A 54,454-nucleotide genomic window follows, 5' to 3' on the forward strand; every position below is an offset into this window, starting at 1 on the left:
ATCTGCGCCGTGGCCGCCGACCGGTGCGACCTCGACCACCGCGAACCGTTCCACCCCGACGGCACCGGCGGAGCCACGTCCGCCGCCAACCTCGGCCCCCTATGCAGGCGCGACCACCTGATCAAGACCCACGCCCGATGGCACCTATCCACCGACCCCCAGACGCCGGGTTCCTACACGTGGACCACCCCCACCGGGCACATCTACCCCTACCGACCCGACCCACCACCCGGACACGAACCCCCACTGACCCGCGACTTCGACTGGGACACCCCACCCCCGTTCTGACGCCACGCCGCCCCTGCCCGGCGCCGCGACCGATCTGACGTGAGGCCATCACCACCCGACGCGACGCCACCTCGTCCTGACGTCCTGACACGACGACGCCACCTCGTCCTGACGTCCTGACACGACACCGTGGGGACGCGCTCGTCGCCACCCCCACCCCATGCGAACCCCAGGACCCGGTCGTGCCGACTCATCGGGCTAGAGCGCGACGAGGGGCCCGGATCCTGGTGGATCCGGGCCCCTCGTCATGCGGTTCGAACTGGGTCAGCGTTGGCCGACTAGTCCGAGATGGGCATCGTCTGCGTGTCGCCCGACGTGGACGACGGCGGCGCCGGCGGCAGGTCGGTGCCGGACACGGTCGCCGCGACGGTGACCGGCTCCGGGATGGATTCGCCCTTGGGAACCCCGCGGAACGTGAACTCCCCCAGCAGACCCTCACCGACGGCGTCCACGAGGATCAGCTGACCCGCGCGGATCTCACCGAAGAGGATCTTCTCGGAGAGCGAGTCCTCGATCTCACGCTGGATCGCGCGCCGCAGCGGGCGGGCACCGAGGACCGGGTCGTAGCCCTTCTCGGCAAGCAGCGCCTTGGCTGCGGGCGTGATCTCGATCGCCATGTCCTTGTCGGCCAGGCGCAGGGCGAGCTTGGCGATCATCAGGTCGACGATCGCGAAGATCTCGGGCTGCGAGAGCTGCGGGAACACCACGACGTCGTCCACGCGGTTGAGGAACTCCGGGCGGAAGTGCTGCTTGAGCTCGTCGAGCACCTTGGACTTCATGCGCTCGTACGACGTCGACAGGTCGCCGCCGGCCTGGAATCCGGTCTGCAGGCCCTTGGCGATGTCCCGCGTGCCGAGGTTCGTGGTCATGATGATCACGGTGTTCTTGAAGTCGACGACCCGACCCTGCGAGTCGGTCAGGTGACCGTCCTCGAGGATCTGCAGCAGCGAGTTGAAGATGTCCGCGTGCGCCTTCTCGACCTCGTCGAACAGGACGACCGAGAACGGCTTGCGGCGCACCTTCTCGGTGAGCTGACCGCCCTCGTCGTACCCGACGTAGCCGGGAGGCGAGCCGAACAGCCGCGAGACGGTGTGCTTCTCGGAGAACTCGCTCATGTCGAGCTGGATGAGCGCGTTCTCGTCGTCGAACAGGAACTCCGCGAGCGCCTTGGCGAGCTCGGTCTTCCCGACGCCGGTCGGCCCGGCGAAGATGAACGAGCCACCCGGACGCTTCGGGTCCTTGAGGCCGGCCCGGGTGCGACGGATCGCCTGGGAGAGCGACTTGATGGCCGCCTCCTGGCCGACGACGCGCTTGTGCAGGGCGTCCTCCATGTGGAGCAGCCGCGAGCTCTCCTCCTCGGTGAGCTTGAACACCGGGATGCCGGTGGCGAGCGCGAGCACCTCGGCGATCAGGTCCTCGTCCACCTCCGCGACCGAGTCCATGTCGCCCGACTTCCAGGACTTCTCCTTCTCGACCCGGCGCAGCCCGAGCTGCTTCTCCTTGTCGCGCAGGCGAGCGGCCTTCTCGAAGTCCTGCTCGTCGATCGCGGACTCCTTGTCGCGACGCGCCTCGGCGATCTGCTCGTCGAGCTCGCGCAGCTCCGGCGGAGCCGTCATGCGGCGGATGCGCAGGCGCGCGCCCGCCTCGTCGACGAGGTCGATCGCCTTGTCCGGCAGGAACCGGTCGTTGACGTACCGGTCGGCGAGCGTCGCGGCGGCCACGAGGGCGCCGTCCGTGATCGACACGCGGTGGTGCGCCTCGTAGCGGTCGCGCAGCCCCTTGAGGATCTCGATCGCGTGCTTGAGCGTGGGCTCGGCGACCTGGATCGGCTGGAAGCGGCGCTCGAGCGCGGCGTCCTTCTCGACGTACTTGCGGTACTCCTCGAGCGTGGTGGCCCCGATGGTCTGGAGCTCGCCGCGCGCGAGCATCGGCTTGAGGATGCTGGCGGCGTCGATCGCGCCCTCAGCGGCACCGGCCCCGACGAGCGTGTGGATCTCGTCGATGAACAAGATGATGTCGCCGCGGGTACGGATCTCCTTGAGCACCTTCTTCAGGCGCTCCTCGAAGTCACCGCGGTACCGGCTGCCGGCCACGAGCGCGCCCAGGTCGAGCGTGTAGAGCTGCTTGTCCTTGAGGGTCTCGGGCACGTCGCCGCGCACGATGTCCTGGGCCAGGCCCTCGACGATGGCGGTCTTGCCGACGCCTGGCTCTCCGATGAGGACCGGGTTGTTCTTGGTGCGTCTGGACAGCACCTGCATGACCCGCTCGATCTCTTTCTCACGTCCGATGACGGGGTCGAGCTTGCCGTCACGGGCAGCCTGGGTCAGGTTCCGGCCGAACTGGTCGAGCACGGCGGAGCCGGAGGGCTGGCCCTCGGCGGGGCCGCCGGAGGCGACCGGCTCCTTGCCCTGGTACCCGCTGAGCAGCTGGATGACCTGCTGGCGCACGCGGTTGAGGTCGGCGCCGAGCTTGTTCAGCACCTGGGCGGCGACGCCCTCGCCCTCGCGGATGAGGCCGAGCAGGATGTGCTCGGTACCGATGTAGTTGTGGCCGAGCTGCAGCGCCTCGCGCAGGGACAGCTCGAGCACCTTCTTGGCGCGCGGCGTGAAGGGGATGTGGCCCGACGGGGCCTGCTGGCCCTCGCCGATGATCTCCTGGACCTGGGAGCGCACGCCGTCGAGGGAGATCCCCAAGGACTCGAGCGCCTTCGCGGCAACCCCCTCGCCCTCGTGGATGAGGCCGAGCAGGATGTGCTCCGTGCCGATGTAGTTGTGGTTGAGCATCCGCGCTTCTTCTTGCGCGAGGACGACTACCCGGCGGGCTCGGTCCGTAAATCTTTCGAACATGTGCACTCCTCACGAGGCGACGTACAGCCAGGGCTGGGATCCGGGCGGGAACGGCGTGATTTCCAGGCTAACCGGGCCGGGTGCCAGGAACAGCCCGTGTTCGCCGCAGGCGTGACGTTGTGCGTCACGCCTGCGGCGAACACGCCGCCGTGAACGCGGCCAACGCGTCGTCGGAGAACAGGACGAATCGCACCAGGTCAGGGCCGGTAGCCGGCTCGACACCTGCACGGGTGACCCGGCCCGACGACGCGCCGTCGGCCCAGGTGCGCACCGCCTGCACCGCGATCGCGGCAACATCGCGGACGTCCCAGCCGTAGACGCCGGCGCTCACCGCGGGGAACGCGACCGAGCGGGCTCCGAGCTCGGCCGCGACGTCGAGCGACCGGGTGAAGCAGGAGGCGAGCAGCGCTGGATCCGTCTCGCCGCGGTGCGCGTTCGGTCCGACGGTGTGGATCACCCAGCGGGCGGGGAGCCGGCCCGCGCCCGTCGCCACGGCCTGCCCGACGGCGAGCCCCGCCGGCAGGGTGGTCCGCCGCAGCTCGCGGCACTCGGCGAGCAGGGCCGGACCGGCGGCGGCATGGATCGCGCCGTCGACGCCGCCGCCGCCGAGCAGCGACGAGTTCGCGGCGTTGACGATGGCGTCGGTCCGTTCGAGCGTGAGGTCCCCGCGCACGACCTCGATCCGGACCGCTCCCATGCTCATGCCTCCAGCAGGATCGTCACGGGCCCGTCGTTCACGAGCTCGACCGCCATGTCGGCGCCGAACGCCCCGGTGGTCACGTCGAGCCCTCGGATGCGCAGTGCGGCCACCAGGCTCTCCACGATCGGTTCGGCGACCGGCCCGGGCGCGGCCTTGTTCCAGGTCGGGCGGCGACCCTTGCCGGTGTCGGCATACAGGGTGAACTGGCTGACCACGAGGACGGGCGCCCCCGCGTCGAGCGCGGACCGTTCGTCACGCAGGATCCGCAGGTCGGCGATCTTGCGCGCGACGAGCTCGACCTGAGGCGCGCCGTCGTCGTGCGTGACCCCGACCAGCACGAGCAGCCCCGGACGGTCGATCGCACCCACGACGACGCCGCCCACGGTCACCGACGCCCGCGTCACGCGCTGCACGACAGCCCTCACGCCGCACCGACCACGCGGGGGCTCGTCATGCGGGGGTGGGGCCGAACGTGGCGGTGATCGCGCCGACCGGGCGACCGTGACCGAGGACAGGCGTGCGGCCGAGCTCGCGGATCGCCTCCGAGTCGAGGCCCGCGATCGCCAGCGCTGCGGCGAGGACGGCCGGTCGCGGCCGGTCGGCGCCGTCGAGCACCTTGAAGGCGAGGGAACCGCCGTCGGCCAGCCCGGCCGCGTAGACGCCGTCGGCCCCGTCCTTGGCGACCAGGCCGGGCGCCGCCGCCATCGCGAGGGTCGCGTCGCGGCCGGTTCCGCCGACGAGCTCCGGGTGCGCGTTCATCGCGATGGCCACCCGGGCGTGCGGGCTGCCGGGCTCGCGGCGCGGCGCCGCGGCGATCCGGCCGAAGGCGCGGGCGAGCCCGAGCACGGTGGTGGAGAACAGGGGTGCCCCGCAGCCGTCGAGGGTCACGTGGGAGACCGGCACACCGGTGAGCAGCTCGATCTCGTCCCGGACCGCCAGCTGCAGCGGGTGCCCGACGGCGAGGTAGTCGGCCAGGCCCCAGCCCGCCGCCACGCAGGTGGCGAGCATGGCCGCATGCTTGCCCGAGCAGTTCTGGGTGAGCGGGCACGCATGGCCCCCGGCGAGCTGCCACGCGAGCGCCGCGGCCGGGCCGAGGGGCAGGTCCGGGGTGTTCTGCAGGTCCGCCTCGGTCCGGCCGGCGCCCGCGAGGATCGCGCGCACACCGGCGAGGTGCACGGGCTCGCCCGAATGGCTCGCGCAGGCCAGGGCCAGGGGCGCCCCCTCGAGCTCGAGGCCCGCGCGCACCATCGCGGCCCCCTGCAACGGTTTCAGCGAGGACCGGGCCCAGATCACCGTGTCCGGGTCACCGAGCGCGAACCGCACCGACCCGTCGGGGGCGAGCACCACGAGGTGACCGGAGTGCACCGACTCGAGCAGGTCGCCGCGCACGACGTGCGCGAGCGGCGCGGCCGTCTGCGTCGAGGATTGGCTCACCAGCCGCCGCGCGGCGACTTGCCGCCGCCGCCCTGTCCACGCCCGCGTCGACCCGAGTACGGGCGCACCGCCGGACGCACGTCGACGAGGTAGACGATCCCGCCGACTGCGGCCGCGAGGGCCAGGAACGAGAACGCGCCCAGCCCGATCGGGGCGGGGATGGCGACGAACGCGACCGCGGTCGCCGCACCCGTGACGGCGAGCCAGAAGTTCTTGGTCCGCTTGCCGGCGCTGACGAACGCACCCGCGGGGCGGGTCAGTGCGTCCACCAGCGCCCACGCCGCGAAGACGAAGACGGTGAAGTAGAGCGCGAAGTAGACGAGGATCTGCAGGGATCGGATCACCCTGGAGAGCCTACGAGATGCGTGGCCGAACCGTCACGGCACGACGAGAAGCCCCTCGGCACGGGCGGCCTCGGTGAACGGCGCGTCCCAGCTGAGCACCGCGAGGTCGGGGCTGCGCAGCGCGAGGGCGCTGGCGAGGTGCACGGTGTCGGTGGCCCGCAGCGGGTGCGACTCCGACAGCTCGGCGGCGCGCTCCATCAGGTCGTCGCCCAGCTCGACCGTCCACAGCCCGCGCCACAGCCGGGCCCAGCGCCGGTGCGCGCGCTGGAAGGCGGCGTCGTCGATCTTGCCGATCCGCAGCCCGCCCGCGAGGACCGTGCGGACCTCGACGTCGGCCAGCCGCGAGGTGATCACCGTGTCCGCGCCGTCCCACAGTGCGGCGGCCACGTCGGAGCCGGCCGCGGGCATGCACAGCCGGACGAGCGCACCCGGGTGGAAGTAGACGAGAGCCATGTCGCGGGCGCTGCTCAGCGGCGCAGGCGGCGGGCGAGCCCCGACAGGGCCTGCGCGGGACGGTTGCGGTCATGCGCCTCCGCGGCCGGGCGCACGGCAGCCGGGGGCCCGATCACACCCTCGCGCTGGAGCCGCGTGAGCAGATCCGTCGAGGCGATCGGGGACAGACGGGCCACCGGAACCCCACGATCGGTGATCACGACGTCCTGCCCCGAACGGGCGGCGTCGATCCATTGCTTCAGCTCGGCGCGCAGGGCGCTCACGGAGACCTCCATGACAGAGCAACGTACAGGAGCGCGAAAACGCGCTGTACGCCTGCCGCGGGGACGTCAGAACTCGGGCAGGTTCTCCCGGGCGGCCTCGGGGGCGACGCCGGCGACCTCCAGCAGGTCGACCACGAGCGAGCGCAGAAGGAGGACCAGGCTCTGCGCCTGCCAGTCCTCGGGGGCCAGTGCGAACGGGTCGGTCCGCGCCGCGATCGTGAGCAGGTCCGCGCGGGCGCGGTCGAGGGACCGGTCGGTGCCGAACGACACCGCGATCTCCACCGACGCGTCCGCCAGATCGTCGACCAGGTCGGCCAGCGGCCCGAGCTCGCGCCCGGTCCCGAGCACGGCGATCGCGCGCCGGGCGAGGACGCGGGCGTTGCGCATCGCGTGGTCGGCCTTGGCGCCGGCCTCCTGCAGGGCGGTCAGCTCGGCGCGGTACCGGACCCACCCGGGCGAGACCCGCGCGATGTCGCGAGCGCTGGCCGCGTTCGTCCGCCAGTCGGCGAACGCCGGTTCGGCCGCCCGACCCCGCACGAGGGAGTCCTCGGCCCCGCCCGGGTCGTCGGACCGCAGCCCGCCGGCCAGGCTGCGCAGCATCGCGGCCATCTCGTGCATCGCGGAGCGCGCTGCCTCCCGCGGTCGGCGGCGTGGGTCGGTCGAGCCGAGGGTGGCGACGAGCAGTGCGACCCCGCCCCCCACGAGCGCGTCGGTCCACCGGCCGACCGGTCCGTCGGTCAGCACGGCGGCGGGCAGGCCGACGATGACGATCGCCTGCACCCCGGCCTGGGTGGTCAGCAGAGCACCGCGGTCGATGAACCGCCCGACCAGCCCGGCCACGGCGAGCACGACGGCGATCTGCCACCAGCCGGAGCCCATCAGGTGCACGAACAGGTCTCCGGCGGCGACCCCGAGCGCGACCCCGATCGCGAGCTCGGCGACCCGACGCACCTGCCGGTCGGCACTGAACCCGAGCGCGACCCAGGCCGAGACGGGCGCGAAGAAGGGGTAGTCGTGACCGAGGGCGTAGCGGGCGATCCCGAACGAGACGCCGGCCGCGACACTCGCCTGGAGCACCGGCACGAACGAGGTGCGCACCCGCGCCCAGCCCTGCCGGGCGCGGGCGGCGACGACGACGCGAGCCCGGTCCGACGCCGTCCGTGCGGTCGAGGTCACAGGCTCGGGTGGTGACCCAGCCCGCGCGCGACCGGCCCGCGCGGCGTGGGTCGGTCCACCGAGACCCCTTCGCCCGCCACGATCACTTCCTGCCCGGCCGCGACCGCGCCACCCTCGCAGGCGACCTGGAGATCGAGATCCTCCGGCACGCTGCGCTTGATCACGGCGAGCGCGATCGGTCCCATCTCATGATGGCGGGCCACCGAGGTCACGGCACCGACCACGCGTTCCCCGGCACTGACCTCGGCGCCGGGAAGCGGCAGCAGATGCCCCGACCCGTCGAGGTGCAGCATGACCAGCCGCCGCGGCGGTCGACCCATGTTGTGCACGCGGGCCACGGACTCCTGGCCGCGGTAGCACCCCTTGTGCATGTGCACCGCGGTGCGCAGCCAGTCCAGCTCGTGCGGGATCGACCGGTGATCGACGTCGAACCCGAGCCGCGGGCGCCAGGCCTCGACCCGGGCCGCCTCGCTCGCCCAGGTCCCGGCCAGCCGCCAGCCGGCCGCCTCCCGCTCGACGACCGCGGCCTCGAGCCCCGATCGGGGGACGAGGACCAGTCGCCACGGCCGATCGGCGCCGGGGTGCTCGGCGTCGTCGGGCCCGTAGCGGGTCCCGCCCGGCAGGGTGCGCGGCCACGGGTCGCGCCAGGTGACGGGCTCACCGGGCCCACCCTCGGCGTCGACCGGCTCGCCGAGCACGGCCCAGTCGGCGGTCGCATCCGTGATCTCGACCCGGAGCGAGAACTTCATCTTGTCCAGCCACGCCGTCAGCGTCGGCGCGTGGTCACCCTCGGTGATCAGCCAGGTGGCCGCGCCGTCGTCGACGACCCCGGCTGCGTGCTCGATGTGGCCCTGCGGGCTGAGCACGAGCAGCTCGGTGGAGGTGGCGGGCGCGAGCGTCGTCAGGTCCTGGGACGTGATCGAGTTCAGCCACGTGAGGCGGTCGGGGCCGGCGACGCGCACGACGCCGTAGTGGGACAGGTCGACGACGGCGCCCCCCGCGCGCAGCGCGCGCTGCTCGGCCGTCGGGTCGCCGTAGTGCCAGGCGACGCCGGCGTCGGGCCCGGAACCGCGGACCGCACCGTGACGGGAGAGCAACGGGCTCGGCGCGACGGGCGGGGGCGTCGGGTCGGGCGCGTCCGTCATCTGCGCGTCCGTCATCTGTCGGCCTCCACGCGGGCGAGCCGCGCGGACGCGTAGGTCTGCAGGGGCTGGCCGAACGCGGCCAGGTCCCAGGCCCACATGAGATCCCCCTGCACGAGGCCGTACAGGCGCGTCCCGGCGGCGACCTCGACCGCGGTGGACGTGCTCGCGACCAGGTCGCTCGCCAGCTCGATCCGGCCGCTGCCGACGACGCCGAGGTACAGCGCGAGGTGTCCGGCGGGGTCGCTGAGCAGCAGCTCGACCGGGAACTGGTCCTCGGGGAGCTCGACGGGCCGTTCGGGCGCGATGCGCCAGTACCCCGACTCGGTCGACCAGACCGGCCCCGCCTCCACCTCGAGGTGGTCGCTGCCGGAGCCGTCGATGGCCACGCGAGCGGCGTCGTCGAGGAGCGCCGCGTCGATGAGCTCGGCGGGATTGTCGGGGACGACGACGAGCCGCATCGTCGAGGTGTACCGCAGGTACGGGCCCCCGTCGTGGTCGATGTGGACGTCCTGGACGAACGCCGCCTCCTCGATCCCGGGGTAGCCGACGACTCCCTCGCCGCGCCAGTGGCCTACCAGCCACGCGAGCGGGTACACCTCGGGGGCGAGACCGTCGGGAAGGTCGAACGGCATGGCGGAACCTCTATCTGTCCGAGCATTTCGCGCAGATCGCACGTCGGACGGTCAGGCGGCGGAGGTCAGCGCTGACCCTTGTAGAGCCGGAGAACGACCAGACCGGCGATCCCGCCGATCGCGAGCGTCGCCAGCACGAGTAGTCCGATGAAGAAGAACTCGAGGAAATCCATGGACGTGATCCTATCGAGAGGCGGACTCTACGCTGACGCGATGACCACTTCCTCACGATCTCTTGTCATCAAGACGACCGCCGGCGCCGATCGCCTCGAAGCATGCAACCAGGCGTTCACCGTCGCGGCGACCGCCGTCGCGGCCGGAGCCGACGTGAGCCTGTGGCTCACCGGCGAGGCGTCCTGGCTCGCGCTCCCGGGCCGGGCCGGCGCCCTCGAGCTCGCCCATGCCGCTCCCCTGGACGAGCTGCTCGCAGCCGTGCTGGCGGCGGGGACCGTCACCGTCTGCACGCAGTGCGCGGTCCGACGGGACATCACGGCCGACGACGTCGTGCCGGGGGTGCGCATCGCGGGTGCGGCCACTTTCGTCGAGGAGATCCTGGCCCCCGGCGCGCAGGCCCTCGTCTACTGAGCCGACGGGTCTGCGACGCCGACGGGTCTGGCGACCGATCAGCCGACCAGGACCCGGCCCACGACGTAGACCAGGATGCCTGTCACCGTGACCGGCAGCACTATCGCGGCGATGGACGCCCAGCGCCCGCGCAGCGACTCCAGCCCGTCGAAGAGCTCGAGCAGGGCCGCGAGCAGGATGCCCACCGCGAGCCCGATCAGGGCTCCGACCTGGGGTTCGATCCCCGGCACGAGCAGACCTGCACCAGCGCCAGCGCCCGCCGCGGCCGCCAGGGTGGCGAACGCACCCGCCCACCCGGCGACCGGGAGCGCCGAGACGGCGGACCCGACCGCGAGCGCGACGGCGCCGGTCACGACCAGGTCGACGCCGCCGGTGGTCCGGCCCGCCGCGATCCAGCCGGCGGCCGAGGCCGCGATGATCACGCCCGCCACGACACCGGAGACCGACTCCACGAGCCGCTCCCGACCGTCGCGCCGGGTCAGCTCGTGGACGAACGACAGCACGATCGCCAGCGCGAACACGAGCGGCAGCTCGCGCAGGAACGGTTCACCCTCGGTGACCGCGATGGCCGCCACCGCGCCGATCCCGCCGAGGCCGATGACGAGGGACGGGCCGAGCCGCACGGGCAGGGAGACCAGGGACGGCCACCCGACGGCGACCGCGACGACGAGCACCCCCGCGAACAGGATCAGCGGCAGCTCGCCGACGAAGGCGGTGGCAGCGACGACGGCAGCGACGGCGGCCGTCGCCACAGCGCGGGACGAGACGTCCATCAGTGCCCCACCGCCGCGTCCGGGGCACAGTCCACCGAGGTCGGGAGGTGGGGTTGGGGGCAAAGCACGGGCATGAGTCTCTCAGATCAGCCCGTCCGGCCGTGCCGGGCCTGCCCGGGCGGTAAACTCGCAACCTTATTGACCCCGAGGGGGACCCCTGGTGGCAGATCTTCTGCTTCTCACGGCCACGGCGGGCGGCTCGGCTCAGGTCCTTCCCGCACTGGGTCTGCTGTCGCACCGCATCCGCGTGCTGCCCATCGAGCCGTCTGCACTCGTCGACGCGCCCGACTCCGACATCGTGCTGCTCGACGCGCGCCGCGACCTCGTCGCGGCCCGCACCACCTGCCGGTTGCTCCGGGCGACCGGGCTCGACGTCCCCCTGGTGCTCGTGCTGACCGAGGGCGGGCTCACCGTGGTGAAGGCGGACTGGGGCGTGGACGACCTCCTGCTCGAGACCGCCTCACCGGCCGAGGTCGAGGCGCGGTTCCGGCTCGCGATGGAGCGTTCCGCGTCGGCCGGCTTCGAGAGCGGCCCGCAAGAGATCTCCGCAGGCGAGCTCACCATCGACGCGGGCGGCTACAGCGCTCGCGTGCGCGGCCGGCCCCTGGACCTCACGTACAAGGAGTTCGAGCTCATCAAGTACCTCGTGCAGCACCCGGGGCGCGTGTTCACGCGCGCCCAGCTGCTGCAGGAGGTCTGGGGGTACGACTACTACGGGGGCACGCGCACCGTCGACGTGCACGTCCGGCGGCTGCGCGCGAAGCTCGGTTCCGAGCACGAGCAGCTGATCGGCACGGTGCGCAACGTGGGTTACCGGTTCGACCCGCCGAAGGAGCGCCGCGAGGCAGCGCTGGAGTCGGTCGCGGGCGGGCCCGGTCTGGGTGCGGTCTCCTGAGGTCACACCTCGCTGCGCCCGACCCGGTAGGTTCGCCCCAATGAACGTCGACTCGAGCACCGTCCTGATGGCTGGGCCTTGGCGACACCAGTTCGTCCCGGCCAACGCCGCGCGGTTCCATGTCGCGATCGCGGGTCCGGACGACCGCGACGCTCCCCTGGTCGTGCTGCTGCACGGGTTCCCCCAGTTCTGGTGGGCCTGGCGCCACCAGATCGAGGCGCTGGCCGACGCCGGCTACCGCGTCGCGGCGATGGACCTGCGCGGCACCGGCGCGTCCGACAAGCCCCCGCAGGGCTACGACGTGCCGACGCTGTCCCGGGACGTCGCCGGCCTGATCCGCTCCCTCGGGGCCGACCGTGCCGTCGTCGTCGGGCAGGGGCTCGGCGGCGCCGTCGCGTGGTCGATGCCCGTGCTCCAGCCGGGGGTCACCCAGGCGATCGCCGCCGTGTCCGCCCCGCACCCGCTGCAGATGCACACCGGCCTGGGCGGCTGCATGCGCCCGGCGGCCGCACGGCACCTCGCCTTCTTCCAGCTGCCGTACCTGCCCGAGCGTGCGCTGACCCGCTCCGACCTGGTCGCGCGGGTGCTGCGCGAGTGGGGCGCGCCGGGGTGGCTGGACCCCGAGACGCTCGGCACCTACCGCTCCGCGGCCCGGGTCCCGTTCGCAGCGCACAGCGCGATGGAGCAGATGCGTTGGCTCGTGCGCTCGACACCGCGCCCCGACGGTCGCCGGTACCTCGCGGCCATGCGGACGCCCGCCGAGATCCCGACCCTGCAGCTGCACGGCGAGGACGACCGCTGCCTGCCGGCCTCGCGCGCCGCGCTGCGGGGTTCCGACATCGAGCTCGCCGGGTCGCAGCATCGGTTCCAGCTCGTCCCCGGAGCGGGGCACTTCCTGCCCGAGGAAGCGCCGGTCCGGGTCACCGCGATCCTGCGCTCCTGGCTCGCGGAGGTCGCGCCGACCTGAGTCCGCGCCAGTAGGTCCGCGTCAGTAGGTGAAGGCCTCCAGACGTTCGCGCAGGTCGGCCGACAGCCGGGCGAGCTCGTTGACCGAGGCGCCCATCTGACCGAGGACCTCGCTGGAGCTGGCGGCACCGCTGGCCACGCCGGCGATGTTCTCCGCGATCTCCCCCGAACCCGTGGCGGCCTCGGTGACCGACCGGGACATCTCGTTGGTGGTGGCGGTCTGCTCCTCGACGGCGCTCGCGATGGTCAGCTGGTAGTCGTTGATCGAGGCGATGATCGCGCTGATCTCGCCGATGGCCACCACCGCGCCGGACGTGTCGACCTGGATCGCGTCGACCCGGCGGGTGATCTCCTCGGTGGCGCGGGCGGTCTCCCGGGCGAGCTCCTTGACCTCGCCGGCCACGACGGCGAACCCCTTGCCGGCCTCGCCGGCGCGGGCGGCCTCGATGGTGGCGTTCAGGGCCAGCAGGTTGGTCTGTTCGGCGATGGACGTGATCGCCTTGACGACGTTGCCGATCTCGCCCGAGGACACTCCCAGCCGGGTGATCAGGTCGGTGGTGGACGCTGCGACGCCCGTCGCGGTGCTGGCGACCTTGGCGGCCTCGTTGGCGTTCTGGGCGATCTCGCGGATCGAGGCGCCCATCTCCTCGGCGCCCGCCGCGACCGTCTGCACGTTCCGGCTGACCTGCTCGGAGGCCGCCGCGACGACTCCGGCCTGAGCGCTGGTCTCCTCCGACCCCGCCGAGACCTGGGTGTTCGCCGCCGACAGCTCCTCGGCCGCGGCCGCCACCGTGTGCGCGGTCTCGCCGATCTCGGTCAGCGTGCCGCACAGGGCGACCAGCGCGTGGTCCAGCCCAGCGGCCATGACGCCGATCTCATCCTTCGAGGCGAGCCCCGACCGGCGGGTGAGGTCACCCGTCGCCAGCGCCTCGACGACGACGCCGACGGCCTTCATCGGGCGGGTGATCATGCGGGTGACGGCGATGCCCAGCAGCAGGCCGAGCAGCGACCCCACGGCCACCGCGATGAGGGAGATGGTGCGGGTCGAGGCGACCAGGGCGTCGGCATCGGCGACGAGGTCGGCTGCACGGGATGCCTCCTCCTGGGTGACCTCGGCGAGGATCTCCGTCATCTCCGCGATGACCGGGGCGGCCTGGGTGTCCCGGAGGTTCTGGACCAGGGCGACGTCCCCGGCGAGGCTCGCGGGGATGTACGCGTCGTCGATGACGGACCGGTACTCGGCGAGGTGCGCCCGGAGCGACTCGACGACTTCCTCGCTGCCCGCCGGTGCGGCGGCCGCGTAGCCCTCGAGATCCGCGTCGGTGGTCACCCGCGCGGCCGTGATCGAGGCACCGTACTTGTCCTTGGTCGGGCGGTCGACGCTCCCCGCGTGGGCGAGCACGAGCACCCGCTCGGTGAGGAGGTCGCTCACGAGATGGTCCGCCAGCACGGTGGTCTCGAGCGCCTCGTCGTTGATGACGCGGATGTCGTCTTGCAGGAGTCCGAGCCGAACGACCGAGAGCACCGTCAGGCCGAGCGACAGCGACAACAACGCCGCCACCACGAAGCCGATCTTGAAGCCGACGGGACGGTCCCTGAGCGACATGCTGCGCATCTTCGTGTTCTCTCTGTGAGCCCCTGCGGATCTCGAATTGCTCAACAGATCGGCAACCAGAACACGAAGATGAGACCTTCGACACACCCGAAGGGCGATCGCCGTCGGGCAATCGTCGTCGGGCGATCAGTCCGGCTTGACCATCGCCGCGGCGCGCTCGGGGTTGCTCTCCCCGATGCCGAACGACGGGCACAGGTTCGCGATCGGGCACGCGCCGCACGCGGGGTTGCGCGAGAAGCAGATGCGCCGGCCGTGGAAGATCAGCCGGTGCGACAGCGGGGTCCATTCCCGGCGCTCGATGAGCTCGGCGAGGTCGCGCTCGACCTTGACCGGGTCGTCGTTGTCCGTCCAGCCGAGGCGACGCGCCAGCCGGCCGACGTGGGTGTCGATCGTCAGCCCCGGGATGTCGAACGCGTTGCCGAGCACGACGTTCGCCGTCTTGCGCCCGACGCCCGGCAGCGTGACGAGATCGTCGAGCCGGGCAGGCACCACGCCGTCGTACCGTTCGGTGAGCGCGCGCCCGATCCCGAGCAGCGACTCGGACTTGGCCCGGAAGAACCCGGTCGACCGGATCAGGTCCTCCAGCTCGCCGCGGTCGGCCGCCGCATAGCTGCGGGCGTCGGGGTAGCGGGCGAACAGGGCCGGGGTCACCAGGTTGACCCGCTTGTCGGTGCACTGCGCCGAGAGGACGGTCGCGACGAGCAGCTCGAGCGGGGAGGAGAAGTCCAGCTCGCAGTGCGCCTCCGGGTACCGCAGGGCCAGCTCGCGGTTGATCCGGCGCGCGCGCCGCACGAGGGCGAGGTGCGTCTCGGAGGGTCGGCCGGTGGTTGCCACGGCGCGCAGCCTACGTCCGTTGCTCCCCTTGGGTGATCCCGACGGCGCCCGCTCAAGTCGCCGGGCGTCCGGGCCGACAAAAGTGAAAGTGGCGGCAGCACTCACCGCCTCGCATCCAGCGCGATGAACCCGACGGAGGACGACTGTGCACCGACCGGCTCAGACACAGGAACTGGCCCCGTCGGACGTGCGCTCCTCGCGACGGGCGCTGCGCGTCGAGCGGTCCCGGATCGTGCACTGGCGCCGACTGCTGCGCGCACGCATCGACCTCGCCGTCGCGTCGGCGGCGCTGCCCGAAGCCCTCGGCCAGGACCGCCTCGGGGTGCTGCCGGTCGACATCGAGCGAGACCTGCCCGACGACCTCGAGCTGACCGACGCCGTCCTGGCGGGCCGGCCGACGGGTGAGCTGGACCGCCTGGGCGACCTGCGCGCGCTCGACCGGCGTCTGGCGAGCTATGAGAGCACGGTCAGCCAGGCCCTCGACAGCGCGACCACCGAGTACATCCGGCAGCTCGCCGCGACCTCGGCCGACCATCTGAAGGCCACGCGCGAAAACTGGTGACCCCGGCGATGGGGCAGACTGTCAGCCAGACGTGACAGGCGGTACGACGGTAAGGACAAACGTGGACGACGACGTTGTGCTCTCGGCCCCGCTGTTCGCCGACATGGATCCAGACCAGACGCAGGTCCTGCAGGCGTCCCTGACGCCTCTCGACGCCGCACGCGGCGAGGTGCTCTTCCACGAAGGCGAGCGCGGGGATCGGCTCTATGTGATCGAGCGAGGCAAGATCAAGCTCGGTCGGCGATCGAACGACGGGCGCGAGAACCTGCTCGCGGTGCTCGGCCCCGGGGAGATGTTCGGGGAGCTCTCCCTGTTCGACCCGGGCCCGCGGACCGCGACCGCGACCGTCGTGGCCGACGCCCGCGTGCAGGAGCTCGGTCACCAAGACCTCATCGCGTGGCTCGCCACGAACCCGGCGGTCGCCAAGCACCTCCTGCAGGCGCTGGCCCGACGGCTGCGCCGGACCAACGAGGCGCTGGCCGACCTGGTGTTCTCCGACGTGCCGGGCCGGGTGGCCAAGGCGCTGCTCGACCTGTCGACCCGGTTCGGTGAGCCGGTCGAGGACGGCCTGCGCGTCGCGCACGACCTCACGCAGGAGGAGCTCGCGCAGCTCGTCGGGGCGAGCCGCGAGACGGTCAACAAGGCCCTCGCCGACTTCGCCGCCCGCGGCTGGGTTCGCCGGGAGGGTCGCGCGGTCGTCCTGCTCGACGTCGACCGCCTGGAACGCCGAGCCCGCTAGCCCGCAAGCCCGCTCAACGACGAAGGCCCGAGCGGTGACGTCCCACGGGGAGGTCGCCGCTCGGGCCTTGGTCGTTCGAGGTCGAGTCGGTCAGTGCAGCTCCACCAGGAGCTCGAGCTCCACCGGGGAGTCCAACGGCAGGACGGCGACGCCGACGGCGCTGCGCGCGTGGACGCCCCCGTCGCCGAAGATCTCGCCGAGCAGGTCGCTCGCGCCGTTGATCACCTTCGGCTGCCCGGTGAACGACGGGTCGCTCGCGACGAAGCCGGTCACCTTGACGACTCGGCTGATCTTGTCGAGGTCACCGATCAGCGCGCCGACGGCGGCCAGCGCGTTCAGCGTGGCCGTGCGGGCGAGGCCCGCGGCGACCGCCTGCGGCACGAGGCCTGGACCGTCGCCCACCTTGCCCGTTGCCGGCAGCACGCCGTCGACGAAGGGCAGCTGGCCCGAGGTGTAGACGTAGTTGCCCGACTTCACCGCCGGTACGTACGTCGCCACCGGCGCCGCCACCGCAGGCAGCGTCAGCCCGAGCTCGGCGAGCCGGTCCGCGACAACCCCCATCAGGAGGTCTTCGCGCGTTTGAGGTAGGCCACCAGGCCCGAATCCGGTCCTTGGATCACCTGGACGAGCTCCCACCCGTCGGAGCCCCACTGATCCAGGATCGCCTTGGTCGCATGAATGATGAGCGGAACGGTCGCGTACTCCCACGTGGTCGCCATGGAGTGCAGCCTAAGTCCCTCGGCCACGTGAGCACGCCTCTAGAGCCGGGCGCCGATGGACCGGTCCCGGATGTCGACATCATGTCGGTAAGATATCGACATCACGTCGGGAAAAGGCGTGGCTCCCTCGGCCCTGGAGGTCCCCCGTGTTTCTTGCACTGCGCGAACTTGCCTTCGCGCGCACCCGCTTCGGCCTGATGGCCGCCGTCATCGCCATGATCGCCGTGCTGATGGTGCTGCTCTCCGGCCTGTCCTCCGGGCTCGTCGTCGACGGTGTCTCCGGCCTCATGCGCAGCCCGATCGGCGCTGTCGCGTTCTCCGAGGGAACGAAGACCGACTCGGCATTCACCCGCTCCGAGGTGACCAGGGCCCAGTCGGACACCTGGGCGGCTCAGGGCGACGTCGCCGACGCCGAGCTACTCGGCACCTCGATCGTCAACGCCAAGAACGGCGACGGGAGCCCCCTGGACCTCACGTTGTTCGGCGTCGAGCCCGACGGGTTCGTGACACCGGCAGCGGCTCAAGGCCGCGAGATCGCCGGCCCCGGCGAAGCCGTGCTCAGCTCGTCCGCGCGTGACGAGGGTGTCGCGCTCGGCGATGTCATCACTCTGAGCCGCCTCGGGACCACGCTCACGGTGGTCGGCTTCACCGCCGATCAGCGGACCTTCGGCCACGTCGACGTCGCGTTCATCCCCCTGACCACGTGGCAGGAGGTGCACGCCGGAGCAATGGCCGGCGAGCAGCCCAGCCCTGAGGCGTACGACGTCGCGAGCGTCGTGGCCCTGCGTGGGATCGACGGCCGGACCCCGGACCTCGCCGCGGGTGACACCGCGGCGCACACGTCCGCGCGCACCATCAAGGCCGCGTTCGACTCGTCGCCCGGCTATGCGGCCGAGCTCATGACCATGCAGCTGATCAAGGCCTTCCTGTACGCCATCTCCGCGCTCGTCGTGGGAGCGTTCTTCACCCTCTGGACGGTCCAACGGACCCGAGAGCTCGCCGTGATGCGCGCCATGGGAGCCTCGACGCGCTTCCTGCTCACGGATGGCGTGCTTCAGGCCGCGATCCTGCTGGTGGGCGCCCTGGCAGTGGGCATGGGCGTCGGCCTCGCCTTCGGCGGTCTTCTGCAGGGCACCGGCATCCCGTTCGCCCTGGCAACTGGTCCCATCCTGGCCGGCGGGGCGCTGCTGCTCGGGCTCGGCCTGGCCGGTGCCGCCGTCGCAACCGCTCGCATCGCCTCCATCGACCCTGTGACCGCGCTGGGAGAGAACCGATGACCACCACCGCACCGAGCACCCGCACTCGCACCGGCCTGAAGCTCACCGACGTCACCCTGACCTTCGGCGACGGTGACGACCAGGTCACCGCCCTCGACCACGTCGACCTCACCGTCGTCCCGGGCGAGCTGATCGCGATCGTCGGGCCCTCCGGCGCCGGCAAGTCCAGCCTGCTCGCCGTCGCGGGCGGCCTGGCCCGGCCCACGTCCGGGTCGGTCGTCGTGGTCGACACCGACTTGATCGGGTTGTCGTCGCGAGCACTGGCGGCGTTCCGACGCGACCATCTCGGCTTCGTGTTCCAGTCCGGGAACCTCGTCCCTGCGCTCACAGCACTCGACCAGCTCCGCCTGGTCGAGAAGATCACGGGTCGGCGCGCGACCACGCCGCCGGAGGAGCTTCTCCGGGCCGTCGGGATGGACCAGCACGCCGGCCGTCGGCCGGGGCGCCTGTCCGGTGGCGAGCGTCAGCGGGTCGGGATCGCCCGGGCCCTGGTCGCCTCCCCGTCGGTGCTCCTGGTCGACGAGCCGACGGCGGCCCTGGACCGGCGTCGCAGCCACGAGATCGTCGAGGTGCTCGCCTTCCAGACGCACGAGTTCTCCGTGGCGACCGTCATGGTCACGCACGACCACGACGTGCTCGAGCACTGCGACCGTGTCCTCGAGATGATCGACGGCCGACTCCGTCCGCTCTGAGTCGCGCACCGTCCGGCGCTCGGCGTAGGCCGAGCGCCGGACCTTGGCGGCGTCAGCCGCGCTCGACCGCCCGCAGGTATGCGTCCAGGAGGGACGCGGCCGCGGCATAGGCCCGCTCCAGGTCGCCGTCCTGCTCCACCCGGCGCGACGCAGCGTGCACAAGGGCGTTGATCAGCTCGCTCGTGGTCTCCGGGTCCGGAACGCCGATCTCGACGAGGGCGTCGACCACGGGCAGCAGGAGCCGGTCGTGGAACTCGTGCGACCGCCGGGCCAGGTCCTCCGTGGGAGCCACGACCGCGAGCGTGCGGGCCAGGGCGTGCTCGCCGTCTGCCACGAGCTCCAAGTTGGCCCGCAGGAACGCCAGCACCCGGGCACGGGGTCCGTCTGCCGAGGCCGCCGCGGCGTCAAGGCGCTGCTGCCATCGCGGGAACGAGTCCGCGACGACTCCTGCCAGCAGGTCCTCGCGCGACGTGTAGTACTGGTACACGCTCGACCGAGAGAGCCCGGCCAGCGCACCGACCTCGGCGAGAGACGGCATCTTGTCCGGCCGCGCCGTGAGCAGACCTCGGGCCGCCTCCAGCAGCGCATGCTCCCGCGCGGCCCTGTGCTGGGCCACGGTCGGGGCATCGATCCGGGGCACGATCCACCTTCTCAGTCGACGGGAGCGGCGGCCTCGCGGGACCGCACAGCGCACCCGAACGGGCGCCTGCGCAGGATGCCACACCGCCGCCGCGCCCGTCCCGTCGACGGCCAACGCCCCATCGACCGCGTCAGGTCACTACATCTAGTGGGGTGGATCCGCCGGTTCGCCGGCAACGATGAGCAGGTCGTACCACGACTCGATGTCGGGACGACGCCGCAGCAGTGCGCGTCGTTCCCGTTCGGTCATCCCGCCCCACACGCCGAACTCGACGCGGTTGTCGAGGGCGTCCGAGAGACACTCGAGCCGCACCTTGCATCCCATGCATACTGCCCGTGCCGAGCGCTGCGCAGCCCCCTGCACGAACAGCTCATCCGGCGCGAGATTCAAACACGCGCCACTCGCTGTCCAATTTTTGTCCTGCAACACTGCACGCACATCGGCCCCCTTTGCCCCCGTGAACGCCTTATGATCCCCCATCAGTCGGCCTGGACGCTAGACCTACTCGAAGATTGGTACGCCAAATGGGCGATCGTGTCCCGTTTGGGTGAATCGCCACCCGGTCCCGGCCCGCGCTGTGACGCCCTGCCGCCGCTCCAGGGGAGTTCCGGATACCGGGCGTACCCCCTCCCGTACTCTAGGAACCATGGTTTCTCCTGCCCGTGCTCGTGGCCGCCAGGTCAACCTGGTCCAAGCGCTCGCTCTCCTCATCGCGTTCTTGCTCATCGCCGGCATCGGCGGAGTGCTGACGGCCGGCCTCGTGATGCCCGCCGTCGCGGGCGCGAGCGTGTTCGCCGACGCCACCACGGAGGTCTTCACCGACCTGCCGACGGTGCTCGAGGAGCTGCCGCTGTCGCAGAAGTCGACGGTGCTCGCCAACGACGGCGTCACGGTGCTGGCGACGTTCTACGACGAGAACCGCAACGTGGTCCCGCTCGACCGGATCGCACCCGTGATGCAGGCCGCCGTCGTGGCCACGGAGGACAAGCGCTTCTACGAGCACGGTGGCATCGACCCGACCGGCATGCTCCGCGCGGCCGCGAAGAACACCCTGACCGACGAGCTCGAAGGGGCCTCCACCCTCACCCAGCAGTACGTGAAGAACGTGCTCATCGAGGCCGCCGCGCGCAACGACGACGCCGCGGGGGTCGAGGCGGCCCGCGAGACCGACAGCACCGCCGGGATCAGCCGCAAGCTGCGCGAGGCGAAGCTCGCCATCGCGCTCGAGCAGAAGTACACCAAGGACGAGATCCTCGGGCGCTACCTGAACATCGCGCAGTTCGGCGCCTCGGTCTACGGGGTCGAGGCCGCCGCCCAGCTCTACTTCACCAAGTCCGCCGCGGACCTCAACTACCTCGAGGCCGCCACCCTCGCCGCGGTCACCAAGAGCCCGACCCGCTACGACCCGGTCGTCAACCCGGAGCTCTCCCAGGGCCGCCGGAACGTCGTCCTCGGGCTCATGCTGGGCCAGAAGATCATCACCCAGGCCGAGTACGACGCCGGCATCCTCGTGCCGGTCGCCAACGTGGCCGACGGCGGCTACCTCAACATCCAGGCCACGGGCCTCGGGTGCATGGCCGCGAACGCCGTCGCCAGCTCGGGCTTCTTCTGCGACTACGTCACCAAGGTGATCGCCAGCGACGCCGCGTTCGGCACCGATGCCGAAGCGCGCCAGAAGCTGCTCTACCGCGGCGGCCTGACCATCACCACGACCCTCGACCCGCGGATGCAGCAGATCGCGGACGACCAGGTCAAGGCCGGCATCCCGGTCGAGGACCCGTCCGGGGTCGCCTCCGCGATCTCCGTGGTCGAGCCCGGCACCGGCAAGATCGTCGCGATGGCCCAGAACCGGATCTTCAACCCCACCACCTCCGCCGGGCCGCGAGAGACGTCGGTCAACTACAACACCGACAGTGCGTACGGCTCGTCGAAGGGATTTCCGCCCGGCTCGACGTTCAAGCCGTTCACGCTGGTGCAGTGGCTGAAAGAGGGCCACAGCCTCAACGAGGTCATCGACGCGACGAAGATGAGCTACCCGATGAGCGAGTTCAACTCGCCGTCGTGCCCGAACAAGTTCGTCGGCACGTACCCGTTCGGCAATGCTGAGGGCGGCAAGGGCGTGATGACCGTGGTCGAGGCCACGAAGAAGTCCGTCAACTCCGCGTACATCAAGATGGCGAGCGAGGTCGACCTGTGCGCGATCTTCACGACCGCGAAGTCCCTCGGGGTCCACAGCCCTGACGGCACGGACTACAAGGCCTATCCCGCCAACGTGATCGGGAGCGACTCGATCGCGCCGCTCACCATGGCCGCTGCGTTCGCCTCGTTCGCGGCGAACGGCACCTTCTGCGAACCGATCGCGATCATCAAGGTGGTCGACACGACCGGAGCCGAGCTTCCGGTCCCCGCGAGCAACTGCCGCGAGGCGCTCGAACCGCGCATCGCGGCGGCCGTCACCTCCGGCCTGAGCCACGTGTTCGAGGGCACGGGCAAGGACGTCGGCGCCCTCGACCGGCCCTCCGCGGGCAAGACCGGTACCAGCTCGCACAACGAGCACACCTGGTTCGTCGGCTACACCCCGCAGCTCGCCACGGCCGTCTGGGTCGGCTTCGCCGAGGGGCTCATCCCGGTCCAGAACATGACCGTCAACGGCACGTACATCCGAAACGCCTACGGCTCCACCCTCGCCGGTCCGACCTGGAAGCGGTTCATGAATGCCGCGAGCGAGGGCATGCCCGTCGTGGACTTCCCCGCCGCGGGCACCAACGAGGTCGACGGCGTCAAGGTCGGAATCCCGAACGTGGCCGGCAAGTCCGAGGCGGACGCGCGGGCGATCCTGCGCAACGCTGGCTTCAACGTCAACACCTCCCCCGACCAGGTTCCGTCGACCGCACCCGCCGGCACCGTGGCCTCCACGACGCCGGGCTCCGGCGCCCGGGTGGCCAAGGGCTCGGTGGTGACGCTCGTGCTCTCGAACGGCCAGCCGCCGGCGGCCGCTCCGGCCGACCCCGCTGCCGATCCCAACACGCAGGGCAACAACGGCAAAGACCCCAAGAAGGACGGCTGAGCGCGCGCATGTCCTCGCGCCTGCTGACGGCCGCCGGAACCCTCGCCGCGGCCGGCGTCGCCGCGTTCGCGTGGGCGAGCCTCGTCGAGGTCCGCTGGTACGCGCTGCGCGAGGTCACCGTCCCGGTGCTGCCCCCGGGACAGGACCCGCTGCGGGTGCTGCACCTCTCGGACCTGCACCTGGTGCCCTCGCAGCGGCGCAAGATCGACTGGGTGCGCGACCTCGCCACGTTGCGTCCTGACCTCGTCATCGACACCGGTGACAACATGGCCCACCCGGACGCCCTCGCGCCCCTGCTGCACGCGCTCGAGCCCCTCCTGGACACCCCTGGGGCGTTCGTCATGGGCTCGAACGACTACTACGCGCCGTCGGCCAAGAACCCGGCGCGCTACCTGCTGCCGGACGCGCGCCGCGAGAGCCTCCCCGCGGGCGAGCTCCCGGCAGGCGAGCTCGCCACCGCCCTGTGCGCCGCGGGGTGGCGGGACCTCGACAACCGCCGCGACACGCTGGTCGCGGGCGGTCGTCGGCTCGCGCTGGTCGGTGTCGACGACCCGCACCTCGATCGGGACGCGTTCCCGCCACCTCTCGATCCTCCTTTCGACGGCCCCGACCGGCCCGACGGCGACCACCTGCCCGACGACGCGTCGCCGTCGGGCGTCGATCTGCGGATCGGCGTGGCGCACGCGCCCTACCGGCGGATCCTGGACGAGATGCAGGCCGACGGCGCCGAGCTGATCCTCGCCGGCCACACCCACGGTGGGCAGCTGGCGGTGCCGTTCTACGGCGCGCTGGTGACGAACTGCGATCTGGACACCCGGCGGGCCAAGGGCCTGCACGGCTGGCCGGGCGCGCGACCCGACGAGCCCGGCGGCGCCGACTCGACCTGGATGCACGTCTCCGCGGGCCTCGGCACCTCGCCGTACGCCCCCGTGCGGTTCGCCTGCCGGCCCGAGGCGACGCTCCTGACCCTGGTCGCCCGCTAGGCCCAGATCGCGGCCCGTTTCCTACCATCCCCTTCCGTCGGCTATCCTTACGGCGCTTCATCGGGGTGTGGCGCAGCTTGGTAGCGCGCTTCGTTCGGGACGAAGAGGTCGTGGGTTCGAATCCCGCCACCCCGACGAGCGGAAGGGCCTCTGGCCAGCGGAAACGCTAGGTCAGGGGCCCTTTCTCCGTCTTCGGGCCGGCCACCGGCTCCAGTGACCGGCCCGTTCTCGCAGAACGCGCTAGACGACGCCGAGTGCGAGCATGGCGTTGGCGACGCGCTGGAAGCCCGCGATGTTGGCGCCGAGCACGTAGTTCCCCGGCTCGCCGTACTCCGCAGCCGTCTCCGCACAGCGGTCGTGGATGCCGACCATGATCTGGGAGAGCCGGCCCTCGGTGTGCGCGAAGGTCCACGAGTCACGCGAGGCGTTCTGCTGCATCTCCAGGGCCGAGGTCGCGACCCCGCCCGCGTTGGCGGCCTTGCCGGGGGCGAAGAGCACACCGGCCTCCTGGAGGATCGCCACGGCGTCCGGGGTGGTGGGCATGTTCGCGCCCTCGGCGACGGCGACCACACCCCCGCGCAGGAGCGACTTGGCGTCGTCCCCGGTCAGCTCGTTCTGCGTCGCGCAGGGCAGCGCGACGTCGACCGGCACATCCCAGATTCGACCCGACGTGCCGACGGAAGCCCGCGGCCTCCGGTCGACGTAGTCCGCCACTCGTCCCCGCTGGACCTCCTTGATGTCCTTGAGGAGCTCGAGGTCCACGCCGTCCTCGTCGACGACATAGCCGGAGGAGTCGGAGAACGTCACGACCCGGGCGCCGAGCGCCTGCGCCTTCTCGATCGCGTAGATCGCCACGTTCCCCGACCCGGACACCGCGACCCGTCGGCCGTCGAGCGACTCGCCACGGGACTTGAGCATCTCCTGCGCGAAGAGCACGGTGCCGTAGCCCGTGGCCTCGGTGCGCACGAGGGAGCCTCCCCAGGTGAGGCCCTTGCCGGTCAGGACCGCCGACTCGTACCGGTTGGTGATCCGCTTGTACTGACCGAAGAGATAGCCGATCTCGCGTCCACCGACCCCGATGTCGCCGGCGGGCACATCGGTGTACTCCCCGATGTGCCGGTACAGCTCGGTCATGAAGGACTGGCAGAAGCGCATCACCTCACCGTCGGACCGGCCGTGGGGATCGAAGTCCGAGCCACCCTTGCCGCCCCCGATCGGCATGCCGGTGAGGGCGTTCTTGAAGACCTGCTCGAAGCCCAGGAACTTGACGATCCCGAGGTACACCGACGGGTGGAACCGCAGTCCGCCCTTGAACGGGCCAAGCGCGGAGTTGTACTCGACCCGGAAGCCGCGGTTGATCAGCACCCGGCCGGAATCATCCACCCACGGCACCCGGAAGATGATCTGCCGCTCGGGCTCGCAGATCCGCTCGAGCACAGCGGCGTCCGCATACTGCGGGTTCTTGCGCAGCACCGGTCCGAGGCTGTCGAAGACCTCGCGGACCGCCTGGTGGAACTCGACCTCGCCCGGGTTGCGGCGAAGGACCTGAGCGAAGGTCGCTTCCAGCGCGGTGTCCATAGGTACTCCTTGTTCGCGGTCGCGTTCCGCCGCGTGCCGCACTGTGCGGTGTCACGCACGGCTGCCTGAGCCACCCACTGTGCCACCGGCCGGCGCGGGTCCCGGCGCCGCCCCGGGCTGGTCCCTGCTGGTCCCTGCTGGCCCCCTGCCGGTCCTGGCTGCGGCGATTCGCGCGCGTAGGCTCGCGGGCATGCCGATTCCCGACTTCGTCGTCCAGCTGCGCAGGAGCGTCGGCACCGATCTGCTGTGGATGCCGGGGGTCAGCGCGGTCGTCGTGCACGACGACGGTCGGCTGCTGCTGGGGCGCCGTTCGGACAACGGGCTGTGGGCCGTGGTCAGCGGGATCCTCGAGCCCGGTGAGCAGCCGGCGATCGCCGCGGTGCGCGAGGTGCTCGAGGAGACCGGGATCGTCGCGGTCGTCGAGGGCCTGGCGTCCGTCTCGTCGGACCCGGAGACCGTGGAGTACGAGAACGGCGACCGCGCGCAGTACCTCGACCTGACGTTCCTGTGCCGTGCGGAGGGCGCGGGCGATCCCTGGGTGGGCGACGACGAGTCGACCGCCGTCGGCTGGTTCGCGCCCGACGCGCTGCCCGACACGCTGATGGCGTCGTCCCGCACCCGGATCGCCCACGCCCTGACCTACCGCACGAACCCCCAGAACGGCCCCTGGTTCGCGCGCTGACCCCTCAGACGCGGGCCAGGGCCGGGATCAGCAGCTCCGCCACCTGGACGGCGTTGAGGGCCGCGCCCTTGCGCAGGTTGTCGTTGGTCACGAACAGGGCCAGGCCGCGGCCGTCGGGCACGCCCGGATCCGCCCGCAGGCGACCGACGAAGCTCGGGTCCGCACCGGCGGCCTGCTGCGGGGTGGGCACGTCCGAGAGCTCGACGCCCGGCGCACCGGCGAGCAGCTCCCGGGCACGCTCGACCGACAGCGGCCGGGCGAACTCGGCGTTGATCGACAGCGAGTGCCCGGTGAACACCGGCACGCGCACGCACGTGCCGGAGACCAGCAGGCCGGGCAGGTCGAGGATCTTGCGGCTCTCGTCGCGGAGCTTCTTCTCCTCGTCCGTCTCGAACAGGCCGTCGTCGACGAGGTTGCCGGCCAGCGGCACCACGTTGAACGCGATCGGCGCGACGTACTTGACGGGCGCCGGGAAGGTGAGCGCGCCGCCGTCGTGCACGAGGGCCTCGAGCGGGACGTCGGCGGCGACCACCGCGCGCACCTGGTCGGCGAGCTCCGCGGCGCCGGCGAGCCCGCTGCCGGAGACGGCCTGGTAGGTGCTGACGATGAGCCGGGTCAGGCCGGCCTCGTCGTGCAGCACCTTGAGTACCGGCATCGCGGCCATCGTGGTGCAGTTCGGGTTGGCGATGATGCCCTTGCGCGGCGCGAGGGCCGCGGCGGGGTTGACCTCGGCGACGACGAGCGGGACGTCGGGGTCCATGCGCCACGCCGAGGAGTTGTCGATCACGACGACGCCGGCGGCCGCGAACCGCGGTGCCTGCGCCTTCGAGGTCGCGCCGCCGGCGGAGAACAGCGCGATGTCCAGCCCCGTCGGGTCCGCGAGCGCGGCGTCCTCGACGACGACGTCGGTCCCCTTCCAGGGCAGCGTCGTGCCGGCCGAGCGCGCGGAGGCGAAGAACCGGATCTGCTCGACCGGGAAGTCGCGCTCGGCCAGCAGGCGGCGCATCACGGCACCGACCTGCCCGGTCGCGCCGACGACGCCGACCCGCAGCCCGCGGCCGGGCTCGCTCGCGGCGCTCATCGTCCGGTCCCGCCGTACACGACGGCCTCGGTGTCGGCGTCGTCCAGGTCGAACGCGTGGTGCACGGCGCGCACGGCGTCGTCGAGGTGATCGGCGCGCGTGACCACCGAGATCCGGATCTCCGAGGTGGAGATCATCTCGATGTTGACGCCTGCAGCGCTCAGGGCCGAGAACAGCTTGGCCGAGACGCCCGGGTGCGAGCGCATGCCCGCGCCGATCAGCGAGATCTTGCCGATCGTGTCGTCGTACTGCAGCGAGGCGAAGCCGATCTCGGCCTGGGCGGCCTTGAGCGCGGCGATCGCGTGCTGGCCGTCGGTCGCCGGGAGCGTGAACGAGATGTCCGTCAGGCCCGTCGAGGCGGCCGAGACGTTCTGCACGATCATGTCGATGTTGACCTCGGCACCGGCGACGACCTCGAAGATCCGCGCGGCCTTGCCCGGCACGTCCGGCACGCCGACGACCGTGACCTTGGCCTCGCTCCGGTCGTGCGCGACGCCAGAGATGATCGGCTCTTCCATCGGTTCTGCTCCTTCGATGATCTCGTCCGTGACCAGAGTTCCTTCGCGCCCCGAGAAGGAGGAACGCACGTGCACCGGCACGGCGAACTTGCGCGCGTACTCAACGCACCGCAGCCCGAGCACCTTGGCGCCGCTCGCGGCCATCTCCATCATTTCCTCGTAGCTGATCCGGTCGATCCGCCGCGCGCTGGGCACGATGCGCGGGTCGGCCGTGTAGACGCCGTCGACGTCGGTGTAGATCTCGCAGACGGCCGCGTCCAGGGCGGCGGCGAGCGCGACTGCGGTCGTGTCCGACCCGCCGCGCCCGAGCGTGGTGACGTCGTTCGTGTACTGGGTGACGCCCTGGAAACCGGCCACGATCGCCACCGCGCCCGCGTCGAGCGTCGCGCGGATGCGGCCTGGGCTGACGTCGATGATGCGCGCCTTGCCGTGCGTGGTGTCGGTGATGACGCCGGCCTGCTGGCCCGTGAACGACTGCGCCTCGACGCCGAGGTTCGCGATCGCCATCGCGAGCAGCGACATCGAGATCCGCTCACCGGCGGTGAGGAGGATGTCCATCTCGCGCGACGGCGGCAACGGCGTGATCTGCTCGGCGAGCTCGATGAGCTCGTCGGTGGTGTCCCCCATGGCGGAGACGACGACGACGACCTCGTGACCGGCGCGCTTCGCCTCGACGATCCGCTTCGCGACGCGTTTGATGCTCGACGCGTCCGCGACGGACGAGCCGCCGTACTTCTGCACGATCAGGGTCACGGGACTAGCTCCGGATTCCATCGGTCGGTCGGGTCCGGCGATTCTAGAACGGTCCACCCTTCGGACGCCCGTCCGCTCACATACCGGACCCGCACGCCCCTTCTCCGAACCCACCCCGACCCTGGCCAGCACGCCCGAGTGCGGGCGATCTGCTGCTGCCGCGCGGATTCCAGGGACCGTTAGCCCGCACTCGACGGAATCGGACGGGCGGGTTGGGGGTCCGGGCGGGTGGGGGGTCCGGGCGGGTGGGCCGGAGCGGAGTGGCTGGGGGCGGTCAGGTGAGGATGTCCCAGGCGAGGCGCAGGATCAGGGCGCCCACGACTGCGACGAACACGATCCGGACGAACGCGCTGCCGCGGGCGACGGCCATCCGCGCCCCGAGGTAGGACCCGGCGATGTTGGCCACGCCGATCACCAGCCCGAGCTTCCACATCGTGACGCCCTGCACCGAGAACACGATCAGCGCGCCCAGGTTCGTCGCGGCGTTGACGATCTTCGCGTTCGCGGACGCCTCGAGGAACGCGTAGCCCAGCACCGCGACCAGCGCGATCACCAGGAACGTGCCGGTGCCCGGGCCGAGCAGCCCGTCGTAGAACCCGATCGTGGTGCCGAGCGCGAGCGCGACGACGAGGTGACGCCGGCCCGTCCAGCGCAGGTCGGTCGCCCGTCCCACGCTCGGGCGCGCGACGGTGTACACCGCGACCAGCACCAGCGCGACCAGGATCACCGGCCGGAACACCCCGGGCGGCAGCGCACTCGCCAGGCCCGCCCCACCGGCGGCGCCCCCGAGCGCGGCGAGCGCCATCGGCCCGGCCGTGCGCAGGTCGGGCTGCACCAACCGGTAGTACGTCGCCGCGCTCACCGACGTGCCCATGATCCCGGCGAGCTTGTTGGTCGCGAGCGCCGAGACGGGACTCATCCCGGGCACGAGGAGCAGTGCGGGCAGCTGGATCAGCCCGCCCCCGCCGACGACGGCGTCCACCCAGCCCGCGAGGAAGCCGGCCAGCACGAGCAGCGCAACCGTGCCCGCGGCGAGCTCCAGGCCGCCGGCCGTCATGCGGCGGCGCGGGGAGGGAGGCGGAGGTGCACGGCGCTGGTCTATCACGGGTGCTGGGCGAGCCGGTTACCTGGCGCGACCCGCGCGCGCCTAGGTTCGAGCCATGCCGAACACCCCCGACGACGACACCTCGGCTGCAGACCCGAGTCTTCCCGCCGCCGTTCCATCGGGCGGCCTCTCGCGCGAGCCTGCTGCCGGCGTCGGCGGCACGCTCGGCGGTGGCCTCGACAGCGGGCTCGGCGCTGGGCTCACGGCGACGCTCGGGCAGGGGTCCGGCCTGACCGCGCAGGGTGTGCACCGATCCTTCGGGTCGGTCCGCGCGCTCGCCGGGGTCGACCTCGAGGCGCACGCCGGGGCGGTCACGGCCCTCGTCGGCCCGAACGGGTCGGGCAAGACGACGCTGCTGCTCATCTTCGCCGGGCTGCTCGTGCCCGACGCCGGCCAGGTGCGCGTGGGCGGCGTCGACCCCGTCACCCACCACCAGGCGGCGCGCGCCCGCACCGGCTGGATGCCGGACGTGTTCGGCACCTGGGACTCGCTGACCGCCCGTGAGGTCCTCCTGACGTTCGCCGCCGCGTATCGGCTCACCCGCGAGCGCGCCGAGGCCCGCACGACCGAGCTCCTCGAGACCGTGCACCTCACCGAGTTCGCGGACTTGCCCGCGAGCGTCCTGTCCCGCGGTCAGAAGCAGCGCCTCGGACTGGCCCGCGCGCTCGTGCACGACCCCGACGTGCTGCTGCTCGACGAGCCCGCGAGCGGTCTCGACCCGCGCTCGCGCGTCGATCTGCGGATCCTGCTCCGGCTGCTCGCGTCGCAGGGCAAGACCGTCCTCGTCTCGAGCCACGTGCTCACCGAGCTCGACGAGATGGCCGACGACGCGATCTTCCTCTCGGGCGGCCGGACGGTGCCCGCCGGTACGGTCGCCACCGCCCAGGCGGCTCCGCGGACCTGGCGGCTGCGGGCGCTCTCGCTCGCCGCCCTGGTCGGCTGGCTCACGACCGTCGGGGCGACCTGGCTGCCCGACGACGAACGCGACCCCGCGGCACGCGGCACCGGACCCGGCGACCCGCCGGACGGCCCGGGCGGCGTGCTGCTCCAGGTCGACGGCGAGGCGGGAGCGGCCACCCTGCTGCGCGACGCGGTCGCCGCCGGCGTACCGATCACCTCGCTCGCCCCCGTGGGTGGCGCGCTCGAGCAGGCCTACCTGGCCCTGGAGGAGGAGCGCCGATGAGCACCGACCTGAGCACCCCGGTCGCCCCCGCCCCCGAACCCGACCCGACGCCGTCGGGCATCGCGCCGGAGCGCGGCACCTGGGCGCTGTCGTGGCACGGGGTGCGGACCGTGGCCGTGCTCGACCTGCGCCAGCGGGTGCGCTCGACGCGGTGGATGGCCGCGCTCGTGGTGTGGTTCGTGGTGGTCGGGGCGGTGACCTGGTTGACGTGGGTGGCCACGGACGCCGCGTTCGGCTCGAGCCGGGACTACGGCAGCACGTCGTCGCAGGTCGGACCCACCATCGCCGGCCCGGCCGGGCCCACGGTCTTCGGCCTCATCGTGTTCTTCGTGCTGTTTCTCGGGCTGCTGGTGTCCCCGACGCTCAGCGCCACCGCCATCAACGGGGACCGCAACGCCGGGACGCTCGCGACCCTGCAGGTCACGCTGCTCACGCCCGCGGAGATCGCCGTCGGCAAGCTGGGCGCGTCCTGGGTGGCCGCGCTCGCGTTCCTCGTGGTGAGCGTGCCGTTCCTCATCCTCGCGCTCACCGCGGGCGGGACGCCGGTGCTGTCGGTGGTGGTGTGCCTGCTGGTGCTCGCCCTGCTGCTCGCGGTCGTCTGCGCGATCGGGCTCGGCTTCTCCGCGCTCACCGCACGCACGTCCGGCTCCGCGGTGCTCACGTACGTGACGGTGGCGGGGCTCTCGGTGATCAGCCCGATGGTGTTCGGTCTGACGGTCCCCGCGATCACGACTGCGGAACCGGTGCGCGTGTGGAACGTGCCCGCGGACTTCGACTGGTACGCGGGCGAGCCCCCGACCTGCGAGCTGACCACCCAGTCGATGACGCGCACGCACACCGAACGGACCTGGTGGCTGCTGGCCGTCAACCCGTTCGTCATCGTGGCCGACGCCGCTCCGGGCGCCCGTAGCGGCACCTCAGGCTCCGGCTTCGACGTGCTCGGGGGCATCCGCGAGCTGGTGCGCGACGCCCGGACCGGTCCGCCGACGGAGATCAACTACTGCGAGGGCCGGTTCGGCACCGGCGGCGCGGACTCGCCGGTGGCGCAGCGCGAGCCGGACCGCAGCGTGGTGTGGCCATGGGGCCTGGCGGTGAACCTGCTGCTCGGCGCGGCCGGGCTGGCGACCGCCGTCCGGCGGCTCACGATCCCGCAGCGGACGCTGCCGCGGGGTACCCGGGTGGCCTGAGCGGTATCGAGCTCACGCCTGCAACGCGTCGTACTCCGCCTCGGCCGCGACGTCGTCGTCCACGTCGAGGCGCAGGTGACCGAGCACGACCTGCAGGACGCGCAGCACGCTCGACGCGCGCTCGCCCCAGCCCGACAGGTAGGAGAACTGCCACCACCACAGGGACTCCAGGACGCGGCCCTCTTCGAAGTGGCTCAGGCCCTGCGCGACGGCGCCGACGATCGAGACCAGGTCGCCGGACAACGAGCTCGTCTCGACCTCCGGCCCGAGGATCGGGTCGACGACGGCGACGTACTCGTCGAGGCCTTCCAGCACGTTGGCGAGCGCGATCCGCAGCGCGTCGACGTCCGGCTCGGGACCGATGTCGGGCTCGAAGCGCTCCGGCGGCACGACGTCGAGCATCGCGCCCAGGCGCGCGCCGGCCGACAGCAGGTCGGAGACGGCGAGCAGCAGCAGCGGGATCCCGGCGTCCGGGTTCGCGCCGGAGGCCACCTCGGTCACCGTGCTGAGGAAGCCGCGGCTCTCCTCGGCCATGGTGCGCGCCACCGAGAGCAGGTCGGCGGCCTCGGCGGCCACCGCGGGGTCGACCGCGTCGGGCCGATCGGCTGCCGCATCGCTCGCGTGCGTCGGGGTGTCAGGCATTGATCCGTCGCCTCCCTTCGAAGGCGCGACCGAGGGTCACCTCGTCCGCATATTCCAGGTCCCCGCCGACCGGCAGGCCCGAGGCGAGCCGGCTGACCGTCAGGCCGAGCGGCACGAGCATCCGCGCCAGGTAGGTCGAGGTGGCCTCACCCTCGACGTTCGGGTCGGTCGCGAGGATGACCTCGGTGACCTCGCCGCTCGCGAGCCGCGTGAGCAGCTCCTTGATCCGCAGGTCGTCAGGGCCGACGCCGGCGATCGGATTGATGGCCCCGCCGAGCACGTGGTACCGGCCGCGGAACTCGCGGGTGCGCTCGACCGCCACGACGTCCTTGGGCTCCTCGACGACGCAGATCACCGTCGCCGACCGACGCGGGTCGCGGCAGATGCGGCACTGGTCCTCCTGCGTGACGTTCCCGCAGATGTCGCAGAACCGCACGCGCGCCTTGACCTCGATCAGCGCGTCGACCAGCCGACGCACGTCCGTGGGGTCGGCCGACAGCAGGTGGAACGCGATCCGTTGCGCGCTCTTGGGACCGACGCCGGGCAGTCGCCCGAGCTCGTCGATCAGGTCTTGAACCGCGCCTTCATACACCCGACCAGCCTACGGCGTCGGACCCACACCACGGCCCGGCCCCACCCCGGTCGGCGCGGCGGGTCGGTGCGGGCGGGTCCGCGCGGGCGGGTCCGCGCGAGCAGGTCGCGTGGGCAGTCGCGCGGGCAGTCGACGCGGTCAATCGACGCGAGCAGCTCAGACCGCGTCGCCGACCTGCTCCTCGATCACCGTGCCGCCGAGCATCTGCGCGACCAGCCGCGGGCCGGACAGGTTCGACGTGGCGATGTCGGGGTCGTCCGGCTCCGGGGAGTCCTCCACGGCGGCCGGCCTCGCCGCGGCCGCGCGCAACGCGGCGGCGTGCGCGTGCTGCCCCGACTCGCGAGCGCTGACGGTCCGGGCGTCGTCGCGCGCGGGTTCGACCGCCTCGATGTCGTCGGGCGGCTCGACGTCGGACCACGACGCCTCGGCGCGCGCCCGGTCGGCCACCTGCGGGGACCGGGTGCTGGAGGTGGGCGCGGGCGCGTCAGCGGGGCGGGTCGACGACGCCGTCGGCCCCGGAGCGGCGGCCCCCGCCTCGGCGAGCACCCCCTCGACCCGTACGTCGAAGCCGAGCGTCTCGCGCACCGCGCGCTGCACCATCTCGGCGTGCACCCCGGACCGGAACGCGGTCGCCAGGCCCGGCGAGGTGAACGTCAGCGTGAGCGTCGTGGAGGTGAGCTCGCCGACGTGGGCGTTCTGGCTCACGAGCGCCCAGGTCGCCTTCTTCAGGCGGTTGAGCGTGGCGAGCACCTCGTCCCACCGGCGCCGCAGCACCTCGGTCTCCACCCCGGCGGCGGGTGCGGGCGGCTCCGCGGGAGCGCGAGTCACCGTCGGCACGGCATCCGCCACGCGAGGAGCCTGGACGACGGCGACCGGCGCGGGGGCTTGGGCTGGGGCTGGGGCTGGGGGCGTTGCGGGCGCAGCCGTTGCCGGTGCCGGCGTCGCGGGCACGACCGACGCCGGTTCCGCCACGGGCGGGGCCTGGACGACGCCGGCCGGCTGGGCGTCGTCGGGCATCGCGTCGTCGCGCATCGGGGCACCAGGCGCCGAGGCGCCGGGCATCACGTCGTCGCGCGTCGGGACAGAACGCGTCGGTGCAGCGCGCGTCGGGACAGCCGGCGTCGCGGGGGCCACGGCAACCGCCGCGCGCTCCTCAGCAGGCGCCGGCAGCGCGGCGACGGCCGCTCGGGGCTGGCGATCCTGGCGCTCGAGGCGGTCCAGTCGCGCGGCGTAGCCCGCCGCACCGTCGTCGGCCGCGGGCAGGAGCAGGCGCGCGATCAGGAGCTCGAGGTGCAGGCGCGGGGACGTCGCGCCGGTCATCTCGCTGAGCGCCGCGTTGACGAGGTCCGCCGCGCGGGACAGCTCGGCGGCCCCGAGATGGTCGGCCTGCGCGCGCATGAGGGCGAACTGGTCGGCCGGCACGTCGCGCAGCGCCGCCTTCGCCGACTCCCCCGACGCGGCGATCACGATCAGGTCGCGGAGCCGCTCGAGCAGGTCCTCCACGAACCGGCGGGGCTCGTGCCCGGTCGAGATGACCCGGTCGACCACCCGGAACGCGCTCCCGCCGTCGTGCGCGGCGACCGCACCCACCACGTCGTCGAGCAGCGCGGCGTGCGTGTACCCGAGCAGGGCCACGGCTCGCTCATAGTCGATCCCGGCCTCGTCCGCGCCGGCGACCAGCTGGTCGAGCACCGACAGCGAGTCGCGCACCGAACCGGCTCCCGCGCGCACCACGAGCGGCAGCACCCCGGCGCCCACGTGCGCGCCCTCGGCGGTGCACAGCTGCTCGAGGTACCCGGTCAGGATGTCCGGCGGCACGAGCCGGAACGGGTAGTGGTGCGTGCGCGAGCGGATCGTCCCGATCACCTTGTCGGGTTCCGTCGTCGCGAAGATGAACATCACGTGCTCGGGCGGCTCCTCGACGATCTTGAGCAGCGCGTTGAAGCCCTGCGGCGTGACCATGTGGGCCTCGTCGAGGATGAAGATCTTGAACCGGTCGCGCGCCGGGGCGAACGTCGCTCGCTCGCGCAGGTCCCGCGCGTCGTCGACCCCACCGTGGCTGGCCGCGTCGATCTCGACGACGTCGAGCGATCCGGGTCCGCCGCGCGCCAACTCACGGCAGGACGGGCACACCCCGCAGGGCACCGCCGTCGGGCCCTGCTCGCAGTTCAGGCAGCGCGCCAGGATCCGGGCCGACGTCGTCTTGCCGCACCCGCGCGGGCCGCTGAACAGGTAGGCGTGGTTGATGCGCCCCGTGCGCAGCGCCTGCATCAGGGGCTCGGTCACGTGCTCCTGACCGATCACCTCGGCGAAGTTCTCGGGCCGGTAGCGGCGGTACAGGGCTGTCGTCACCCCACGAACTGTAGGCGTCGAGGCCCCGGGGGGTCACGCGCACGGCCGGCGGCCTCGCGGACCGCCGTCGAACCCCCACCAGGCAGCAGGCGCCCGCCCCGCCGGGCCGCCGATCGACCGGCCCGTGGGCGGTGGCACGCCGAGCGGGCGGCGAATGGTAACTTCAAGGCCTTCTCCCCGGTAGGAACTGGAGCATCCCGTGAACCGCCCCGTCGCCACCCAGCACCGCGCGCTCGTTCTGCGCGTCATGCCCGGTGCGCGGTCCGCGCTCATGTGTTGTCGCACCATCCTGCTCTGAGTCCTGGCGACTCGCGCAGCTCCGGTCCCGGCGGACCCCCAGCACCACCGCTCCCTCTTCGACGCACGCGCCGCATCGGCGCACCCTCGGTGAGCGTTGCGCCGCCTGCTGCTCCTGACCCGCCGACGGACCGAACCCCACGCCACCGGTCATGCACCTGGGCCGGTCTGTCCCGCCCCTCACCACCCTTTCGGAAGGCATTGCCATGAAGCGCAGACTCACCGCCCTGATCGCCACGATCGCCCTCACCGCCACCGTGTCCGCGTGCTCCGGCTCCGCCGCAACCGAAGGGTCCGCGAACGAGACCGCCGACCCGGCCAACCCGGTCACGGTGACGATCGGCGTCACCGACGAGTCCAAGGACTACTGGGACACGTTCACCGACCTCGCCAAGGACGAAGGCATCGAGGTCGAGCTGGTCAACTTCACCGACTACCAGCAGCCGAACCCGATCGTCAGCCAGGGCGAGCTCGACCTCAACCAGTTCCAGCACCTGCTGTTCCTCGCCAACTACAACGTCTCGGCGGGCGAGGACCTGGTCGCCATCGGCGCGACGATGATCTACCAGCTCGGCCTGTACACCGACAAGGGCTACACCGAGCCGGCGGACATCCCGGACGGCGCCGAGATCGCCATCCCGAACGACCCGACCAACCAGGCCCGCGCGCTGCTCGTGCTCCAGTCGGCCGACCTGATCTCGCTGAAGGACGGCGGCAACGCGCTGTCGACGCCGGCCGACATCGACGAGGCCGCCTCGCGGGTCACCGTCGTCCCGGTCGACGCCAACCAGACGACCGTCCAGCTCAAGACGCTCGACGGCGCCATCATCAACAACAACTTCGCCGCCGACGCCGGGATCGACCCGACGACGGCGATCTACTCGGACCTCGAGGACACCTCGGCGGCCGAGCCGTACATCAACGTGTTCGCCACCCGGGCGAAGGACGCCGAGAACCCGGTGTACGCCAAGCTCGTCGAGATCTACCACGAGGCCACCGTGACCGACGCGGTGCTGGCCGAGTCCAAGGGCACCGCGGTCGTCCAGAACCAGACGCCCGCCGAGCTCGAGGCGATCCTCACCGGGCTCCAGGACGACGTCACGGCCGCCAAGGGCTGATCCGCCCGCACCCCGCGCACGCGTCCCGGGTTCCTGCCACCGCAGGGACCCGGGACGCGTCACCGCACGACCCGAGAAGGACGGTTCGAGACATGAGCGCGATGGTCTGTCTGCAGCACGTGACCAAGGAGTTCACCGCCGGGAAGCAGACGGTGCGTGCGGTCGACGACGTCTCGCTCGAGATCGAGCGCGGGGAGATCTTCGGCGTCATCGGGTACTCGGGCGCCGGCAAGAGCACGCTCGTGCGCCTGATCAACGCGCTCGAGAGCCCCACCAGCGGGACCGTCGTGATCGACGGCGAGACGATCACCGGCCGCACCGAACGCCAGCTGCGCCCCGTGCGCGCGCGGATCGGCTTCATCTTCCAGCAGTTCAACCTGCTCGGCTCGCGCACCGTCGCCGGCAACGTCGCCTACCCGCTGCGGGTCGCGCGCTGGCCGAAGGAGCGCCGCGAGGCCCGCGTGGCCGAGCTGCTCGAGTTCGTCGGGCTGTCCGACAAGGCCCGCCAGTACCCCGACCAGCTCTCCGGCGGGCAGAAGCAGCGCGTCGGCATCGCCCGCGCGCTGGCCACCTCCCCCGGGCTGCTGCTCGCCGACGAGGCCACCAGCGCACTCGACCCCGAGACCACCCGGGACGTGCTCGACCTGCTGCGCCGGGTGAACACCGAGCTCGGCGTCACGATCGTCGTGATCAGCCACGAGATGTCGGTGGTCAGCTACCTGTGCGACCGGGTCGCGGTCATGGAGGCCGGCAAGGTGGTCGAGGAGGGCGACGTCTACACGATCTTCTCGTCCCCGCAGCAGCCGGTCACGCGCCGGTTCATCGCGACCGCGCTGCACGACCGGCCCGGGCCCGACGTCGTCCAACGCCTGCGCGAGCGGCACCGCGGCCGGATCGTCACCTTCGGGGTGCGCGACGGCCACGGCTCCGGCACCTTCCTCTCGGAGCAGTTCCGGGCGCACCGGGTGGACGGGTCGATCGTGTACGGCGGGATCACGGACATCGGGGCGAAGCCGCTCGGCTCGCTCACCTTCGAGCTCGTGGGCACCGAGGTCGACGTCGACGCGCTCCTGGTGACCATGCGTGAGCACACGGACGTGGTCGAGTACGGCGGGCCGCTCACCCCGACCGACACCACGGTCGACGAGGCCACGGCCGACGCCGCCACCGACGACGACGCCCGCGTGGAGGTGGCCCGATGACCGGGACCGAGATGCTGCCCCTGCTCTGGACCGCCATCGGCCAGACCCTGACCATGGTGGTCTCGACGCTCGCGATCGGTGGGCTCGCGGGGCTGGCGCTCGGCGTCGCGCTGTACACGACCCGCCCGGGCAACCTGCTCGAGAACAAGCCGGTCTCCACCGTGCTGAACGCGATCGTCAACGTCGTCCGGCCGATCCCGTTCATCATCTTCATCACCGCCGTCCAGCCGCTGACGATCCAGGTCACCGGCGCCAGCTACGGCACGGCGTCGGTGATCTTCCCGCTCGCGATCATGGCGACGTTCGGCACGTCCCGGATCGTCGAGCAGAACCTCGTCTCGCTGGACCCCGGCCTGATCGAGGCCGCCCGCGCGATGGGCGCCGGCCCGCTGCGGATCATCGGCACCGTGATCGTGCGCGAGGCGCTCGGCCCGCTGATCCTCGGGTTCACCTTCCTGTTCGTGGCGATCACGGACATGTCCGCGATGGCCGGGGCGGTCTCCGGCGGCGGGCTCGGTGACTTCGCGCTCACGTACGGCTACCAGCGCTACGACTACGTGGTCACCTGGGTCGCCGTCGGCGTGATCGTCGTCATCGTCCAGCTGGCCCAGCTCCTCGGCAACCGCCTAGCCGCCCGCGTCCTCCACCACTAACCCCCCACCCCCGCCCCCCGCCCCCGCCCCCGCCGAGATAGTCCATCTCTGCCGAGATAGCGCATCGAAACAGACGATCTCGGCAGAGATGGACTATGTCGACCTCCCGATCGGGACGAGTCGGCCGGTCCGTCCTCTGAGCGGGGGCGGCCCGACCCCAGGCGGCTGAGGTGATGGGGGTGCCCCGTGGCGGTGTGCGACACCTTCCGGAGACGCGCGATCCGAGAGCACCGTAGGCGCATGCCAGCTCCGCCACCTCGCACACCCGCCGCCCTGCCCGCCGTGCTGCTCGCGCGCGAGCTTGCACCCGCGAGCGTTCGCTTGCGCACACGTTCGGGTGAGCTCGAGCGCGTCCGTCCCGGCGCCTATCGCCAAGTGATGCCTGCCCGCCAGGTGACGCCTGCCGCCGGTGCCGCACCCGAACCCGCACCGGCACCCGTCCCCGCTGCCGCAGCTGCGCGGGACCTCGCGCTCGCCCGGATCGCCGCGGTCAGCCGCCAGCTGCGCACGCCGTTCTGGTTCAGTCACGAGTCCGCGGCCCTCATCTGGGGGTGTCCGCTGTGGACGGCACCGGCGACGACCCACATCATCCAGACGGTCCAACCGAGCGACCACGGCGAGCGTTCGCTCACACGTCACGCCATGGCCCTTGTCCCGGCTGACCGCCGGGTGCTGCGCGGAGTGCCTGTGACCTCGCTCGAGCGCACCGTCGTCGACTGCCTCCGGCAGCTCGCGCCACGCGACGCCCTGGTGCTCGCAGACGGCGCGCTCCGCCTCGGCGCCGATGCCGAGGCACTGCGGGCCAGGGTCGACGCGCTTGCCGGCGGACGCGGCGTCGTCGGCGCCCGGACTGTCCTCGACCACGCCGACGGGCGGGCGGAGTCACCGTGGGAGACGTTCGTCCGCTACCTCTTGCTGCGGCACGGCCTGCCGCGGCCAGAGCTGCAGATCCCGATCCATACCCGGCTCGGATGGTTCCGCGCGGACCTCGGCTGGCTCGCGTTCAAGCTCCTCATCGAGGTCGACGGCTTCGTCAAGTACTCCACGAGCGACGACCCGGCGCGGGTCGTGTTCGAGGAGAAGCGACGCCACGACGCGATCGTGGAAGAGGGCTGGGGCATCCTGCGCGTCACGGCGGCCGACGCCAGACGCGAGCGGGAGCTCATCGGCCGCGTCTGCGCCCGTCTACCACCCGCAGCCACAGCCCACCTCACCCCGGTCCGCGGCTGGTGATCCTGAGCCGGCGAGATAGTCCATCCGTGCCGAAACAGTCCGTCTCGATGGACTATCTCGACCGAGATGGACTATCTCGGAGGTGCCGTTGCGGGGCGGGGCGGGGCGGGCCGGCGGGGCCCGGTTACAGCTTCTTGCCGGGGTTGAGGATGCCTTGGGGGTCGAACGCGGACTTGATCGACCGCTGGAGCTCCCGGACGGTCGGGCCCAGCTCGGCGTCCAGCGCGGCGAGCTTCTCGACGCCGATCCCGTGCTCGCCGGTGACCGTCCCGCCGAGGTCGACGGCCAGCGCGAGGATCCGCAGGTGCGCCCGCTCGGCCGCATGCCGCTGCGCCGGGGCGGCCGGGTCGAAGGCGATGACCGGGTGCAGGTTCCCGTCGCCGACGTGGCCGCCCGTGCCGATCGGCAGGCCGAGCTCGGCGGACAGGTCCGCCAGCCGGGCGAGCAGCTCGGCGAGCCGGGACCGCGGCACCGCGATGTCCTCGTTGATGCTCGCGCCGCGCAGGGCACGCATCGCCGGGTTGAACGCCCGCCGGGCGGCGAGCAGCGCGTCGAGCCGGGCCGGGTCGCCTGCGAGGTCCACGGTCAGCGCGGCGTGCTCGCGCGCGGTCCGCGCGTACGCGGCGGCGTCGTCGGCCCCGCCGGCCCGGTCGTCCGAGAGTGCGAGCAGCAGCGCCTGCGCGCCGACCGGCAGACCGTTGTCCGGCACGTGCGCGACGATCGCGGCGAGCACGACGGCGTCCAGGATCTCGAGCGTGCTGGGGCGGTGCGGGCCGGCCATGATCGCGTTCGCCGCCGCGAGCGCGTCGCCGATGGTGGCGAAGGTCGCGCACATGCCGCGGGTCTCGCCCGGCGCGGGCAGCAGCGCGAGGGTCGCCTCGGTGACGATCGCGAGGGTGCCCTCGGAGCCGACGACGAGCCCGGTGAGGTCGAGCCCGGCGACGTGCTTGACCGTGGGCGGTCCGGTGCGCACGACCCGCCCGTCGGCGAGGACCACCTCGAGGGACCGCACGAAGTCCCGCGTCACGCCGTACTTCACGCACCGCATCCCGCCGGCGTTGGTCGCGATGTTCCCGCCGATGGTCGACCACGACGACGACGCCGGATCGGGCGGGTAGAACAGCCCGACCGCCGCGACGGCCGCCGCGAGGTCGTCGGTCACCACCCCCGGCTGCACGACGGCGACCTGGTCCACCGGGTCGATCCGCACGATCGCGTCCATCGCCGTGAGCGCCAGCAGGATCGCGCCGTCGACGGCGTTCGCCCCGCCGGCCAGCCCGCTGAGCGCACCCTGCGGCACGACCGGGATCCGGTGCGTCGACGCGATCCGCGCGACCGCCGAGACCTGCGCCGTCGTGGCGGGCAGCACCAGGACCAGCGGGGTGCCCGACGACGTGCCGGACGCGTCACCCCGGCGCGCGGCGAGGCTCGCGGCGTCGGTGCGGACCGCCGCGTCACCCAGTGCGGCGCGCAGCTCGGTGAGAACCGCGGCCGCGCGGACCGGATCGGCGAGCACGGCTTGCCCGGTACCCACGTCGCCCCCGCTCACGGCAGCGTGACGTGCGCGGGGGTGAGCTCGGCGATCGACCGGACCCCGAGCAGCTGGAGGGTGCGCCTGATCTCGGCGGTGAGGATCTCGTTGGCGCGGTCCACGCCGCGCTCGCCGCCGGCCATCAGGCCGTAGAGGTACGCGCGCCCGAGGAGGACCGCGCGGGCCCCCAGGGCGATCCCGGCGACGACGTCGGCCCCGGACATGAAGCCCGAGTCGACATACACCTCGGCGCGGTCGCCGACGGCCTGCACGACGTCCGGCAGCAGGCGGACCGGGACGGGCGCGCGGTCGAGCTGACGGCCGCCGTGGTTGGAGAGCACGACGGCGTCGGCCCCCGCGCCGACGACCCGTTCGGCGTCGGCCACGGTCTGGATGCCCTTGACCACCAGCGGGCCGTCCCAGAACTCGCGCACCCACTCGAGGTCGGACAGCTCGACCGTCGGGTCGAACAGGTGCGCGGCGAGCTCCTCGATCGTGCCGCCCCAGGAGTCGAAGGTCGCGAACCGGATCGGGTCGGTGGTGAGGAAGTTGAGCCACCAGCTCGGGTGCAACGCGCCGTCGAGGACGGTCTTGGCGGTCAGGGCCGGCGGGATGGTGAACCCGTTGCGGTTGTCGCGCAGGCGCGCCCCGCCGACGGGGACGTCGACCGTGAGGACGAGCGTCTCGTAGCCGGCCTCGCGCGCCCGGGTCATGAGGTCCTCGCCCGCCGCGCGGTCCTTCCAGACGTAGAAGCCGAACCAGTTGCGCGCGTCGGGCACCGCGACGGCGAGGTCCTCGATCGACGTCGTACCCATGGTCGACAGCGTGTACGGCACCCCGAAACGACGCGCCGAGCGGGCGACAGCGATCTCGCCCTCGTGCTGCATCATCCGGGTGAAGCCCGTGGGCGCGAAGACGTACGGCAGCTCGGATCGGCGCCCGAGGATCTGGGTCGAGAGGTCGACCGTGCCCACGTCGCGCAGCACCGACGGCTGGAACTCGACGTCGCGCAGCACCCGGCGCGCGCGCTTGATGCTGACCTCGGCCTCGGCCGCGCCGTCGACGTAGTCGAAGATCGAGCGCGGGGTGCGCCGTCGCGCGGCCGTGCGCAGGTCACCGATCGTGTGCGCGTTGGCCAGGCGGCGCGTGGTGGGATCGGGCTCGAACGGTTTCAGCTTCAGCAGGGGCTTGAGCTGGTGCCAGGTCTGAAGCTGTCGAGCCATGATCCGTCGTCTCCCGGGTTCGCCCCGCGTCCGCCCCGATTGGCCAGGCGGCGCGGTGGGGCGGAGGCGATCGCGGGCCGACCGTACGCCCGTGGACGCCCCTCGACGTCGGGCGTCCCGCGTGCTGACCCGGTCGCCGGTGGCGAGGAGGCGGCTACCCGGCCGCGAGCAGGGCGGCAAGGACCGCGGTCAGGCCGAACCCGACGAGGCCGAGCGCTCGCCGCGCCCCGGTGCCGGAGCCTGCACCGGTCCGCGTCCACCGGCCCAGCAGCCCCCCGGTCCCCGCCAGCGCGAGCTGCCACCCGAGCGAGGCGACCGCGACGCCGACGACGAAGGCGGCGCCGTCGATCGCCGTCGGCCACCGAGAGGTGAACCCGGCCGCGAGCGCGACGAAGGCGAGTGCGGTGAGCGGGTTCACCGCGGTCAGCGCGACGAACCGGGCGAAGGTGGCACCGAGGCGCAGGCCGGCCGCCCCGTCCGGGCCGACCGGCGCCAGGCCGGGCTCGGAGCGCAGCGTCCGCACGATCCCGCCGACGGCGACCGCGCCGAGCACCACCGCGGCAACCAGACGGACCGCCGCCTCGTGCCCACCGAGGACGGTCGCGACCCACCCTCCACCGACCACCGCGCACACCGCGTACAGGGCGTCGACCACGGCGACCCCGACCGCGCCCGCGGCCGCCGGACGCGCACCGCGGGTCATCCCCTCGTGCAGCAGCAGCACCCCGATCGCCCCCAGCGGCAGCGCGACGGCGTACCCCGCCGCCAGTCCGGTGAGCAACGCGGCGATCGGCATCTCGTCAGGATCGCTCGCAGCGCGATCGGCGACGTCCATCTGCCGCGTAAAGCGCTGCCATGATCGCTGGATGGACGCCATCGACCGCGAGATCCTCCGAGAACTGACGGCAGACGCGCGGTTGTCGTTCCGCACGCTCGGCTCCCGGGTCGGGCTGTCCGCGAACGCCGCCGCGGCGCGGGTGCGGCGGCTGCAGAAGGAGGGCCGGATCCGCGGGTTCACGATCCTCACGGGACCGGACCCGGTCCGCACCGGTGCGCCCGGCACCCTCGCCCAGTCGGGTCTCGAGGTGTTCATCGACCTGCGGCTGCGACCCGAGGTGACCTACGAGCACTTCGCGGCGTCCCGCGCCTCGGGGGCGTTCCCCGAGATCCTCGACGCCGTCCACCTCACCGGCGGCTTCGACTACCTGGTGCACGCCGTCGTGCCCGACGCGGCCGCCCTCGACCGGCTGGTGCGCCGCCTCAAGAGCGAGGCCGGGGTGGCCCAGTCGCTCACGCGCCTGGCGATGCGCACCCCTCCCCCGGCGCCGTAGCGGCCGGGCAGCGCCGTCACAGCCGGGCAGAGAAAGGACCCCCCGCACACCCGCCAGAGCTCGCCTGCCCTTGCTGCCTTCCGGCCCTGGGGGAGTTCAGCAAGATGACGCCGTACGAGGGGTCGGCACAACCCTAACGCAGCCGAGTCGGACGATTGCAGCCGTCGGCGCGGACAACCCGTCGGGTGGCACCTGTGGATTCCAAAGCGGGCTCACAGGTTGCGGCCAGCACGGGCTCAGGGACCGCCGCAAGCATTGCTCCCATGGTCCCCACGCGAACCCTCAACCGCCCGGTCGTCGCCGCCGCCGAGCGCCCCCGGATCACCCGCCCGCGGGCGCCGGTGCGCCGGCGCTGGTGGACGGAAGCAGTCGGCGTCGTCGTGTGGGCGACCACCCTCGTCGTCGTCGCGCTCTGGGTCTCCAACGGCGGCGTGCAGGGCCTGACCGACGGCTTCGGCTCCTCGATGACCTCCCTGGGCCGGCTGCTCGGGCTGATCAGCTCGAACCTGCTCCTGCTCCAGGTGCTCGCGATGGCGCGCATCCCGTTCGCCGAACGCGCGCTGGGCCAGGACAAGATCACCCGCTGGCACCGCCTGCTGGGATTCACCTCGGTGAACCTCATGCTCGCGCACATCGTCCTGATCACCATCGGGTACGCCTCGCTCGCGCAGACCGGGGTCTGGGCCCAGCTCTGGTCGCTCGTCACGACCGCGCCGGGGATGCTGCTCGCCACCGCCGGCACCGCGATGTTCCTCCTGATCGCGGTCACCTCCGTGCGCGCGGCCCGGCGCCGGCTGAAGTACGAGTCCTGGCACCTGCTGCACCTGTACGCCTACCTCGGCGCCGGGCTGGCACTGCCGCACCAGCTGTGGACGGGTGCGGACTTCCTGTCCTCCCCGGTGGCGACCGCGTACTGGTGGGGCCTGTACGGCCTCGCGCTGGCTGCGGTGCTGGTGTTCCGGGTCGCGGTCCCGCTGCGCCTGTCGCTGTCCCAGCAGCTCACCGTCAGCCAGGTGACCACCGAGGCCCCCGGCATCGTGTCGGTGTACGTCACCGGTCCCCGCCTGGCGCGGCTGGCTGTCTCCGCCGGCCAGTTCTTCGTGTGGCGGTTCCGTACCGGGCCCGGGTGGACCCGCGGCCACCCGTTGTCGATGTCGGCGGCGCCGAACTCGGGCTCGCTGCGGATCACGCTGTCGGTCCGGGGGGACGACGGCGAGCGGCTCGCGACCATGAAGCCCGGCACCCGAGTGCTTCTCGAGGGCCCCTACGGCCGGCTCACCCCGGACGTGGCGACCCGCCGCGGGCTCGTCGGCATCGGCAGCGGCCTGGGCGTGACCCCGCTGATCGCCCTCCTGCAGGACGCCGTCGACTCGGGCCGGACCACCGAGCGGCCCGCGACGCTCATCCGCCGCGCGTCCAGCCTCGAGGCAGCCCCGCTCCAGGCCGACGTCGACCGCCTCGTCGCCGCCGGCGTGCGGGTCCTCGACCTGATCGGGCCGCGCAGCCGGGCGGGGACGTCGTGGCTGCCGCAGCATCTCGGCCACGTGCCTGGACCGAAGGCGCTGCTGCTGCTCGCGCCCGACCTGGCCGATTGCGACGTGTACCTGTGCGGCACCGGGCCCTGGATGGACGCCGTGACGGCCGACCTGCACGCCGCCGGGGTTCCCGACGACGCGCTCCACATCGAACGATTTGATTGGTAGGGACGACGCCATGCGCCGCATATTGATCGCCATCGGCACCACCCTGACCGGGCTCGTGCTGCTGTTCTCCTTCCCGACGAGCCTCAACCGGATCGCCGCGGCGAACGCCGTCGGGGCTGCCGCGACCGGTTCGGCGGCGACCACCACGAGCACCTCGACGGCGGACGCCGATGCTGCCGCGGCGGCTGCCCAGGCCGCCGCCGACGCGGCTGCGGCGGCCGCGGCGACCTCGGCGTCCGGCACATACGACGGCGCGGTGGCCTCGACCCGCTTCGGGGAGGTCCAGGTCCGGATCACCGTCGTCGATGGCGTCATGACCGCGTCCGAGGCGATCGCGTACCCGGGCGGGGACCGCAAGAACGTGCAGATCAGCTCGTTCAGCATCCCGATCCTCAACCAGGAGGCCGTGGCGGCCGGCTCGGCGAACATCGCGATGGTCTCGGGCGCGACCTACACCAGCGGCGGCTACATCGACTCGCTGCAGAGCGCCCTCGACCAGGCCGGGCTGTGACCGCCGTGACGGAGCGCGCCGGTGCAGCGGTCGTCGACAGGCCCGGGGTCGCGACCGACGAGACGGCCCCGGACCGGCGGCGCGCGTGGGTCGAGCAGATCATGGGCATGCCGATCAGCGTGCACGTGCGCGGTGCGGGCGCCTGGCGACCGGCCGCCGCCGAGGCCGCCGCGAAGCTGTTCGCCGACCTGCGCGAGGTCGACCGGATCTTCAGCACCTACAAGCCGGACTCCGAGATCAGTCGACTCGGCCGCGGCGAGCTCACCCTCGACGCGTGCGACCCGGCCGTGCGCGAGGTGCACCGCCTGTGCGAGGTGGCACGTACCCGCACCGACGGGTACGTCGACGCCTGGGCCGTGCCCGGTCGTCCCGGCCTTTTCGACCCGACCGTGCTCGTCAAGAGCTGGGCCGTGGCCCGCGCCGCCCGGCACTTCGAGGCGGTGCCCGCGCTCGCGCTGGCCGTCGGCGCCGGCGGGGACATCCTCGTGCGCCCCGGCGACGAGCCGGACCCGTGGCTCATCGGCATCCAGGACCCGCACGACCGAACCGCCACCCTCGCCACGGTCCCCGTGCACGACGGCGGCATCGCCACCTCGGGCCTGGCTGCGCGGGGTTCGCACATCTTCGACCCGCACACCGGCGCCGCGGTGACCGAGGTGGTCTCCGCGACCGTCATCGGACCGTCGTTGATGTGGGCCGACGTGTGGGCCACGGCCGCCGTCGCGCGCGGCGCCGGTGCGGTCGACTGGGTCGAGACGCTGCACGGCACGAGCGGGCTGCTCGTTCTCGCCGACGGAGCCGTCCACCGCTGGCAGAACGAGCCGTAGCCGCCCACGGACGGGCCGCGCCGTCACCCGGCAAGACGGTGCGCGTCCGGACCCCACCGCACCTCGCCTCGCATGCCGGCGCGGAAGGATCGAGGACTTTGTGCTCCTCAGTCGCGGCGACCGGTCCGCCTAGCGTGGTGGGTGAGGTTCGAACGGGGAGGTCCTGATGACACTCACTGCAACCAAACGGCAACCGCTCGCCGTCCGACGTACCGGATACCTCGTGTCGGTGCTGGTGAACGCGGTCCTGCTGTACGCGGCCAACGTGTGGCCCGGCTGGGACGCGGTGCCGTTCCTCACGAGCGACATGACGCTGGTCATCGGGCTGGTCAACGCGTCGATCATCGTGAACCTCGTCGCGAACCTCGTGTACCTGGTCCGAGATCCCCGCTGGCTGCGCGCCCTCGGCGATCTGCTCACGGTCTCCGTCGGGCTGGCGGCGATGGCGGCGATGTGGCAGGTGTTCCCGTTCGACTTCAGCGGTAGCTCGTTCGACTGGACCCTCGTCGCACGAATCCTGCTCGGGGTAGGGATCGGCGGCAGCATCATCGGCATCGTCGTCGCGATCGTCGCCTTCGTGCGGGCCGTGGCGACCCGCTCCGGCTGACCCGTCCGCCGTGCGGCCCGACTGCGCGCGGACCCGCCTACTGGTCGCGGACGCCGTCGATGGCCTCACGCAACAGGTCGGCATGGCCGATGTGCTGGGCGTACTCCTCGATCATGTGCAGCAGGATCCAGCGCAACGAGACCACCTCGCCGTGCCGGGTCACGGCGGTGTCGGTGAGCTCGTGGCGCGCGGCGACCTCCCGAGCGGCGGCCACCTCGGTGAGATAGGCGGTCAACGCGCCCGCCGCCTGGGAGGGGTCGACGTCGAACTGCACGTCGCGGTCCGCGCGGTCGGTGTAGTAGATCGGCGCGATCTCCTGCCCGTCGAGCGAGTGCCGAAACCAGCCTCGCTCGACGTCGGCCAGGTGGCGCAACAGCCCGAGCAGGGACAGCGTCGACGGCGGGCAGGCCCGGCGGGCGAGCTGCTCGCCGTCGAGGCCCGAGCACTTGACCAGCAGGGTCGCCCGGTGGAAGTCGAGGAACGCGGCCAACAAGGTGCGCTCGTCCGCGATCCCGGGCGGGTCCACCCGGGACGGTGCGGGCCACGGCGGTTCGCGATCATCCAGGGCGGTCAGGTTCTCCATGCGAGCCACAGTAGGGCGCGAGGTCACCCGGGGCGGACACAGAGAACCCTGCCGCGTCGGCAGCAAACCCCATTGCCGGTCCGGCAAACTGGAACGGTGACCGAAGACACGAATGTCGTGCTGGACGCCGTCGGGCCTCGCCTGCGCGCACTCCGCCCGCAGCGCCAGCTGACCCTCGCCGGCCTGTCCGCGACCACCGGCATCTCGGTCAGCACGCTGTCCCGGCTGGAGTCCGGACTCCGACGGCCCACCCTGGAGCTCCTCCTGCCGCTCGCCCGCGCCCACCGGGTGCCGCTGGACGAGCTCGTCGGCGCCCCCGCGACCGGCGACCCTCGGGTGCATCTGCGGCCGAGGAGCCTGCGCGGCTCGACGGTCGTCCCGCTGAGCGACCAGCCCGGCCCGCTGCAGGCCTTCAAGATCATCCTGCCGCCCGCCCCGTCGACCCAGGTCCCCCAGCAGCAGACCCACGAGGGGCACGAGTGGCTGTACGTCCCAGCGGACGCCTGCGGCTGGTCCTCGGTGAGCGCGACCTCGTCGTGGTGCGGGGAGAGGCCGCCGAGTTCGACACGCGGGTGCCCCACTGGCTCGGCAACGCGGGGCCGGAGCCGGCGGAGTACCTGGCCCTGTTCGGCCGGCAGGGCGAGCGCGCCCACCTGCGCACGGGTCGCCCCGGGCGGTAGCCGAGGCGTGACCGGCTCAGGCCGCGACGAGCACCCGGTCGGCGCTCGGCCGGGTCCGGACCCCCCGGATCAGCAGGTAGCCGAGCATCGAGACCTCGCTGAGGGTCACCAGCACCACGATGACCGGGTTGAGCGCACCCGCGAGCCCGGGTGCGAGGAACTGCAGCGCGGAGTCGGTCACGTAGGCGACGGCTCCGGCCATCAGCAGGACACCGAGCGGGCGCGGGAACAGGCCGGAGCGGTAGGCCAGGATCCCCAGCGGGAACAGCCACAGGCCGAAGAAGATCTGAGCGATGAGGTACCCGTAGTGCTGCAGGTCGAGCAGCAGGAGCACCGTGGCATCGGTCCCCTCCGGACCGAAGGCTCCGGCGTAGGCCGGTTCCGTCGCGACGAGCAGGGCCCCCAGCTGGTGGACCAGGTTGAGGCAGATGATCGCCACCGCGATCATGACGAGAGCGACCATGGCACGGGCCAGGTCCTTGTTCACGTGCTGCAGCAGCCGGTACAGCGTCAGCACGACGAGCAGGAAGAACGTCGCCTGCACGAGGTCGGCCACGAAGCTCAACCGCACCAACGTGGCGTTCGCGACGACGTTCGCCGCAGTGACGGCGGCGTCGTCAGGCACGAACACCTGGCCGCGCACGAGGTGCGCGAACGCGCCGAGGACGGCGACGACGAGGTAGTAGGCGCCCGCAGTCCGGGCGAGCCGTTGGGGTGAGCTCATGACGGTCTCCTTCATTTTGGGTGTGACGAGTCCAGGCCGGGAGGTAGGTCCTCCCGCGCCGGTCGGTGCGGTGTCGGGACTGGCGGTGCGGTGTCGGGACTGGCGGGGCTAGTGGGCGGTGTCGGGGCGCGCCACCGCGTCCGGGAACTGGAAGACGTCGTCGAGCGGGACGGCGAAGACCCGGGCGATCTGGAACGCCATCTCGAGGGACGGCGAGTAGCGACCCTGCTCGATCGCGATCACGGTCTGCCGGGTGACCCCGACCCGCTCCGCCAGCTCGGCCTGGGTCATCTCGCCCGCCGCGAACCGCAGGGCGCGGATCCGGTTCGTGACCCTCGTCGGCTTGACCATCACAGGCCGCGTCGGTACGCGCGGATCTTGATGACCGCCGACGTCAGGGCCGACAGCACGAACGCCAGGTACATGCCTTGGGCGATCCAGAAGTGCGGCGCCTGCGCCAGCGTCAGGGCGAACGGCACCACCATGCCGGCGCCGAGGACGATGCCCGCCACGTACTCGCCGTACCGGTTGATGCTGGTGTCGCGCTCGTCCGTCCGGTCACGGTCCTCGGGTGAGGCGATCGTGGCCACGATGCTCAGGACGATGTTGAGCACGATCGCCGCGCCGATCGCCCAGAGCAGAGGGCGGACATAGGCGATCTGGTCGACGTCGGCCACCGACCCGACCTGGCCGAGCACGGTCGCGAAGTAGACGACCGGGAGCCCGACGGCGATCGCGGCGTAGATCCACGCGCGCTTCTCTTCGTACGACATGCCCGGACCCCTCAATGTAAAGAACTGTTGACATCACCGAATGTAGGGCAGACCAGACATCGTGTCAATGATCTTTTACACGGCTACCGGGGTTCGGCCACCAGTTCGCGCGAGCTGACCTCCGACAGCCCGGCGAGCGCGGCCGTCGCGCCGTCGTGCAGGAACCCGCAGGCGTCGACCGGCCACCGCGGCCGGACCGCCCGGCCCTGCGCGTCGACCAGGTAGATCTGCGGCTGGAACTCGACCATCGGCGGGCACGCGAGGTCGGTCGGGACCGGGTCGGACGTGCGCGACAGCGCCGCCAGCAGCGGGCCAAGGTCGCCGGTGAGCACCACCTCGACCACGGTGACCGGCGGCACGGGGGTCGCCGTGGTGCTCGCCGTCGGTCCGACGAGGACCATCTCCGGCGCCCGACACTCGACGACCTGGACGGGTTCGAACCCGCGCGGCACGGCTCCGGCGGCCGGTGCCGGGCGCTCGGACCCCGCCCCGGTGGACGCCGTGACCGGCAGGGCAGCCAGCACCTCGTCCGCGAGGCAGTCCGCGCCGCCGACGGCGATCTCGGCCGGGCCGGGGGATGCGGGCCGGCCCGCCCGCGGTTCCGCACAGGCGCCGACGACGAAGATCAGGACCGCGGCAACGACTGCCGCAACCGCATCTCGCCCGGCCATCTCACCCTCCCCACGCCCGGCGTCCCGGCTCCCGGCTCCTGGCTCCTGGCTCGGTGCCGCGGCCCGCTCCGGCCGGGCGTCCACCTATCTACTGTCGCCGCCCCCCGGCGGGCTTGCACAGGGCTCGGACGGCGGTCGGCGCGCGGCTCGGATCACCCGTGACCTGGCGGCGCCAGCGGGCCGCGGCCGAAGCCGGCAGGGCGGTGTGCAAACACCCACGCCGAGCCTGTACCCTCAACCGGCCAGGAGGATTCGCCTAGTGGCCTATGGCGCACGCTTGGAAAGCGTGTTGGGTGAAAGCCCTCGGGGGTTCGAATCCCCCATCCTCCGCGTTGATAGGGGCCCGTGACCTGCTGCGATGCAGGTGACGGGCCCTTCGTCATGTCCGGGTGCGGGGGTCGATCGACGGGCGCCCTCCCCTGGAGCGCTCGATCGGGTCGCTGCCGCACGCGGCGGCTGCGGCCCCGCGCAGCGTGGTCGGCGAGCCGCCCCGGCGTAGCGTCATCCGGTTCTCGGCCCACTCCGCCGCCACCTCGAGCTCGCCGTCAGTCGCCATCGTCCGTTCCTCGGTCCAGCTTGTGCACGTCCGCGTCGATATCGCGACACGTCGGCGATAGCCTGGCAGGGCAGCACGTCGACGCCGGAACCCCTGCGCCGACCGCGTCGGCCGTCGGGCCGAACTGGTCGTACGGACTGCACCTGAACGGACAGAGGGTGCCGCGATGAAGCGGTTCATGAGGGTCCTGCTCGTCATCCTGCTCGCTGCCACGGGGGTGACCCTCGCCTCGCCGGCCGAGGCAGCCCCGTACTGCGGCCTCCGCTGGGGTTCGCTCCAGCAGTACTCCGCCGCCACGTCGATCGGCTCGATCACCGGTGTGCGTGCCGGGCAGCACACCTGCTACGACCGGCTCGTGATCGACGTCGCTGGCAAGATCGACGGCTATGAGGTCCAGTACTACCCGAAGCGGACGACCTCGAAGACCGAGTTCGCGCACCTGCAGATCAACGTGGACGCCGCCATGATCGACCCCGCGGGCAACTCCACGTTCGGCACCGACAACAACTTCGTGCTGACCGGCTTCTCCAAGTACCGCACGTTCCGGGCAGTGAGCGGCGGCGGGCTCCTGAAGAACAGCATCATCAGCCTCGATGTGCGCGCGCGTCTGCCGTTCCGGGTGTTCACGCTCGATGGTCCCGGGAGCGGGTCGCGCCTCGTCGTGGATGTCGCCCACCGCTGGTGAGCGCGCTGACCGTGGTCGATGCAGGTGACGGGCCCTTCGTCATGCCCGGGTCACCTCGTCGTCAGCGGCCGATGAGCCGCATCGTCCGCTCGCCGCTGACGTCGGCGACCTCGAGCAGCACCCGGTCACCGACGAGCACGGGCCCCCCGAGCATGTCTGCCGTCCGCACGACCGCGCGACGCTCACCGCTCACGGCATCGAGGACCTCGACGACGACTGTGCGGGGGTCTTCCGGGGCGAACCACTCGTGGAGAAGCAGCGGTCGCTGGTAGCGGGTCATCACGACCACCCCGCCGGCCGCCTGCACCGACCTGATGTTGGCGCCCGGGACACCGACCTCCCATCGGGCCGTCCCGTCGACCGGGTCGCGCCCAACCAGCCCGTCGCTGCGCACCTGGACGTCGAGCCCGGCGCCGAGGACCTCCACGGGCTCGCGGTCTTCGAACCCGAACGGGTAGATGTCCCGTTCGTAGGAGGCACCCTCGTTGCGTACCGTGCCGTCCCCCAGGTCGACGACGAGGGTGCCCCGACCCTCGATGGGCTCGCCCCAGTACGCGTCCCCCACCCGGGACCCGCCCCACGAGAAGTCGTACTCCGGCTCGTCCCACAGCGCGCACGGGTACTCGCTCGTCCACTGCGAGCCGGCCGTCCGCACCAGTTCCACGGAGCAGGTGCCGCCCGTGCGGAACACCAGCGCCGCGTCGCCCACGAGCACGGGGCTGACGTCCGGGCCACGAAGGACTTGCACGGTCTGCCCGGTGTCCGCGTCGTGGACATCAATCTCGCCGCGCTCGCCTCGCACCGTGAACAGGGACGTCTCGAGCGAATGCACGATGGATACGGAAGTGCTGGGCCTGCCGCTCCTCACGGGCCATCCCGGCGCCCACGCCCCCTCAACCTCCCAGAGGCCCGCACCGTCCGCGAGGTCGACCCCGGCCCAGGTGCAGCTCGCCACAGCGCCCTCCGCCTTCACGCAGGATCGCTGGACGACGACGTCGGCAGACACCGCGACGAGCGTGTCCTCCCCGGCCACCAACGGCCGGGACCATCCCCGCTCACCCTCCGCGTCGCCGGCGATCGCGACGAGCTCACCGTCAGCCCTCACGAGCAACCGACCGTCCGTGAGCGGCCAGACCCCGCTCAGGTCGGGGACGTCGGTCTGCCAGGCCGTCGCGCCGGAATCGCCAACGGCCAGGACGGAGTCCCTGTGCGTCAGCAGCGTGACGTCTCCAACGGAGGTGAGGTACTCCGAGTACGACTCGACCGAGCCGGAGACAGCGACGCCGACCGGCCGATACGCGAGGCGCACACCCAGCCACGGTCCACCGAGCCCGAGCACCACCACCACCGCGGACGCACCAACGGCCCAGTTCCGTCGGCCACGCAGCACGACCAGGACCCCCACCACGGTCAGCGCCAGGCCGGAAACGTACAGCGCGGTCACAGCGATCCGCCACGCCACCACCACGACGACGAGCGCCAGCACGAGCACCCACGACCGCCGGACGACCGACCGGGCCGATCTACCTCTAGCGGGTGCGGCCGCCGTCGGCCCCACGCTCGTGGCGGTGTCCATCAGTAGCTCCCTCGACCGGGCGAATCACCCCGGACGGTGTCCGTCGTGGGCGCAGTACTTCAGCCTGCACGCCGGTTCGGCGCTGGGAGGTTCAGCCCTCCGCGCCCGCCGGCATGCCACAGCGCGAATCCTCTCAGGTCGAAGGTGTCGCACCCTCCAGGGTGGTGAATTGTCGGGGATGCTCAGCCGCGCCGTCTCCCGGCACCGACCGGCGTTCCCGCGGGAACATTTCACGGCAAAATCCCGCTATGTGGGCTCAAAAGCGCGTGAAACCGTCTCGGTGTTTGAGATGGGGACGTTCCCGCGGGAACGCCCATCCGGATGTCGACTGGCAGGCCATGGCACCACCGCGTTCGTTGCATAGGTGGCATCAAGTGGTGTTTGGCGGCCCGCTTCTTTGCGAGTCGCGATGTCTACGGCAGGCCGACTCGGTCAGCCCAGGCGGTGTCGGCGCAGCCGTGTCCCGAGACTGCCCCCACAATTGCCCGACCGCCCTGCCGCGTGACTACGACGGATTTCTTGAACAGGCGATTGGGATTCGAAGATGATGAAAATCAACTCCGATGAAGTCGGGCTAGTAGCCCAGTTTGATGGCTCTTCACAGATGAGGGTGTAGCCGGGGTGGGCGCGTCGGTCGCTGGGTAGAGGTCGAGGCCTTCCGATGATGGA

Annotated in this window: 56 protein-coding genes, 2 tRNA genes, 1 other RNA gene and 2 pseudogenes; 26 read left to right on the forward strand and 35 right to left on the reverse strand. The window is 72.1% G+C overall.

Going from position 1 to position 54,454, the window contains the following annotated elements; all coding sequences use genetic code 11:
- A pseudogene (locus EUA98_RS19775) lies at positions 1–288 on the forward strand (HNH endonuclease); the annotation flags it as partial.
- Positions 289–566: 278 nt separating this feature from the next.
- Here EUA98_RS19775 and EUA98_RS12565 read toward each other — a convergent pair.
- The 10 genes from EUA98_RS12565 to EUA98_RS12610 form a co-directional block, all read right to left on the reverse strand.
- On the reverse strand, positions 567–3,134 hold the full coding sequence (locus EUA98_RS12565; protein ID WP_130103040.1) for an ATP-dependent Clp protease ATP-binding subunit: 2,568 nt from the start codon (positions 3,132–3,134) through the stop codon (positions 567–569).
- A 124-nt stretch (positions 3,135–3,258) separates the two neighbouring features.
- On the reverse strand, positions 3,259–3,837 hold the full coding sequence (locus tag EUA98_RS12570; protein ID WP_130103041.1) for an O-acetyl-ADP-ribose deacetylase: 579 nt from the start codon (positions 3,835–3,837) through the stop codon (positions 3,259–3,261).
- Positions 3,834–4,259, reverse strand: a complete 426-nt coding sequence (gene dtd, locus EUA98_RS12575) for a D-aminoacyl-tRNA deacylase (RefSeq protein ID WP_130103042.1) — start codon at positions 4,257–4,259, stop codon at positions 3,834–3,836. Before dtd ends, EUA98_RS12570 begins: the two co-directional genes overlap by 4 nt.
- A 25-nt stretch (positions 4,260–4,284) precedes the next feature.
- Positions 4,285–5,268, reverse strand: a complete 984-nt coding sequence (locus EUA98_RS12580; protein WP_130103043.1) for an asparaginase — start codon at positions 5,266–5,268, stop codon at positions 4,285–4,287.
- The gene (locus EUA98_RS12585; protein WP_130103044.1) at positions 5,265–5,612 is read right to left on the reverse strand and encodes a DUF2516 family protein; all 348 of its coding nucleotides are present in this window, start codon (positions 5,610–5,612) and stop codon (positions 5,265–5,267) included. The genes EUA98_RS12580 and EUA98_RS12585 overlap by 4 nt, the downstream gene beginning before the upstream one ends.
- Positions 5,613–5,645: 33 nt before the next feature.
- Positions 5,646–6,065, reverse strand: coding sequence for a type II toxin-antitoxin system VapC family toxin (locus tag EUA98_RS12590; RefSeq protein ID WP_130103045.1), 420 nt, complete (start codon positions 6,063–6,065; stop codon positions 5,646–5,648).
- A 14-nt stretch (positions 6,066–6,079) separates the two neighbouring features.
- On the reverse strand, positions 6,080–6,340 hold the full coding sequence (locus tag EUA98_RS12595) for a type II toxin-antitoxin system Phd/YefM family antitoxin (RefSeq protein WP_130103046.1): 261 nt from the start codon (positions 6,338–6,340) through the stop codon (positions 6,080–6,082).
- 54 nt (positions 6,341–6,394) lie between these two features.
- Entirely contained in the window at positions 6,395–7,504 is a 1,110-nt protein-coding gene (locus EUA98_RS12600; protein ID WP_130103047.1) for an FUSC family protein, read from the reverse strand.
- The gene (gene ygfZ, locus EUA98_RS12605; protein WP_242511464.1) at positions 7,501–8,664 is read right to left on the reverse strand and encodes a CAF17-like 4Fe-4S cluster assembly/insertion protein YgfZ; all 1,164 of its coding nucleotides are present in this window, start codon (positions 8,662–8,664) and stop codon (positions 7,501–7,503) included. The genes EUA98_RS12600 and ygfZ overlap by 4 nt, the downstream gene beginning before the upstream one ends.
- Positions 8,661–9,281, reverse strand: a complete 621-nt coding sequence (locus EUA98_RS12610) for a heme-binding beta-barrel domain-containing protein (protein WP_130103048.1) — start codon at positions 9,279–9,281, stop codon at positions 8,661–8,663. The genes ygfZ and EUA98_RS12610 overlap by 4 nt, the downstream gene beginning before the upstream one ends.
- A 213-nt stretch (positions 9,282–9,494) precedes the next feature.
- Between EUA98_RS12610 and EUA98_RS12615 the strand changes: the two genes are divergently transcribed.
- Positions 9,495–9,866, forward strand: a complete 372-nt coding sequence (locus EUA98_RS12615) for a DsrE family protein (RefSeq protein ID WP_130103049.1) — start codon at positions 9,495–9,497, stop codon at positions 9,864–9,866.
- A 38-nt stretch (positions 9,867–9,904) separates the two neighbouring features.
- Here the strand turns inward: EUA98_RS12615 and EUA98_RS12620 are convergent, their stop codons facing one another.
- Positions 9,905–10,639: a hypothetical protein gene (locus tag EUA98_RS12620; protein WP_130103050.1), complete on the reverse strand. Its 735-nt coding sequence runs from the start codon at positions 10,637–10,639 to the stop codon at positions 9,905–9,907.
- Between the two features lie 160 nt (positions 10,640–10,799).
- Here EUA98_RS12620 and EUA98_RS12625 point away from each other — a divergent pair, with 160 nt between their 5' ends.
- Positions 10,800–11,534: a response regulator transcription factor gene (locus EUA98_RS12625; protein WP_130103051.1), complete on the forward strand. Its 735-nt coding sequence runs from the start codon at positions 10,800–10,802 to the stop codon at positions 11,532–11,534.
- A 40-nt stretch (positions 11,535–11,574) separates the two neighbouring features.
- Positions 11,575–12,501 (forward strand): alpha/beta fold hydrolase, encoded by a 927-nt coding sequence (locus EUA98_RS12630; protein WP_130103052.1) that lies wholly within the window; start codon positions 11,575–11,577, stop codon positions 12,499–12,501.
- Between the two features lie 21 nt (positions 12,502–12,522).
- Here the strand turns inward: EUA98_RS12630 and EUA98_RS12635 are convergent, their stop codons facing one another.
- Both EUA98_RS12635 and nth read right to left on the reverse strand, forming a co-directional pair.
- On the reverse strand, positions 12,523–14,106 hold the full coding sequence (locus EUA98_RS12635; RefSeq protein ID WP_242511465.1) for a methyl-accepting chemotaxis protein: 1,584 nt from the start codon (positions 14,104–14,106) through the stop codon (positions 12,523–12,525).
- Between the two features lie 135 nt (positions 14,107–14,241).
- Positions 14,242–14,949 (reverse strand): endonuclease III, encoded by a 708-nt coding sequence (nth, locus tag EUA98_RS12640; RefSeq protein ID WP_130103054.1) that lies wholly within the window; start codon positions 14,947–14,949, stop codon positions 14,242–14,244.
- Positions 14,950–15,136: 187 nt separating this feature from the next.
- On the opposite strand from nth, the gene EUA98_RS12645 reads away from it, so the two are divergent.
- Both EUA98_RS12645 and EUA98_RS12650 read left to right on the forward strand, forming a co-directional pair.
- Complete coding sequence (locus tag EUA98_RS12645; RefSeq protein WP_130103055.1) at positions 15,137–15,511, forward strand: hypothetical protein; 375 nt, start codon at positions 15,137–15,139, stop codon at positions 15,509–15,511.
- Between the two features lie 61 nt (positions 15,512–15,572).
- Positions 15,573–16,250, forward strand: coding sequence for a Crp/Fnr family transcriptional regulator (locus EUA98_RS12650; protein WP_130103056.1), 678 nt, complete (start codon positions 15,573–15,575; stop codon positions 16,248–16,250).
- Positions 16,251–16,340: 90 nt separating this feature from the next.
- Here EUA98_RS12650 and EUA98_RS12655 read toward each other — a convergent pair whose 3' ends face one another.
- Together EUA98_RS12655 and sp36 are read right to left on the reverse strand one after the other, a co-directional pair.
- Positions 16,341–16,811: a RidA family protein gene (locus tag EUA98_RS12655; protein ID WP_130103057.1), complete on the reverse strand. Its 471-nt coding sequence runs from the start codon at positions 16,809–16,811 to the stop codon at positions 16,341–16,343.
- On the reverse strand, positions 16,811–16,969 hold the full coding sequence (gene sp36, locus EUA98_RS12660; protein ID WP_130103058.1) for a Sp36 family protein: 159 nt from the start codon (positions 16,967–16,969) through the stop codon (positions 16,811–16,813). The genes EUA98_RS12655 and sp36 overlap by 1 nt, the downstream gene beginning before the upstream one ends.
- A 146-nt stretch (positions 16,970–17,115) precedes the next feature.
- Here sp36 and EUA98_RS12665 point away from each other — a divergent pair, with 146 nt between their 5' ends.
- Both EUA98_RS12665 and EUA98_RS12670 read left to right on the forward strand, forming a co-directional pair.
- Positions 17,116–18,246, forward strand: coding sequence for an ABC transporter permease (locus EUA98_RS12665; protein WP_207219079.1), 1,131 nt, complete (start codon positions 17,116–17,118; stop codon positions 18,244–18,246).
- The gene (locus EUA98_RS12670; protein ID WP_130103059.1) at positions 18,243–18,938 is read left to right on the forward strand and encodes an ABC transporter ATP-binding protein; all 696 of its coding nucleotides are present in this window, start codon (positions 18,243–18,245) and stop codon (positions 18,936–18,938) included. The genes EUA98_RS12665 and EUA98_RS12670 overlap by 4 nt, the downstream gene beginning before the upstream one ends.
- 52 nt (positions 18,939–18,990) lie before the next feature.
- Here EUA98_RS12670 and EUA98_RS12675 read toward each other — a convergent pair whose 3' ends face one another.
- Positions 18,991–19,578: a TetR/AcrR family transcriptional regulator gene (locus EUA98_RS12675; protein WP_130103060.1), complete on the reverse strand. Its 588-nt coding sequence runs from the start codon at positions 19,576–19,578 to the stop codon at positions 18,991–18,993.
- A gap of 144 nt (positions 19,579–19,722) precedes the next feature.
- Positions 19,723–20,058 (reverse strand): WhiB family transcriptional regulator, encoded by a 336-nt coding sequence (locus tag EUA98_RS12680; protein ID WP_207219080.1) that lies wholly within the window; start codon positions 20,056–20,058, stop codon positions 19,723–19,725.
- Between the two features lie 166 nt (positions 20,059–20,224).
- Between EUA98_RS12680 and EUA98_RS12685 the strand changes: the two genes are divergently transcribed.
- The 3 genes from EUA98_RS12685 (at position 20,225) to EUA98_RS12695 (ending at position 23,763) form a co-directional block, all read left to right on the forward strand.
- Positions 20,225–22,645 (forward strand): penicillin-binding protein, encoded by a 2,421-nt coding sequence (locus tag EUA98_RS12685; protein WP_130103061.1) that lies wholly within the window; start codon positions 20,225–20,227, stop codon positions 22,643–22,645.
- Positions 22,646–22,653: 8 nt separating this feature from the next.
- Positions 22,654–23,628 (forward strand): metallophosphoesterase, encoded by a 975-nt coding sequence (locus tag EUA98_RS12690; protein WP_130103062.1) that lies wholly within the window; start codon positions 22,654–22,656, stop codon positions 23,626–23,628.
- A gap of 61 nt (positions 23,629–23,689) precedes the next feature.
- Positions 23,690–23,763: transfer RNA gene (locus EUA98_RS12695), tRNA-Pro, on the forward strand.
- A 105-nt stretch (positions 23,764–23,868) separates the two neighbouring features.
- On the opposite strand, the gene gdhA is transcribed toward EUA98_RS12695, so the two are convergent.
- Positions 23,869–25,206 carry an NADP-specific glutamate dehydrogenase gene (gdhA, locus tag EUA98_RS12700; protein ID WP_130103063.1) on the reverse strand — a complete coding sequence of 446 codons (1,338 nt, stop codon included), beginning with the start codon at positions 25,204–25,206 and terminating at the stop codon, positions 23,869–23,871.
- 190 nt (positions 25,207–25,396) lie between these two features.
- Between gdhA and EUA98_RS12705 the strand changes: the two genes are divergently transcribed.
- Positions 25,397–25,888 (forward strand): NUDIX hydrolase, encoded by a 492-nt coding sequence (locus EUA98_RS12705; protein WP_130103064.1) that lies wholly within the window; start codon positions 25,397–25,399, stop codon positions 25,886–25,888.
- A gap of 4 nt (positions 25,889–25,892) precedes the next feature.
- Here EUA98_RS12705 and EUA98_RS12710 read toward each other — a convergent pair whose 3' ends face one another.
- The 3 genes from EUA98_RS12710 to EUA98_RS12720 form a co-directional block, all read right to left on the reverse strand.
- Positions 25,893–26,969, reverse strand: coding sequence for an aspartate-semialdehyde dehydrogenase (locus EUA98_RS12710; RefSeq protein WP_130103065.1), 1,077 nt, complete (start codon positions 26,967–26,969; stop codon positions 25,893–25,895).
- The gene (locus EUA98_RS12715) at positions 26,966–28,240 is read right to left on the reverse strand and encodes an aspartate kinase (RefSeq protein ID WP_130103066.1); all 1,275 of its coding nucleotides are present in this window, start codon (positions 28,238–28,240) and stop codon (positions 26,966–26,968) included. Before EUA98_RS12715 ends, EUA98_RS12710 begins: the two co-directional genes overlap by 4 nt.
- Positions 28,241–28,514: 274 nt before the next feature.
- Positions 28,515–29,297 (reverse strand): TSUP family transporter, encoded by a 783-nt coding sequence (locus EUA98_RS12720; protein WP_130103067.1) that lies wholly within the window; start codon positions 29,295–29,297, stop codon positions 28,515–28,517.
- A 103-nt stretch (positions 29,298–29,400) separates the two neighbouring features.
- Between EUA98_RS12720 and EUA98_RS12725 the strand changes: the two genes are divergently transcribed.
- Together EUA98_RS12725 and EUA98_RS12730 are read left to right on the forward strand one after the other, a co-directional pair.
- Positions 29,401–30,528, forward strand: coding sequence for an ABC transporter ATP-binding protein (locus tag EUA98_RS12725; RefSeq protein WP_130103068.1), 1,128 nt, complete (start codon positions 29,401–29,403; stop codon positions 30,526–30,528).
- On the forward strand, positions 30,525–31,715 hold the full coding sequence (locus EUA98_RS12730) for an ABC transporter permease (RefSeq protein WP_242511467.1): 1,191 nt from the start codon (positions 30,525–30,527) through the stop codon (positions 31,713–31,715). The genes EUA98_RS12725 and EUA98_RS12730 overlap by 4 nt, the downstream gene beginning before the upstream one ends.
- A 12-nt stretch (positions 31,716–31,727) precedes the next feature.
- Here EUA98_RS12730 and EUA98_RS12735 read toward each other — a convergent pair whose 3' ends face one another.
- From EUA98_RS12735 to EUA98_RS12745, 3 genes are all read right to left on the reverse strand, one after another.
- Complete coding sequence (locus EUA98_RS12735; RefSeq protein WP_130103069.1) at positions 31,728–32,357, reverse strand: DUF5063 domain-containing protein; 630 nt, start codon at positions 32,355–32,357, stop codon at positions 31,728–31,730.
- The gene (gene recR / locus EUA98_RS12740) at positions 32,350–32,949 is read right to left on the reverse strand and encodes a recombination mediator RecR (protein WP_130103070.1); all 600 of its coding nucleotides are present in this window, start codon (positions 32,947–32,949) and stop codon (positions 32,350–32,352) included. Before recR ends, EUA98_RS12735 begins: the two co-directional genes overlap by 8 nt.
- 156 nt (positions 32,950–33,105) lie before the next feature.
- The gene (locus EUA98_RS12745) at positions 33,106–35,301 is read right to left on the reverse strand and encodes a DNA polymerase III subunit gamma and tau (RefSeq protein ID WP_130103071.1); all 2,196 of its coding nucleotides are present in this window, start codon (positions 35,299–35,301) and stop codon (positions 33,106–33,108) included.
- A gap of 503 nt (positions 35,302–35,804) precedes the next feature.
- Here EUA98_RS12745 and EUA98_RS12750 point away from each other — a divergent pair.
- The 4 genes from EUA98_RS12750 (at position 35,805) to EUA98_RS12765 (ending at position 39,804) form a co-directional block, all read left to right on the forward strand.
- Positions 35,805–36,716, forward strand: a complete 912-nt coding sequence (locus tag EUA98_RS12750) for a MetQ/NlpA family ABC transporter substrate-binding protein (protein ID WP_130103072.1) — start codon at positions 35,805–35,807, stop codon at positions 36,714–36,716.
- Positions 36,717–36,808: 92 nt separating this feature from the next.
- A complete protein-coding gene (locus tag EUA98_RS12755; protein ID WP_130103073.1) occupies positions 36,809–37,918 on the forward strand; it encodes a methionine ABC transporter ATP-binding protein in 1,110 nt (369 codons plus the stop codon).
- Positions 37,915–38,571: a methionine ABC transporter permease gene (locus tag EUA98_RS12760; RefSeq protein ID WP_130103074.1), complete on the forward strand. Its 657-nt coding sequence runs from the start codon at positions 37,915–37,917 to the stop codon at positions 38,569–38,571. The genes EUA98_RS12755 and EUA98_RS12760 overlap by 4 nt, the downstream gene beginning before the upstream one ends.
- A 240-nt stretch (positions 38,572–38,811) precedes the next feature.
- Entirely contained in the window at positions 38,812–39,804 is a 993-nt protein-coding gene (locus EUA98_RS12765) for a hypothetical protein (RefSeq protein ID WP_130103075.1), read from the forward strand.
- Positions 39,805–39,928: 124 nt separating this feature from the next.
- On the opposite strand, the gene EUA98_RS12770 is transcribed toward EUA98_RS12765, so the two are convergent.
- From EUA98_RS12770 to EUA98_RS12780, 3 genes are all read right to left on the reverse strand, one after another.
- On the reverse strand, positions 39,929–41,353 hold the full coding sequence (locus EUA98_RS12770; protein WP_242511470.1) for an FAD-binding oxidoreductase: 1,425 nt from the start codon (positions 41,351–41,353) through the stop codon (positions 39,929–39,931).
- Complete coding sequence (locus EUA98_RS12775; RefSeq protein ID WP_165372825.1) at positions 41,350–42,558, reverse strand: alpha-hydroxy acid oxidase; 1,209 nt, start codon at positions 42,556–42,558, stop codon at positions 41,350–41,352. The genes EUA98_RS12770 and EUA98_RS12775 overlap by 4 nt, the downstream gene beginning before the upstream one ends.
- A 154-nt stretch (positions 42,559–42,712) precedes the next feature.
- The gene (locus tag EUA98_RS12780; protein WP_130103077.1) at positions 42,713–43,435 is read right to left on the reverse strand and encodes a LysE family transporter; all 723 of its coding nucleotides are present in this window, start codon (positions 43,433–43,435) and stop codon (positions 42,713–42,715) included.
- Between EUA98_RS12780 and EUA98_RS12785 the strand changes: the two genes are divergently transcribed.
- On the forward strand, positions 43,425–43,889 hold the full coding sequence (locus EUA98_RS12785; RefSeq protein WP_130103078.1) for an Lrp/AsnC family transcriptional regulator: 465 nt from the start codon (positions 43,425–43,427) through the stop codon (positions 43,887–43,889). The two genes, EUA98_RS12780 and EUA98_RS12785, sit on opposite strands and share 11 nt — an antisense overlap.
- A 30-nt stretch (positions 43,890–43,919) precedes the next feature.
- Here EUA98_RS12785 and ffs read toward each other — a convergent pair.
- An RNA gene (gene ffs, locus EUA98_RS12790) (signal recognition particle sRNA small type) lies at positions 43,920–44,016 on the reverse strand.
- Between the two features lie 136 nt (positions 44,017–44,152).
- On the opposite strand from ffs, the gene EUA98_RS12795 reads away from it, so the two are divergent.
- The 4 genes from EUA98_RS12795 (at position 44,153) to EUA98_RS12810 (ending at position 47,537) form a co-directional block, all read left to right on the forward strand.
- Complete coding sequence (locus EUA98_RS12795) at positions 44,153–45,592, forward strand: ferredoxin reductase family protein (protein WP_130103079.1); 1,440 nt, start codon at positions 44,153–44,155, stop codon at positions 45,590–45,592.
- Between the two features lie 10 nt (positions 45,593–45,602).
- Complete coding sequence (locus EUA98_RS12800) at positions 45,603–46,103, forward strand: FMN-binding protein (RefSeq protein ID WP_130103080.1); 501 nt, start codon at positions 45,603–45,605, stop codon at positions 46,101–46,103.
- A complete protein-coding gene (locus EUA98_RS12805; RefSeq protein ID WP_242511471.1) occupies positions 46,100–46,930 on the forward strand; it encodes an FAD:protein FMN transferase in 831 nt (276 codons plus the stop codon). Before EUA98_RS12800 ends, EUA98_RS12805 begins: the two co-directional genes overlap by 4 nt.
- Positions 46,931–47,096: 166 nt before the next feature.
- Positions 47,097–47,537 (forward strand): hypothetical protein, encoded by a 441-nt coding sequence (locus EUA98_RS12810; RefSeq protein WP_130103081.1) that lies wholly within the window; start codon positions 47,097–47,099, stop codon positions 47,535–47,537.
- Between the two features lie 37 nt (positions 47,538–47,574).
- Here EUA98_RS12810 and EUA98_RS12815 read toward each other — a convergent pair whose 3' ends face one another.
- Positions 47,575–48,120 carry a mycothiol transferase gene (locus EUA98_RS12815; protein WP_130103082.1) on the reverse strand — a complete coding sequence of 182 codons (546 nt, stop codon included), beginning with the start codon at positions 48,118–48,120 and terminating at the stop codon, positions 47,575–47,577.
- 96 nt (positions 48,121–48,216) lie between these two features.
- Between EUA98_RS12815 and EUA98_RS12820 the strand changes: the two are divergent.
- Positions 48,217–48,800: pseudogene (locus EUA98_RS12820) on the forward strand (helix-turn-helix domain-containing protein).
- A 16-nt stretch (positions 48,801–48,816) separates the two neighbouring features.
- Here the strand turns inward: EUA98_RS12820 and EUA98_RS12825 are convergent.
- From EUA98_RS12825 to EUA98_RS12840, 4 genes are all read right to left on the reverse strand, one after another.
- Positions 48,817–49,524, reverse strand: coding sequence for a DUF4386 domain-containing protein (locus EUA98_RS12825; protein WP_130103083.1), 708 nt, complete (start codon positions 49,522–49,524; stop codon positions 48,817–48,819).
- Between the two features lie 108 nt (positions 49,525–49,632).
- A complete protein-coding gene (locus tag EUA98_RS12830) occupies positions 49,633–49,875 on the reverse strand; it encodes a helix-turn-helix transcriptional regulator (protein WP_130103084.1) in 243 nt (80 codons plus the stop codon).
- Positions 49,875–50,297, reverse strand: a complete 423-nt coding sequence (locus EUA98_RS12835) for a hypothetical protein (RefSeq protein ID WP_130103085.1) — start codon at positions 50,295–50,297, stop codon at positions 49,875–49,877. The genes EUA98_RS12830 and EUA98_RS12835 overlap by 1 nt, the downstream gene beginning before the upstream one ends.
- A gap of 83 nt (positions 50,298–50,380) precedes the next feature.
- Positions 50,381–51,052, reverse strand: a complete 672-nt coding sequence (locus EUA98_RS12840) for a hypothetical protein (RefSeq protein ID WP_130103086.1) — start codon at positions 51,050–51,052, stop codon at positions 50,381–50,383.
- Between the two features lie 161 nt (positions 51,053–51,213).
- On the opposite strand from EUA98_RS12840, the gene EUA98_RS12845 reads away from it, so the two are divergent.
- Positions 51,214–51,298, forward strand: a tRNA-Ser gene (locus EUA98_RS12845).
- Positions 51,299–51,347: 49 nt separating this feature from the next.
- On the opposite strand, the gene EUA98_RS19780 is transcribed toward EUA98_RS12845, so the two are convergent.
- Positions 51,348–51,524: a hypothetical protein gene (locus tag EUA98_RS19780; RefSeq protein ID WP_165372826.1), complete on the reverse strand. Its 177-nt coding sequence runs from the start codon at positions 51,522–51,524 to the stop codon at positions 51,348–51,350.
- Between the two features lie 166 nt (positions 51,525–51,690).
- On the opposite strand from EUA98_RS19780, the gene EUA98_RS12850 reads away from it, so the two are divergent.
- Entirely contained in the window at positions 51,691–52,209 is a 519-nt protein-coding gene (locus EUA98_RS12850; protein ID WP_130103087.1) for an AMIN-like domain-containing (lipo)protein, read from the forward strand.
- A gap of 61 nt (positions 52,210–52,270) precedes the next feature.
- Here the strand turns inward: EUA98_RS12850 and EUA98_RS12855 are convergent, their stop codons facing one another.
- Positions 52,271–53,785, reverse strand: coding sequence for a hypothetical protein (locus EUA98_RS12855; RefSeq protein WP_130103088.1), 1,515 nt, complete (start codon positions 53,783–53,785; stop codon positions 52,271–52,273).
- Between the last annotated feature and the right edge of the window lie 669 nt (positions 53,786–54,454).

This window comes from Pengzhenrongella frigida, from assembly GCF_004168625.1.
Lineage (GTDB): Bacteria > Actinomycetota > Actinomycetes > Actinomycetales > Cellulomonadaceae > Pengzhenrongella > Pengzhenrongella frigida.

Coding starts and splice junctions, on each gene's coding strand:
- EUA98_RS12565 (WP_130103040.1), bottom strand. CDS start 3,134: ATGTTCGAAAGATTTACGGACCGAGCCCGCCGGGTAGTCGTCCTCGCG.
- EUA98_RS12570 (WP_130103041.1), bottom strand. CDS start 3,837: ATGAGCATGGGAGCGGTCCGGATCGAGGTCGTGCGCGGGGACCTCACG.
- EUA98_RS12590 (WP_130103045.1), bottom strand. CDS start 6,065: ATGGCTCTCGTCTACTTCCACCCGGGTGCGCTCGTCCGGCTGTGCATG.
- EUA98_RS12595 (WP_130103046.1), bottom strand. CDS start 6,340: ATGGAGGTCTCCGTGAGCGCCCTGCGCGCCGAGCTGAAGCAATGGATC.
- ygfZ (WP_242511464.1), bottom strand. CDS start 8,664: ATGACGGACGCGCAGATGACGGACGCGCCCGACCCGACGCCCCCGCCC.
- EUA98_RS12610 (WP_130103048.1), bottom strand. CDS start 9,281: ATGCCGTTCGACCTTCCCGACGGTCTCGCCCCCGAGGTGTACCCGCTC.
- EUA98_RS12615 (WP_130103049.1), top strand. CDS start 9,495: ATGACCACTTCCTCACGATCTCTTGTCATCAAGACGACCGCCGGCGCC.
- EUA98_RS12620 (WP_130103050.1), bottom strand. CDS start 10,639: ATGGACGTCTCGTCCCGCGCTGTGGCGACGGCCGCCGTCGCTGCCGTC.
- EUA98_RS12630 (WP_130103052.1), top strand. CDS start 11,575: ATGAACGTCGACTCGAGCACCGTCCTGATGGCTGGGCCTTGGCGACAC.
- EUA98_RS12635 (WP_242511465.1), bottom strand. CDS start 14,106: ATGTCGCTCAGGGACCGTCCCGTCGGCTTCAAGATCGGCTTCGTGGTG.
- EUA98_RS12655 (WP_130103057.1), bottom strand. CDS start 16,811: ATGGGGGTTGTCGCGGACCGGCTCGCCGAGCTCGGGCTGACGCTGCCT.
- sp36 (WP_130103058.1), bottom strand. CDS start 16,969: ATGGCGACCACGTGGGAGTACGCGACCGTTCCGCTCATCATTCATGCG.
- EUA98_RS12670 (WP_130103059.1), top strand. CDS start 18,243: ATGACCACCACCGCACCGAGCACCCGCACTCGCACCGGCCTGAAGCTC.
- EUA98_RS12680 (WP_207219080.1), bottom strand. CDS start 20,058: ATGGGGGATCATAAGGCGTTCACGGGGGCAAAGGGGGCCGATGTGCGT.
- EUA98_RS12685 (WP_130103061.1), top strand. CDS start 20,225: ATGGTTTCTCCTGCCCGTGCTCGTGGCCGCCAGGTCAACCTGGTCCAA.
- EUA98_RS12690 (WP_130103062.1), top strand. CDS start 22,654: ATGTCCTCGCGCCTGCTGACGGCCGCCGGAACCCTCGCCGCGGCCGGC.
- gdhA (WP_130103063.1), bottom strand. CDS start 25,206: ATGGACACCGCGCTGGAAGCGACCTTCGCTCAGGTCCTTCGCCGCAAC.
- EUA98_RS12705 (WP_130103064.1), top strand. CDS start 25,397: ATGCCGATTCCCGACTTCGTCGTCCAGCTGCGCAGGAGCGTCGGCACC.
- EUA98_RS12710 (WP_130103065.1), bottom strand. CDS start 26,969: ATGAGCGCCGCGAGCGAGCCCGGCCGCGGGCTGCGGGTCGGCGTCGTC.
- EUA98_RS12720 (WP_130103067.1), bottom strand. CDS start 29,297: ATGACGGCCGGCGGCCTGGAGCTCGCCGCGGGCACGGTTGCGCTGCTC.
- EUA98_RS12725 (WP_130103068.1), top strand. CDS start 29,401: ATGCCGAACACCCCCGACGACGACACCTCGGCTGCAGACCCGAGTCTT.
- EUA98_RS12730 (WP_242511467.1), top strand. CDS start 30,525: ATGAGCACCGACCTGAGCACCCCGGTCGCCCCCGCCCCCGAACCCGAC.
- EUA98_RS12735 (WP_130103069.1), bottom strand. CDS start 32,357: ATGCCTGACACCCCGACGCACGCGAGCGATGCGGCAGCCGATCGGCCC.
- EUA98_RS12750 (WP_130103072.1), top strand. CDS start 35,805: ATGAAGCGCAGACTCACCGCCCTGATCGCCACGATCGCCCTCACCGCC.
- EUA98_RS12755 (WP_130103073.1), top strand. CDS start 36,809: ATGAGCGCGATGGTCTGTCTGCAGCACGTGACCAAGGAGTTCACCGCC.
- EUA98_RS12760 (WP_130103074.1), top strand. CDS start 37,915: ATGACCGGGACCGAGATGCTGCCCCTGCTCTGGACCGCCATCGGCCAG.
- EUA98_RS12765 (WP_130103075.1), top strand. CDS start 38,812: ATGCCAGCTCCGCCACCTCGCACACCCGCCGCCCTGCCCGCCGTGCTG.
- EUA98_RS12775 (WP_165372825.1), bottom strand. CDS start 42,558: ATGGCTCGACAGCTTCAGACCTGGCACCAGCTCAAGCCCCTGCTGAAG.
- EUA98_RS12785 (WP_130103078.1), top strand. CDS start 43,425: ATGGACGCCATCGACCGCGAGATCCTCCGAGAACTGACGGCAGACGCG.
- EUA98_RS12780 (WP_130103077.1), bottom strand. CDS start 43,435: ATGGCGTCCATCCAGCGATCATGGCAGCGCTTTACGCGGCAGATGGAC.
- EUA98_RS12795 (WP_130103079.1), top strand. CDS start 44,153: ATGGTCCCCACGCGAACCCTCAACCGCCCGGTCGTCGCCGCCGCCGAG.
- EUA98_RS12800 (WP_130103080.1), top strand. CDS start 45,603: ATGCGCCGCATATTGATCGCCATCGGCACCACCCTGACCGGGCTCGTG.
- EUA98_RS12810 (WP_130103081.1), top strand. CDS start 47,097: ATGACACTCACTGCAACCAAACGGCAACCGCTCGCCGTCCGACGTACC.
- EUA98_RS12815 (WP_130103082.1), bottom strand. CDS start 48,120: ATGGAGAACCTGACCGCCCTGGATGATCGCGAACCGCCGTGGCCCGCA.
- EUA98_RS12825 (WP_130103083.1), bottom strand. CDS start 49,524: ATGAGCTCACCCCAACGGCTCGCCCGGACTGCGGGCGCCTACTACCTC.
- EUA98_RS12830 (WP_130103084.1), bottom strand. CDS start 49,875: ATGGTCAAGCCGACGAGGGTCACGAACCGGATCCGCGCCCTGCGGTTC.
- EUA98_RS12835 (WP_130103085.1), bottom strand. CDS start 50,297: ATGTCGTACGAAGAGAAGCGCGCGTGGATCTACGCCGCGATCGCCGTC.
- EUA98_RS19780 (WP_165372826.1), bottom strand. CDS start 51,524: ATGGCGACTGACGGCGAGCTCGAGGTGGCGGCGGAGTGGGCCGAGAAC.
- EUA98_RS12850 (WP_130103087.1), top strand. CDS start 51,691: ATGAAGCGGTTCATGAGGGTCCTGCTCGTCATCCTGCTCGCTGCCACG.
- EUA98_RS12855 (WP_130103088.1), bottom strand. CDS start 53,785: ATGGACACCGCCACGAGCGTGGGGCCGACGGCGGCCGCACCCGCTAGA.